The following is a 56709-nucleotide window of genomic DNA, read 5'->3' as shown; positions in this document are numbered from 1 at the left end:
CGCACTCCCGGCCCGCGACCCGACCGACGCCGGTGATCACCCCCGCACCCGGGGCCTGCCCGTCGTACATGCCGTGCGCGGCCATCGGCGACAGCTCCAGGAACGGTGAACCCGGATCGACCAGCGAGTCCACCCGGTCACGCGGCAGCAGCTTGCCCCGTTCGACGTGCCGCACCCGGGAACGCTCGGGGCCGCCGAGCCGAGCGGTCGTCAACGACGCGTTGAGGTCGGCGACCAGGTCGCGATGCGCCGCCGAGTTCGCGGCGAACTGTTCGCCGGCCGGGTCGACCGCGCTCTCCAGCCTCGGTGCCAGTTCCGGGACGACCATGCTCACCTCACGCTCGGAGTTAACGAACACTAACATGTTAGCGGTCATTAACGTCGTTCGTCCAGGCTCGGCCGCTCAGGCCGGTCACAGTGTCGGTCACTACGGTGGAACCGTGCGCCTGCTACTGGTCGAGGACGAGAAGCCGCTCGCCGAGCTGGTCCGGCGGGGCCTGGCCGCCGAGGGGCACGAGGTCGAGCTCGCGCACGACGGGGACACCGGATTGCGGTACGCGCTGTCCGGCCGGCACGACGTGATCGTCCTGGACATCATGCTCCCCGGCCTGTCCGGGTACCGGATCCTTCAGCACCTGCGCGAGCAGGGCGTATGGACGCCGGTGCTGATGCTCACCGCGAAGGACGGCGAGTACGACGAGGCCGACGCCTTCGATCTGGGTGCCGACGACTACCTGACCAAGCCGTTCTCGTTCGTCGTGCTGCTGGCCAGGCTCCGCGCGCTGCTGCGCCGTGCCGGGGAGGTCGCACCGAGCGTGCTGCGGGTCGGGGACCTGACGTTGGATCCGGGCACCCACCGGGTGTACCGGGGCGACGTCGAGATCTCGCTGACGCCGCGCGAGTTCGGGGTGCTGGAGCACCTCATGGCGCACACCGGGCAGGTGGTCACCAAGACCGACATCCTGCGGTCGGTGTGGGACGCGCACTACGACGGCGAGGTCAACGTGGTCGAGGTCTACGTCGGGTACCTGCGTCGCAAGATCGACACCCCGTTCGGGACACACAGCATCGAGACGCTGCGCGGGGTCGGCTACCGGATGTCCGAGCCCAGCACCGCACCACCGTCCTGACAGCCACCGGCCGGCATCAGCGGATGCGGTCCCTGGCGCGGCGGGGCGCGGGCGGACGGTGCGGCGTCGGGGTCCGTGCGTCGGGCGACGGCCGGGACCGTCCCGGCTCACCGGCAGCGCCTGCCCCGGCCGCCGGGCCGCCCCGGTACACCGGGATCGGCCGGGTGGCGTTCTCGTCGTAGGGGCTGCCGACGGTGTCCGGACGGATCGGCACCGGGCCGGCGCCGTACGCCGCAGGGGCCCCGTTCGACGCCGGACGCCGCCGGTCGGACGGCCCGCCCACCAGCGGCTGCGGACCCGGTACCGGTCGGGGGTCGGCGTAGCGGCCCGGCACCACCGGCAGCGGCCCGGTGCTCCACGGATCAGCCCTCCCGGGGCCGGTGCTCCCGGGAACCGCATCCCCGGCACCGGGGCTCCCGGCGCCGGCGCCCCCGGTGTCGGGGCTCCCGGCACCGGGGCCCCCGGCATCGGCGTCCCCGGCATCGCGACTCCCGGCATCGGGGCCCTCGGCATCGGCGCCCTCGGGATCGGCGGACCCGGCGTCGGCGACGGCCGGGACCGTCACCCGGAACCGGGCGCCGCCCAGCTCGGGCGCATCCAGCGCGGCCACGGTGCCGCCGTGCGCGGCGACCAGCTCCGACACGATCGACAGCCCGAGACCCGAACCACCGTCACCCCGTGAGCGGGCCTCGTCGAGCCGGACGAAGCGCTCGAACACCCGGCTGCGGTCGGCCTCGGGGACTCCGTTGCCGTCGTCGTCGACGTCGATCACCGCGACCCCGTCGACGGATCGCACCGACACCGCGACGGTCGTGGCCGCGTGCCGCTTGGCGTTGTCCACCAGGTTCCGCACGATCCGCACCAGCTGACCGCGGTCGCCGACCACCCGTACCGGCTCGGTGGTCACCCGCACCGCGACGGCCGTGTCGGCGGACGGCCGGATCCGTTCGGCCTCGGCGATCTCGTCGAGATCCACCTCCTCCCGGCGGGGAGCGATGCCGCGCTCGTCGGCGCGGGCCAGGAACAGCAGCCCCTCGACCAGCCCGGTCAACCGGGCCGTCTCGCCGCGCAGGGTCTCGACGGTGGCCCGGTCCGCGGAGTCCTTCGCCATCCCGGCCCCGAGCAGTTCCAGCCCGGTCGACACGGTGGCCAGCGGGCTGCGCAGCTCGTGGCTGGCGTCGGCGACGAACCGGCGCTGCGTGGTCTGCGACGACTCGATCCGGCCCAGCATCTGGTTCATCGTGCGGGCCAGGCGGCCGACCTCATCCCGGGCCACGGGCTCCGGGACGCGCTGGGAGAGATCCTTGTCCCCCATCCCGGCCACCCGGGTGCGCATCTCCTCGACCGGTCGCAGCGCCCGGCCGGCGAACAGGTAGGTGAAGTAGCCGGTGACCAGCACCAGGATCGGCACGCCGCCGAGCACCAGCCACCCGACGGTCTCCACCGCCTGGTGCACCGCGCCGAGCTCCTGGGCGGCGTAGACGGTGATCGGCCTGCCCTGGGCGCGGGCGCCGATCCCGACGACCATCATCTCCTGGACCTCGACCTGGTCCCCGCCGGCCGTGTCCGACCCGATCCGGACCTCGATCGGGACGTCGGTCTCGTAGCGCTTCTCGTCCGGCGCCAGCAGCCAGTCGACGATCTTCGGTTGGCCGTCCAGCGGATCCGACGACCCGATGACCTGGACGTCCTGCTGGGCGCCGTTGGACCCGACCATCCAGTCGGGGGCGTTGGTCTCGTCGCTGTACGCGGTGACGACCTGGACGACGTCGGTCCGCTTGCCGGTCGCGTCGATCGCGTTGCGCTTCGCGTCGCCGGTGGCGGAGAAGTTCGCCTCGATCCGGTTCGCGAGCTGGTCGGCGGTCGCCTCCAGCGCGCTGCGGGTGTTGTTCTTCAGCGTCTGGTCGAGCAGCAGGACCAGTGAGATCCCCGCGACGACGAGCACCACCGCGACCGCGGCGGCGGCGGCCAGTGCGGAGGCCGCACGCACCCCCGTGCGCTCGCGCAGCCGGCCCAGTGTGCCCATCACACCGACGAGGGTATCGGCGACGACCTGTGCACGAACTGAGACGAGGCGCGGGCCACCCACCCATGGAGTGAACGAACGTTAACCTCGGGCGGTAGGATCGGACGATGGCCGCCCCGGACAGTACCCCGACGCGGCGCGAGCAGATCCTCGCGGAGGCGGCGCGACTGTTCGCCCGGCACGGCTTCCACGGGGTGAGCATCGCCGACCTCGGCGCCGCCGTCGGCGTCAGCGGCCCCGCTCTCTACCGGCACTTCCCCGGCAAGGAGGCGCTGCTCGCCGAGATGCTGATCGGCATCAGCGAGCGGCTGCTGGAGGGCGGGCGGGCCCGGGTCCACCACGACGACCCGCGCGAGTCGCTGATCGACCTGGTCGAGTTCCACATCGGGTTCACCACTCGCGAGCCGGAGCTGATCGTGGTGCACGACCGCGACCTCGCGAACCTGCCCGAGGAGCCGCGGCGCACCGTGCGGCGGCTGCAGCGCACCTACGTCGAGCTGTGGGTGGACACCCTGCGCCGGGTGCACCCCGACGTCGCGCCCGCCGATGCCCGGACCGCCGCGCACGGGGTGTTCGGCCTGCTCAACTCGACCCCCTACGCCCCGGCGATTCCCCAGCCCGCGCGTGGTGCGGACGCCAGGGTCGCGGTGCTGCGCCGGATGGCGCTGGCCTGCCTCGACGCGGCCCCCACGCCGGTGGCCGATCGCCCGGCCGGGGGCGGCGCGGCGGCCACCGACCGGCCGGGACCGGCCACCGGCCGCTGAACCGGCACTACAGGTTCGGCTCCGCACGGAGGTCGATCTGCTTGTACAGCTCCCCCAGCGCGAGCAGGTGGTCGTGCATCAGCCGCTCGGCGTCCTCCCGCCGGTGCTCCCGGATGGCGTCGTAGATCGCACGATGCTCGGCCAGCACCACCTCCCAACGCTCCCGCGGCACGACCGAACGCTTCATCCGGGACTGCAGGACCGACGAGATCGGAGCGCTGATGATCTCCAGGAGCGGGTTCTCCACGGCCCTCAGCAGCGCGAGGTGGAACCCCCGGTGCGCCTGGACGTCACCCGACTCGGTGCCCACCGTCTCGGCCTCGATCGCCCGGCGCAGCGACTCCATGTCCTCCGGGGTGCCGGACGCGGCGACGGCGCCGGCGGTGGGCACCTCGATGTAGGCACGGACCTGCACGAGGGAGTCCACGTCGACGACCTCGGCCGCGGCCAGCAGGCCCAGGTTCGCCTCCAGCATGTCGCCGAGGTTCCCCAGCTCCGGCACCGACACGAAGGTGCCGCCCTGCACCCCGCGCCGGGTCGTCACCAGCTTCTGCGAAGCGACCACCCGGAGCGCCTCCCGCAGGGTCCCGCGGGACACCCCGAAGGCAGCCGCGAGCTCCGGCTCGGCGGGGAGACGCTGACCGGGCCGCACCTCGCCCCGCACGATCAGCCGGCGGAGCTGATCGGCGACCTGCGTGTAGGCCGAGCTGACCTTCTCGACCTGCGGGATCTGTGCAACCCCGTCCGGCTCCGCCATCGACCCTCCGTCAATACGTCAAACGTCCGACGTTAAGGTACACGGTCATCGGTGTCCGTCGACCGCACGGGCGGCGATGTACCAGGGGATGGTGAGGCGCTCGACGAGCGCCACGATCCCGAAGAACCCGAGGCCGATCACGGCCGTGTAGCCGATCGAGGCGAACATGAGCGGGGTGTTCAGTGACCCGTTCGCGGTGAGCATGAGGAAGCCCAGGCCGTGGTCACCTCCCATGAACTCGCCGACCACGGCGCCGATGACGGTGGCCGTCGCGCCCAGCTTGAGACCGGCGAACATCGACGGGAGGGCGTTCGGAAGCCGGAAACGGACGAACGTGGCGATCCCGCCGGCGCCCATCGTCCTCGCCAGGTGCACCTTCTCGCGCTCCAGCGAACGCAGCCCGATGGCCGTGTTCACCACGATCGGGAAGAACGAGATCAGCGCGACCAGCAGGATCTTCGGCAGCACGCCGGTCCCGAACCAGATCAGGAAGATCGGCGCGAGCGCGATGGACGGCACGACCTGCGAGATGATGAGCAGCGGATAGACCGTCCGCCCCATCAGGGTCGAGGCCGTGACCCACAGGGCGATGCCGACGCCGACCCCGACCGCGATCGCGAAACCGACGATCATCTCGGTGACCGTGTAGGCGGCCTCCGGGAGGATGAGCGCCCGCTCGGTCCACATCGTGGCGAACACGGTGCTCGGGGCGGGAAAGATGAACTCCTGCACGTCGAGGAGCCGGACGACGGCCTCGACCAGGACGAGCACGGTGACGAACGCCCCGAGCGGCACCGCCACCGACTGCACCCGGTCGAGGCTCGGGAGCAGTCGGCGGGCAGGGGCCGGCGCCGCGACCGTGGCCATCAGCGGCCCGGCCCGTCGATCGCGACCATCTTGCGCCGCCCGGTGAAGCCGGGCTCCCAGGCGCGCATGATCGTGCCCTCCGGGTCCTCGACGTACATCGTCTCGTGGACCGGCCAGTTGGAGGCGCCGATGATGTGCAGCTCGTCCTCCCCGACGTTGACGAAACCGTGCGTGCTGCGCGGGGGAAGGATGACCGTGGCCGGGCCGTCGACCCGCTCGGTCGCGCCGTTGACGGTGAACTCGGCGCTCCCGCGGAACACGGTGACGTGCTCCTCGTAGTAGTGCCAGTGCACCGGTACGCCGTAACCCGGCTGGAAGATCTGCTCCCCGATGTGCATGCCGTTGGCCCCCTGCTGGGCCGAGGACCACACCCGGGACCGGACTCCCTCGCGCCATCCGTGCCAGGGCGCGTCGTCGTGTCGGTGGATCAGCATCGTCTCGCTCCTCTAGTTCCAGGTCTCGCGCAGAACGCGCATCCAGTTGCCGCCCATCACGGCGTCCCGGTCCGCACCGGACCAGCCACGCCGATCCAGCTCGGCAGCGATGGCGCCGATGCCCGCCGCCGACTCGAGGCCGGAGGTGAAGTAGGTCCACAGCGGGAAGTCCCCGCCCATCCGCAGCTCGGGGAACTGCGTGAGGAAGGTCTTGCGCCGCTCGACGAAGACCTCCTCGGTCATGCCCTCGGAACTGTCCAGCCCGATCCCCACGTGCGCGATGCCGACGAGATCGGCCACGGTCTCGACCTGGTCGACGTACTCGGCGATGGTGGCCTGACGCTCCCGGCCCTCCGGCGTGATCAGCCGCGAGATCGAGTTGATCCCCATCAGCCCCCCGGTGGCCGCCACCGCGCGGACGGCCTCGTCGGTCTTGTTGCGGGGCACCGGATAGAACGAGTGGAGGTTGGCGTGGCTGATCACCACCGGCCGGCTGCTCGCCGCGGCGGCCTCGATCAGGGACCGTTCCGCGGTGTGCGACAGGTCGACCAGGACCCCCAGCCGGTTGCACTCACCGACGACCTCGACGCCCAGCGGGGTCAGTCCCTCGTCGACCTCCTCCCCGCACCCGCTGGCCAGGAGGTTGCGGCGCTGGTAGGTGAGCTGCATGATGCGCAGGCCCAGCCGGTGCAGCACGGCGAGCAGGACGAGATCGCCCTCGATCGGGTCGGAGTTCTGGAAGCCGATGACGATCCCGGCCCGCCCGGACCGGTGGCACGCCTCGATGTCCTCGACCCGGGTCACCAGGTCCGCCGCGACCGTGCCCGACTCGATCAGTCGCAGCAGGTCGATGATGCGCTCGGCCGCCTCGCGGAACCCGTGGTTCGACGCGACGGTCAGGTTCGACGCCGCGATGCCGCCCGCGTGAGCGGCCTCGAGGGTCGCCCGGAAGGAGACGCCCGGCTGGGCCAGGCCGTTGACGACGGGGCCGCTCCCGACCAGGTCGGGATGCGATCCCGGAGCCGGAGTCAGCGACGATGTGTTCATGGGTGTTGCGTCCCTTTGCTGGAGAGGTCGTCCCGGTCGAGGTCGTCCGGTTCCTCGGTGAGCACACCGAGACCGGCGAAGTCCGCCTCGAGTTCCTTGACGTACCGGACGAACTCGGGCGAGTTGCGGTCCGCGAGCCGGCGTGGGCGCGGGAGGTCGATGTCGACCACCCGCAGCACCCGTCCGGGGTGCGGCGCGAGCACCACGACCCGGTCGGAGAGGAACACCGCCTCGGAGATGCTGTGCGTGACGAAGACCGTCGTGCATCCGGAACGCCGCCACATCCGCTGGACGTCGACGTTGAGCTGGTCACGGGTGAACGCGTCGAGCGCACCGAACGGCTCGTCCATCAACAGCAGCCGGGGCTGGTGGACCAGCGCACGGCAGATCGCCGCCCGCTGGCGCATCCCGCCGGAGAGCTCGTACGGGTAGTGGTGGAGCCAGTTGCCCAGCCCCACGGACCCGAGCAGCGCCTCCGCCCGGTCCCGGACCTCCTGGGTCACACCGCCACGCATCTCGCTCTGCAGCAGCACGTTCCCGAGAACGGTGCGCCAGTCGAGCATCACCGAGCTCTGGAAGACGTAGCCCAGGTCCGAGTGCGGGCCGGTCACCGGCTCGCCGTCGATCGTGACCGTGCCGGTGGTCGGTCCGACCAGGCCGGCCACCATCTGCAGCAGCGTGCTCTTTCCACAACCCGAGGGCCCGACGATCCCGACGAACTCACCCGGCCGGACGGCCAGGTCGACGTCGGTGATGGCCGGAGCCGGGTCTTCGGCCCGCCGGCGCAACCCGCCGCGCCGGGAGTAGGTCTTGCCGACACCCGTGATGTCGAGCGCGACGCCACCGTCGGTCCTCCTGGCCGGTGCCGCCGGGGACTCCACGGTCACGATCCCGCCCCGCACGGGGTCGGAAGCAGGTCGTTCGTGTAGACCTGGTCCGGGGTCACGGTGTCCGGCAGCCCGGCGTACTCCTGCAGGGTCTCCAGCTCGGACTCCCAGGCGCCCTCGGCGAAGCAACCCCATCCGAGGCCCTCGGTCGCCGGGGTCGATCCCGGGGTCAGGGTCAGGAAGGTCTCCAGGATCTGCTGCTCGGCCTCGTTCTCACTGAGGATCTGCTGCTGGGCGGGGGCCAGGCCGGCGCGCAGCGTGGTGATCGCCGCGGCCGGGTCCGCCTTGGCCGCTTCGGTACCGCGCGCGGTCGCCTCGAGGAAGCCGCGCACCAGCTCGGGGTTGTCGTTCACGGTCTCGGTGGTGGTCACCAGGGTGAAGCCGAGCAGGTCCAGACCGGCATCGGTGAACGGGATGCAGTTGGTCTCGGTGTCGAACCGGGCCTGCACCCGGATCGGCTCGCCGTAGACGAAGGCCTGCGAGGCGTCGACCTGCCCCGTCACGAACTGCGAGAGGTAGCTGTCGAAGCCGAGCGAGACGTTCTCGACGTCACCGGGCTGGAGCCCCGCGGCCGCGACCATCGCCGGGAACAGGGTCGCGACCAGGCCGCCCGGTGTGGTGGCGAAGGTGTGTCCGCGCAGGTCGGCGAGGGTGTTGATCCCGGAGTCCGGCTTCACCATCGCGCACAGGCCGGCGTCTGCGGTGATGCTGGCGATCGCGGTGAGCGGCGCGCCACCGGCGATCGCCGTGGCCACCGACTCGGCGCCGGCGATGGCGAACGTGTACTGCCCGGCTGCCAGCGCCTGCAGACCGACCGTGGAGCCACGGCCCGGTTCGATCGTCAGGTCGATGCCGTTCTCGGCGTAGAAGCCCTGGTCCTTCGCGACGAAGAACGGCGAGTGCGTCCCGTTGGGCGTGTAGTCGAGGACCAGGCTGGCGGCCTCGGTGGGGCCCTCGGCCGCGGGGCTCGGTGCCGGGTCGGTGGCGGCATCGCCACCCCCGCACGCAGCGATCAGGACAGTGAGGGCGGCGACGGACGCCGCCACCTGGAACAGCCGTCGATGACGGACGGCACGGCCTGTTGTGGACATCGGGAGATCCTTCGACGAGTGGGGGGTTGTCACGAGGCAGAGCCTGCGGGGCGAATCGCTTAAAACTCCGATGTTTTGGAAGCTAGGAAGCCACTCGGCCGGCGTCAACGCTCGACGATCGATGAGACATAGCGTTAACGCAGGCGACTCACAACCCGTGGTCCAGCTCATAGGGCCCGCTGAACCCTCGACAGCTCGCGCCGCGTCTCTCTAACGTCAACGCAGTCCTAAACGTATGAGTTTTGGAGGTCTACGTGTTGACGGTCTGGAACGACGAGTCGTTGGGCCAATCCCCCGGGTTCTCCAGGGCGGTCGAACCCGGCCCCGGACGGCTGCTGATGCTCTCCGGGCAGGTCTCCACCGACGGTCAGGCCAACCCGATCCACGTCGGTGACATGGCCGGGCAGGCCCGCCGGTGCCTGGAGAAGATCTCGCTCCTGCTCGCCGCCGCGGGCGGCGGGATGGAGCACGTCGCGCTGATGCGCTTCTACGTCACCGACATGCGCCGGATGTCCGAGGTCACCGCCGTTCGCGCGGAGTTCTTCCCCGGCCCGGTCTACCCGGCGATGACGGGGGTGGGTGTCGTCTCGCTGGCCCACCCGGACTTCCTCCTGGAGGTCGAGGCGGTCGCGGTGGTGCCGGCATGAGCGGGCCGGCCGCCGCACGTCCGCGGCCCTCGAACGCCGGGTGGATGTCCGAGCTCGCCGCGGCCGACGTCACTCCCCCGCGGCGGGAGAAGATCTCCGACCTGGCCGCGTCCCGGCCGTTCTTCGAACGGATGGCCGACCTCTCCGACCTGCCCACCGACGTCACCGTGGAGGAGGTGACGCTGCGCGAACGCGACGGCACCCCGCTGACCGCCGAGGTCTACCGACCGGCCGCTCCCGGCCCCCACCCGCTGCTGCTGCACATCCACGGTGGCGGGTACTGCGTCGGCTCGGTGCGCGGCGACCGCAAGGTCGCCATGGAGCAGGCGGCCCGCGGCTACGTCGTCGTCAGCCCGGAGTACGGGCTCGCCCCGGAGCACCCGTTCCCGTGGGCCGTCGAGGACTGCGTGTTCACCGCGCGCTGGGCGGTCTCGCAGGCGGAGTCGCTCGGGGCCGACGACCGGGGCGTGATCCTCGAAGGTGGTTCGGCCGGCGCCGGGCTCGCCGCCGCCACGATGAACGCCCTGCTCGGCGAGGGCGGACCGCTCCCCGGCGCGGAGCTGCCCGGCGCCCCCGAGATCACCGTCCGCGGCGTGGTCCTGCTCTACGGCATGCTCAGCTTCCCGCTGCTCTACTCCCACTCCGGCTCGAACGTGGGCTCGGTCGAGCTCTGGCACCGGGCCTACCTCGGCCCGCACTACACGACGAAGGTGCACGACCCGCTGGCCAGCCCGCTGTACACGACGCAGGCCGCCCGCTGGCCCGCCACCTACCTCTCGTGCGGCGCGGAGGACTCGTTCCTGCGGCACACGCTGGAGATGACCACGGTGCTGGCCGAGGCCGGGGTGTCCACCACCTGCTCGGTCGTCGCCGACCTCGACCACGGTTACGCCAAGTTCAACCGGCCGCCCGCCCGCGCCGAGATGGCCCGCATCCAGAGCTGGCTCGACTCCCTCACGGAGGTCACGGAATGAAGGTCGCACTGATGCACGAGGGCCACTGCCGCCCCGGGCAGCCCGTCGCCGAGCGGTACCGCGAGATGGTGCGCGAGGCCGTGTTCGCCGAGGAGATGGGTTTCGACATCTACGGCGGTGGCGAGCAGCACTTCGGACAGGGACTCGCCACGGTCTCCTCGCCGGAGATCCTGCACACCCACGTCGCCGCCCGGACCTCGCGGATCCGGCTGCGGTCGATGTCGACCAACCTGCTCTCGTTCAACCACCCGGTGCGGATCGCCGAGCAGTTCGCGATGCTGGACATCCTCTCCGACGGCCGCGCCGAGCTGGGCGGAGCGCGCTCGAACAACCCGGGCACGCTGGGCGCCTTCGGGATCAGCCCGGACGACACCCGGCTGCACCGCAACGAGTCGCTCCAGGTGCTGGCCCGTGCCCTCACCTCGGAGACCTTCGAGTTCCACGGTGAGCTCTACGACCTCCCCGAGCGCAGGCTGATGCCGCCGCCGCAGACCCGGCCGGCACCGCTGGTCTACATGTCGGCCACCGGTGTCGAGTCGCACGCCTTCGCGGGTGCGAACGGTATGCCGGTGATGACCGGCAACACCATTCTCGGCTGGGAGAAGACCCAGGCGTCCATCGACGCCTACAAGCGGGCCCTGGAGAACGCCGTCCCGCTGTTCGGCCGGGTGACCGATTCCCTGGGCATGTTCTCCACGGCGGTGTGCTGCGCGGTCACCAAGGACGCGGCGAAGGAGGCCGCCGGGCCGATCGCGGCAGCGTGGATGCAGACCGTCTCCAAGATCTACGCGCACCTGTCCGAGGCCTCCGAGGACTACGCCTACCTCGGCCAGTTCAAGCAGATCATGAACCGGGTCGACGATCTCGACTACCTCATCGACTGTTCGCCCTACATCACGATGGGCACCCCGGACGACCTCATCGAACGGGCGGCCAAGCTCGCCGCGATGGGGGTCTCGGAGGTCCTGTGGCGGATCGACGGCATGGGGCACGAGGAGCACATGCGCACGATCGAGATGATCGGGCGACATGTGCTCCCCGCCGTTCACGAGATGACGCCGGTCTCGCGCTGAGCGGTCGACCGGGCCAGCGCGGGCATGACCTCCCCGGTGAACCGTTCGGTGAAGGCGACCCGGTCGCCCTGGTCGCCCGCCACGTAGAACTGCCAGTTCACCCGCCCCCGGCCGGCGTGCTCGACGAGCTTCGCGGCGATCACCTCCGGCGGGCCCCACAGGCCGGGGGCGCAGCTGCGCAGCCAGTCCAGCAGGCCCATCTCGTCGGCCCGGGCGACCAGCGCCCGTCCCCGGTCGACACCGCGGTAGGTCGTGCCGACCTGCTCCATGTCGCCGTTGAACCGCTCGACCTTCTCCCGAAGGTGCTCCGGGACGAGCGGCCCGGCCTTGCCGTCGGCGGTGAGCCAGCTGGTGTTGATCCCCAGGCTGCGGGCCATCGCGTCCTCCACCGTGTCCCCGAAGGTGATCGTGGTCTGCCACCACAGCTCGACCTCCCGCGGATCGCGGCCGACCGCCGCGGTCTCGCGGGCCACCGTGGTGGCGACCATCTCCAGTGCGGCTTCGGAGAACCCGGTCCCGAGCAACAGGCCGTCGGCGCTGCGCGCCCCGGCCGCCAGCGCCCGTGGACCGGTCCCGGTGACGAGGACCGGGACACGGGCGGGGGTCATCGGCCAGTGCGGGGTGATCGTCCGGCCGTCGATCTCGGCCGTGCCACCGGTGAGCAGGGTCCGCAACGCGACGACGTACCGCTCGAGGGCCGCCGGGCTCGCCCGGCGCAGGCCGGTCGTCCACAGGGCACTGTCCCCGGTGCCGATCGCACAGGCGATCCGGCCCGGGGCGACGGCGTCGAGCGAGGCCAGTGCCGAGGCCATCACCGACACGTCCCTGGTCACCGAGTTGGTCACCGACGTCATCACGCCGGATCGGCCGAGCCGGGCCGCGGCGCGGGTGGCGGTCACGATCAGCTCGGGCACCAGCATCGGCGAGTCGGCCACCCCCACGTAGTCGATCCCGGCCTCGTCACACAGGGCCCAGCACCGGTCCAGCTCCGGTGCCGGCCGGTCGGTCAGCAGGTTCAGCGAGAACTTCATCGTCCAACCCCTCGGTCGTCAAAACTCATACTTTTATCCTGTCACGCGGCTGATCGCTCCCGCATGAACATCAAGTAAGGAGAGAGGCCACTTGAACTGGGGCACTGTTCCGGTGACAGACGACACGATCTCTACCGGAAAACATCGGACATAATCATCCCGACGACCGTCGTGAGGAGCAGTCCCATGCGCGAACACCCCTACAGCCTCGTGATGCGGGTACGGGACACCGTGCACGTCTCGGGGGCGGCGGGCATCGACTACGCCACGCACGTCGCCTACGGCGACCCCCGCGAGGCCGTGCACGGCTGTTACGCCGAGGTCCTCCGCAGGCTCGCGACCGTGGGCGCCGGGCCGCAGAACATCGTGAAACTCACCTACCACCTCGCTGATCTGGCACATCGGCAGGTGGTGAACGAGCAGTACGAGGAGACCTTCACCGCGCCGGCCCCGGCCCGCACGGTGGTGGGCGCCTCGGAGCTGCCCTACGGGGCGCTCGTCGTCATCGACTGCGTCGCCGAGCTCGGCTGGGACCGGGCCGTCGACGCGATCACCGAAGTCGGACCCGCCCAGGAGGCCACCGTGACCACCCAGCTGCGCACCTACACCACCCTGCCCGGGAAGCTGGACGACTGGACCCGGCTGTTCCAGGAGAAGATCCGCCCGCTGCGCACCTCCCGGGGCTTCCGCATCGACGGCGCCTGGACCGTTCCCGAGCGCGACCAGTTCCTGTGGATCGTGTCCGTGGACGGCACCGTCGCCGACTTCGAACGCATGGAGAGCGAGTACTATGCCGACGACGCCCACGTCCCGCTGGACGCCGAGGCGAAGAACTACCTCGCCAAGGGTGAGACGGTCTTCCTGACCGAGCTCTAACCCTGTTCGGCCCCGGTCGCCGACGCCGTCGGCCGAAGCTCCCGGACCGGCGCGGGCCGGGTCCTGGCCCGCGCGGCCCGGCGCTCCTCGCGGCGGGTGCCGATCAGCAGCCGCAGCCCGTTGAGGCAGACCAGCACGGTGGACAGCTCGTGCCCGGCGACGCCCACCACCAGCGGCAGGGCGCCGACCAGGTCCCACACCACCAGCACGACGATCACCGCGGCGGCGAAGGCCAGGTTCGCGCGGGAGATCCGCCGGGCCCGCCGGGCCAGCTCGACCAGCGGGGCGAGCGAGCCGAGCGGGTCCCGGGTGAGGACGCCGTCGGCGGCCTCCAGCGACAGCGCACCGGCACCGAGCGTCTCACCCCCGGAGCCGGCCGCCGCGGGGCCGCCGACGACGAGCCCGACGTCGGCGCCGGCCAGCAGCGGGGCGTCGTTGATGCCGTCACCGACGGCCAGCACCCGGTGACCGGACGCCTGTCGTTCCCGGAGCACGGCGACCTTGTCGGCCGGGAGCAACCCGGCCCGCAGCCGGTTCAGGCCGAGCCGCCCGGCGAGTGTCCGCGCCGGGGTGGGTGCGTCCCCGGTCAGCACCTCGGGTTCGCCGACGACCCGGCGGAGCGCGGCCAGGGCGGCCTCGGCGCCGGGCCGTGGCTCGTCGGACAGCCCGAGCACACCGACCGGTTCGTCGTCGGCGAGCACGATCACCGCGGTCCGGCCGTCGCGCTGCAGCTCACGGACGAGATCGTCGAGCACCGCATGGGGCCGGCCCAGGAGTTCGGGCCGGCCGACGGCGACCTCGGTGCCGTCGACCTCGGCGCGCACCCCCTCACCGGGGACCGCCACGAAATCCGACGCCGCGGGGAGGTCGAGGCCGCGGTCCAGGGCGTGCCGGCGCACGGCGCGGCCGAGCACGTGCTCGCTGCCCGCCTCGGCGGCCGCGGCGAGCGCCAGCACCTCGTCGGCGGAGCGCCCGTCCAGCGGCGTCACCTGCACCACCCGCGGGCGGCCGGAGGTGAGAGTGCCGGTCTTGTCCAGCACGACGGCGTCGACCTCGGCGAGCGCCTCGAGCACCGTGACGTCCTTGACCAGCGTCCCCCGGCGCCCGGCGACGGCGATCGCGGCGAGCAGCGGCGGCATCGTCGCGAGCACGATCGCGCACGGTGAGGCGACGATCATGAACACGATCGCCCGCAACAGCGTCTCCTCGAACCCGGCCCCGAACAGCAGCGGCACCGTGAACAGCAGCACGGTCGCCGCGACGACGAGCACCGAGTAGCGCTGCTCCACCCGCTCGATGAACAGCTGCCGGTCGGCCTTCGTCTCCGCCGCGCGCTCGACCTGCGCCGCCACCCCGGCCACGACGGTGTCCGCGGCGTCGCGCAGCACCCGGACCCGCAGCACGCCGGTCCCGTTGACGGTTCCGGCCAGCACCTCGTCACCCGGGGCCGTGCGGACCGGTACCGGTTCGCCGGTCAGGCCCGCGGCGTCCACCTCGGACACCCCGTCGAGCACCCGGCCGTCACCCGGGATCCGCTCGCCCGGCCGCACGAGCACCGTCCGACCGGCCACCAGCTCGGAGGCGGGGATCTGCCGTTCGGTGCCGTCCTCCTCGACGAGCGTCGCCGTTTCCGGGGTGAGGTCGAGCAGTGCCGCGATGTCCGCCCTGGTGCGGGCGGTCATCACCGCCTCCAGGGCGCCCGATGTCGCGAAGATGACGATCAGCAGGCCACCGTCGAACCAGTGCCCGATCGAGGCGGCGGCCGCCGCCGCGACGATCATCAACAGGTCCACGTCGAGCCGCCGCTGCGCCAGCGCCCGGATCCCCTCGACCGCGGGGCCCCAGCCGCCGAGCGCGTAACAGGCCAGGTAGGCGGCGGTCACCACCGGGCCGGGTGCGCCCGCGAGATCGAGCCCACCGGCGAGCAGGAAGGCGAGCAGGGCGGCCCCGGCCCAGCGGACCTCGGGGAGCGTGAGGGCGGTTCGCATGCATCGGACAATACCTGCGCATCAACGAAGATACGCAAGCAGCGGACAACGCAGCCGAGTTGCCGGACCATCCGCGCAGCTCCGCAGGTATCCTCGAACCCGTGCACGAGTCGATCCCCGGCTTCGCGATGCCGGCCGACGGCGAGGTCCGCCGCGCGGCCGACTCGCTGCGGATGCTGGCCGACCCGACCCGGATCAAGATCCTCTGGGCGCTGCTGCAGGGCGAGTCGTCGGTGGCCTGCCTGGCCGACCTGGTCGGCGCCGCCCCGACCGCGGTGAGCCAGCACCTGGCCAAGCTGCGGCTGGCCGGGCTGGTGGAGAACCGGCGCGAGGGGACCTTCGTCTACTACACGGTGGAGGACCCGACCGTGCGGGCGGTGCTCGAGCGCGTCCTGCACCACGAGCCGGCCGGGAGCTGAGCCGCGGGACGGGCCGGCCCGAGGACGTCGGCCGGAGTGTTTCCCGGCGGTTAAGACCCGGGCGCCGGGATGGCAGGCAGGTCCGGCACGGGTGGACGATGCCGGTGATCCCCACCCGCCACCCGCGGCACCCCGCGGAGAACGGAGCACCCCGTGACGCGGACCGTGCCCGGCACCGACGACTCCCCGGTGAGCACCGGGCCCGCTCCCGACTCGCTGGCCGCCCATACCGGCGTGGTCAGCGAGTCGGAGCACCGCGCGCTGCGGGCCGACATCCGCCGGCTGTCCACGATGCTCGGCCGGACCCTGGCCGACGAGGCCGGGCCCGAGGTCCTGGAGCTCGTCGAGAAGGTACGACACGGTGCCCGCGGCGCGACCGGCCCGGACACGGTGGCGGCCCTGCTGGACGGTATCGACACCGGCACCGCGGTGCTGCTCGCCCGGGCGTTCTCCCAGTACTTCCAGCTGGCCAACGTGGCCGAGCAGCTGCACCGCTCCCGCGAGCTGCGCGCGCTGCGGCCACCGGACCAGCGGCCGCTGCGCACCGTGCTGCGCCGGTTGGCCGCCGAGGCCGACCCGGACGAGGTCGCCGACGTGCTGGCCCGCGCCCAGCTGCGCCCGGTGTTCACCGCACACCCCACCGAGTCCACCCGGCAGTCGGTGCTGGGGATCCTGCGGCGGGTGGTGGACGCACTGGACCGCGGCGCCGGTGATCACGAGCTGGCCGCGCTGGTCGACCTGCTGTGGCAGACCGACGACATCCGGCCCGGCCCGCCGATGGTGATCGACGAGGCGCGCAACATCGCCTGGTTCGCCACCCGGCTCGGCGAGCGGACGGTGCCCGACCTGCTCGACGAGTTCTCCCGCGAGGCCGCCGACGCCGGTCTGCAGATCCCGGCCGACGCCCGCCCGCTGGTGCTCGGTTCCTGGGTCGGCGGCGACCGCGACGGCAACCCGAACGTCACCCCCGCCGTCACCCGGGAGGTACTGGAGCTCAACGCCGACCGCGCCCTGCGGATCCACGCCGAGCAGGTCGAGCAGCTCATCCAGGAGCTGTCGGTGTCCACCCGGGTGATGGGGGTCGCCGAGGAGCTGCGCGGATCGCTGGCCCGCGACCGGCGCGCGCTGCCCCGGGTGCACGACCGGTTCATCCGGCTCAACGCGCACGAGCCGTACCGGCTCAAGCTCTCCTACGTGGCGGCCCGGCTGGAGAACACCCGCCACCGGCTCGCGACCGGCTCGGCGCACCGGCCAGGGATCGACTACCTCGGTGCGGCGGGTTACCTGGAGGACCTGCTGGTCGTCGACCGGTCGCTGCGCGGCCACCACGGTGCCCGGATCGCCGACGGCACCCTGGCCAGGGCGATCCGCTCGGCCCGGGCGCTGGGTCTGCACCTGGTGGAGCTCGACGTCCGCGAGCACGCGCAGCGTCACCACGACGCGCTCGGCGCGATCTTCGACGAACTCGGCGAGCTGGACAGACCCTACGCGGAGCTGAGCCGCGAGGAGCGCCGCGAGCTGCTCTCGCGCGAGCTGCGCAACAAGCGCCCGCTGTTCCGGCGGCACTACGGCGTTCCCGAGGCCGCCGCCGGGGTGCTCGAGTTGTTCGACACGGTGCACGCCCTGCAGCACGAGTTCGGCGACGACGTGGTGCGCACCTACATCGTGTCCATGGCCCAGGGCGTCGACGACCTGCTCGCCGTCGCCGTGCTCGCCCGCGAGTCCTACATGGTCGAGGTGGGGAGCGACCCGCGCTCGTCACTGGACCTGGTGCCGTTGTTCGAGACCGTCGAGGAGCTGTCGAAGGCGGGTGAGCTGCTGCAGGGGCTGCTCGCCGATCCCGGCTACCGCAGACAGGTCGCCAACCGCGGGGACCTGCAGGAGATCATGCTGGGCTACTCCGACTCCAACAAGGGGGCCGGTATCACCACGTCGCAGTGGCAGATCCACCGCGCCCAGCGCCAGCTGCGTGACGTGGCCGCGGAGCACGGTGTGCGGCTGCGGCTGTTCCACGGCCGGGGCGGATCGGTCGGCCGGGGCGGCGGCCCGGCCGGTGAGGCGATCGCGTCGGCACCGTTCGGATCGGTGGACGCCACGATGAAGCTCACCGAGCAGGGCGAGGTCATCTCCGACAAGTACTCGCTGCCCAGCCTCGCGCACGACAACCTGGAGATCCTGCTGGCGTCGATGCTGGACGCGTCGCTGCTGCACCAGGCGTCCCGGTGGCCGGCCGCCACCCTCGCCCGCTGGGACGAGGTGATGGACTGCGTCTCCGCCGCCGCCACCGCCACCTACCGCAGGCTGATCGACGACGAGGGGCTGCCCGAGTTCTTCACCTCGGCCACCCCGGTCGAGGAGCTGGGCAGGCTCAACGTCGGCTCCCGCCCCGCGAAGCGGCCCGGCCGGGGCACCCCCACGCTGGACGACCTGCGGGCCATCCCGTGGGTGTTCGGCTGGACCCAGACCCGGATGGTGGTCCCCGGTTGGTACGGCCTGGGCAGCGGGCTGCGCGCCGCCCGGGAGGCCGGTTACGCCGCCGACCTCGCCGGGATGCGCGAGTGGGCGTTCTTCACGAACCTGATCGGCAACGTCGAGATGACGCTGGCCAAGACCGACCTGCGGATCGCCTCGAACTACGTCGCCACCCTGGTCGACCCGTCCCGGCAGGGCCTGTTCGCCCAGATCCGCGAGGAGCACGAGCTGACCTGCCGGGAGCTGCTCGCCGTGACCGGGGAGTCGCAGCTGCTGGCCCGGCACCCGGTGCTGCGGAACACCCTCTCGGTGCGCGGTGCCTACCTCGAACCCCTGCACCACTTGCAGGTCGAGCTGCTGGCGCAGCGCCGCGCGGCGGGCGACGAAGCCGATCCGGACCTGGAGCGCGCGCTGCTGCTCACCGTGAACGGGATCGCAGCAGGCATGAAGAACACCGGATGACGGGTACGTACCGGACGTGCGGGACGACAACGAACTCACCGACGACTCCACCGGCGACACCGGATCCGGCGTCCAGAACACCCCCGGGCCGGCCCGGCCGGGCACCCGGCAGGTCATCGCCTGGACGCTGATCCTGGCGTTGCTGCTCGCGGCGCCGCTCAGCTACCTGGCCGGCTCCGCCGGAACCGGTGGGCGGATGCTGGCCGTACTGCTGGTGGTGGCGACCCTGGTCGGCGGGCTGGTGGTGATCCTGCGGCGGCGGTGACCGGGGCACACTGGACCCGTGCAGTACAGGCATGCCGGGCCCGCCGATCGCACCGCGCTCGACGCGGTGCTGGTCTCCGCACCCGGGCGTCCCACGCTGCCGGTGCGGCTGACCGTCGAGCTGCTCGGCCGGGCCCGTTCGCACCTGGACCGGCCCGGGCTCACCGTGTGGGACCCGTGCTGCGGGGCGGGCGTCACCCTCGCCGTGCTCGGCCTGCTCGCCCCGGGGATCACCGCGCTGGTGGGCACCGACGTCGATCCCGGGCCGCTGGACCTGGCCCGGCGCAACCTGGGGCTGCTCTCCCCCGGTGGCCTGGCGGCCAGGGCCGACGAGCTGGACGCGCTGTCGGCCCGGCACGGCAAACCGGCCTATGCCGAGGCCGCCCGGCACGCGCGGACCCTGGTCCCCGCCGGGTGTCCCCCCTGGACGGTCGAGGTGGCGGACGCGCTGGACCGGGACCGGACCCGGGCGGCGGTGGGCGAGCGGCGACCGGACGTGGTGCTGGCGGATCTGCCGCACGGCCGGCAGACGTCCTGGGCGCCGACGACCGCCGGGGCCGGCCCCGAAGCGTTCCTGTCCGCCGTGGGATCGGTGCTGGACCCCGGAGCGGTCGTGGTCGCCGTCGACCGGGGCCGCACCCTGCCGGTGCCCGCCGGTGTCCGGCCGTTGGAACGGTTGCGGGTCGGGCACCGGGCGGCGGTGCTGCTACGGGCGGGGGACCTGCACCGGTCGCCGTCCGGCGCCGGGGCTCACAGCCGGGCGTAGGCCGCCAGCAGCTGGTCCCGCGCCGTGACGAGATAGCGGACCAGCTCGTCGGCCGCCTGCTCGGTCCGGCCGGCGGCGATCATCTCGGCGATCTCACCGTTGCGGGCCAGGTAGGGCTCGTGGAACTCGCGCACCTCCGGCATCCGCTGGAAGACCAACCGCATCTCGGCCAGCAGGCGCCCCATCTCCCGTCCCAGCCGGGGGCTGCCGCCCAGCGCGACGACGTCACGGTGGAAGTGCTGGTTCGCATCGGCCACACCGACCCAGTCGCCGGCCGCCGCGGCCGCGCGACCGCGGTCGTAGGCGGCCCGGACCGCGGACACCGCCACCGGATCGCCCGCCAGCAGGCCGTACCTGACCGCGCCCGGTTCGATCACCAGCCGGGCGGAGTAGACGTCGCGGATGTCATCGATCTCCGGTTGCGCGACGAAGACGCCCCGGTTCGGGATCCGGACCAGCACCCGCTCGGCGACGAGCTGGGACAGCGCCTCGCGGATCGTGTTGCGGGACACCTGGAGCGCCTCTGCGAGCGCCTGCTCCGGCAGGCGCGCGCCGACCCGCAGGCGAGCCTCGGCGACCTCGGTCCGGATCCGGTCGGCCACCCGCTCGGAGGCAGGCACCACGATCGCCCGGGACGCGGACAGGGAGGCCAGCGCGTCCTGCACGGAGGCGTTCACGTCGCTCACGAAACCTGATCCTAACGATCCCTGAGGAGAAATGCCCCATTCTGGGATTGCCGGATCGTAGGACAATCAGCCACACTCTCTCGACCTGCAGCGCTCGACGACCGCTACCCGGGAGGCAGCGATGAGCGACGACACGGCCAGGCCGACGAGAACCGCGACCAGGACGGCCCTCTACGGGGCGATGTTCCTGATGGCCACCAGCGCGATCGGCCCCGGGTTCATCACCCAGACCACGACCTTCACCGCCCAGCTCGGTGCTGCCTTCGCCTTCGCGATCCTGGTGTCGATCCTCGTCGACATCGCGATCCAGATGAACGTCTGGCGGGTGGTCGGCGTCTCCGGGATGCGTGCCCACGAGCTGGCCAACCGGGTCGCGCCGGGCGCCGGTTGGCTGCTCACCGCGCTCGTCGTGGTGGGCGGGCTGGTGTTCAACATCGGCAACGTCGCAGGCGCCGGGCTCGGGCTGAACGCGATGCTCGGCCTCGATCCGGCGATCGGTGGTGCGCTGTCCGCACTGCTGGCGATCGGGATCTTCACCATCCGCTGGGCGGGCATGGCGCTGGACCGGGTCGTCGTGCTGCTCGGGCTGCTGATGATCGGTCTCACCGCCTACGTCGCCGTCGTGTCCGGCCCACCGGTCGGCGACGCGCTGCGCCAGACCGTGCTGCCGGACGAGATCAGCTGGCTGGCGATCACCACACTGATCGGCGGCACCGTGGGCGGGTACATCACCTACGCCGGCGCCCACCGGATGCTCGACTCCGGCCTGTCCGGGCCGGAGAACGCCGGCCGGGTCGCGGTCAGCTCGGTGCAGGGGATCCTGATCACCGGCGTCATGCGGGTACTGCTGTTCCTGGCGGTGCTCGGTGTGGTCACCGCCGGGGTGGACCTGAGCACCAGTGACAACCCGGCGGCCGCGGCGTTCGCCGCAGCGGCCGGCGAGGTCGGCCTTCGCCTGTTCGGAGTGATCCTCTGGGCCGCCGCGATCACCTCGGTGATCGGCGCCGCCTACACCTCGGTGTCCTTCCTGACCTCGCGGGACACCCCCGAGCGGACCACCAGGCTGCTGACCGTCGGGTTCATCGTCATCAGCGCGGCGGTCTTCCTGATCGCCGGAGCCGCCCCGGTCACCCTGCTGGTCTTCGCCGGTGCCTTCAACGGCTTGATCCTGCCGATCGGGTTCACCATCCTGCTGTGGGTGGCCTGGCGGCGGCGCGACCTGCTCGGCGGCTACCGCTACCCGCGCTGGCTGTTGGGTGCGGGGCTGCTCGGCTGGCTCGTCACGCTGTTCGTCGGTTACCAGTTCGTCGCCGAGAACATCGGGAAGCTCTTCTCATGACACCGCGCATCGACCTCAACGCCGATCTCGGCGAGTCCTTCGGCCAGTGGGTGCTCGGCGACGACCAGGCCATGCTCGGCCTGGTCAGCTCGGCCAACGTCGCCTGCGGCTTCCACGCGGGCGACCCCTCTACCCTGCGCGCGACGACCGCAGCCGCCGTCGCCGCAGGCGTCACCGTCGGCGCCCAGGTCTCCTACCCGGACCTGCGCGGTTTCGGTCGCCGGTTCCTCGACATCGAGCCCGCCGCCCTGACCGACGACGTGATCTACCAGATCGGTGCCCTGGACGGCCTGTGCCGCGTCTCGGGGACCCGGATCCGGTACGTCAAGCCGCACGGTGCGCTCTACAACGCGACCCGCACGCACACCGCACAGGCACGTGCGGTGATCGAGGCGGTCCGTGCCTACGACGCCTCCCTCCCGGTGCTCGGGTTGCCCGGTTCGGAGCTGCTGGCGCAGGCGGAGCGGGCCGGTCTGCGGCCGGTGGCCGAGTTCTTCGTCGACCGTGGTTACACCCCCGAGGGCGCGCTGGTGCCGCGCCGCGAACCCGGTGCCCTGCTCGACGACGCCGGTGCCGCCGCCGAGCGGCTCGTCCGGATGCTCACCGACGGCGTGGTCCGGGCGGTCGAGGGCACCGACGTCGCGGTCCGTGCCGAGTCCGCCTGCGTGCACGGTGACTCGCCCGGCGCGGTCGCGATGGCCCGCCGGGTCCGCGAGGCCCTCTCGCGTGCCGGGATCACCGTCGAGGCGTTCGCGGCATGAGCACGACCTCCGGCCTCACCCCCGCACAGGCCCGCGCACGCTTCCGGGGCGGCCTGGTCACCACCACCTCGGGCTGGTGCGCGGGTTGGACCCAGGTGAACCTGATCGCCGTCCCCCGCGAGTACGCCTGGGACGTGCTGCTGTTCGCCCAGCGCAACCCGAAGCCCTGCCCCGTGCTCGACGTGCTGGAGCCCCGGGAGTTCGCCGGTGCCCTGTTCGACGGTGACGTCCGCACCGACCTGCCCCGCTACCGGGTGTACGTCGACGGCGAGCTCGTCGAACGGCCCACCGACGTGCGCGAGCACTGGCGTGGCGACCTGGTCACCTTCCTGATCGGTTGCAGCTTCACCTTCGAGAACGCGCTGCTCACCGAGCGGGTCCCGGTCCGGCACCTGGAACAGGGCGGCACGGTGCCGATGTACCGGACCACCCGGCGCTGCCGCTCCGCCGGCCGGATGTCCGGCCCGCTGGTGGTGTCCATGCGGCCGGTGCCCGCCGCGCTGGTGGACACCGCCGTGTCGGTGACCGCCCGCTACCCGGACGTGCACGGCTCCCCGGTGCACGTCGGCGACCCGGCCTCGCTCGGCATCACCGATCTCGACCGGCCCGACCACGGCGACCCGGTACGCATGACGGGTGACGACGTCCCGGTGTTCTGGGCGTGCGGGGTGACCCCGCAGGCCGCCGTCCTGGAGTCCCGGCTGCCGCTGGCGATCACCCACGAACCCGGCCACATGCTGGTGACCGACACCCGCGACACCGACTACCTGATCTGAGTCATGATCGACGCATGACGAACGACCCGCACGCCTGGCTCGAGGACGTCACCGGCGCCGAGGCGCTCGCGTGGGTGAGGGACCACAACGCCCGGACCGAGGAGCGGCTCACCGCGACACCGCTGTTCTCCGAACTGGAGTCCGGCATCCGGGAGGTCCTCGACGCACCGGCCCGCATCCCGTTCGTCGGGCAGCGCGGCGGTTACCTCTACAACTTCTGGACCGACGAGCGCAACCCGCGCGGGGTCTGGCGGCGCACCGCCCTCGAGCAGTACCGCACGGACTCCCCGGAATGGGAGATCCTGCTCGACGTCGACGCGCTCAACGAGGCCGAGGGAGAGAACTGGGTCTGGCACGGTGCCCGGTTCCTGCGCCCGGACCTGGACCGGGTGCTCATCGACCTGTCCCGTGGCGGCGCTGACGCCGACGTGACCCGCGAGTTCGACCTGACGACCCTGGACTGGGTGCCCGACGGTTTCGTCCGGCCCGAGGCCAAGGGCGGCGCGGCCTGGCTCGACCGGGACACCCTGCTGGTCGCGACCGATTTCGGTGAGGGCACGACCACCGATTCCGGCTACCCGCGCACCGTGCGACGCTGGGCCCGCGGCACCCCGCTCGCCGACGCCGAGCTCGTCTTCGCCGGTGAACCCGGCGACCTGAGCGTCTCGGCGTACCGCGACCACACCCCCGGTTTCGAGCGGACCTTCGTGCGGCGGGCGCTGGAGTTCTACGCCGACGAGCTGTACCTGCTCGACGACGACGGCGCCCTGCGCAAGATCGACGTCCCGGACTCGGCGGTCGCCGACGTGGAGCGCGAGTGGCTGCTGCTGGAGCTTCGCGAGGACTGGGACGGCTTCCGTGCCGGGTCCCTGCTCGCCGCCCGGTTCGACGACGTCCTGGCCGGCACACCCGACTGGGAGATCCTGTTCGAGCCGACCGACGAGTCGTCGCTGGCCGGGTACACCTGGACCCGGCACCACCTGGTGCTCAACGTGCTGGAGAACGTGGTCAACCGGCTGTCCGTGCTCACTCCCGGCGAGACCGGGTGGACCCGCTCCGCATTCCCCGGTGCGCCCGAGTTCGGCAGCGTCGGTGTGTCCGCGGTGGACAGCGACGAGAACGACGACGTGTGGCTGACCGTCACCGACTACCTCACCCCGGCGTCGCTGGCGATCGCCACCGTGGGCAGCCCGCCGGAGACCCTCAAGAGCGCACCGGGGTTCTTCGACTCCTCCGGGCACGTCATCGAGCAGCACTTCGTCACCAGCGACGACGGCACCCGGGTGCCCTACTTCCTGGTCCGGCCGGTGGACCTGCCGTTCGACGGCACCGCACCGACCCTGCTCTACGGCTACGGCGGCTTCGAGATCGCGCTGACCCCCGGTTACTCGGGCGGGATCGGCCGCTCCTGGCTGGCCCGCGGCGGGGTCCACGTGGTCGCGAACATCCGCGGTGGCGGCGAGTACGGCCCCCGCTGGCACCGGGCGGCGCTGCGGGAGAACCGGCACCGCGCCTACGAGGACATGGCCGCCGTCGCCCGCGACCTGATCGCACGGGGGATCACCGCGCCGGAGAAGCTGGCCGTGCAGGGCGGCAGCAACGGCGGGCTGATGGCCGGGAACATGCTGGTCCGCCACCCCGAACTGTTCGGCGCGGTCGTCATCCAGGTACCGCTGCTGGACATGAAGCGCTACAGCCACCTGCTCGCCGGGGCGTCCTGGACGGCCGAGTACGGCGACCCGGACACCGAGGACTGGGAGTTCATCCGGACGTTCTCGCCGTACCACCTGATCGACGCCGACGCCGACTACCCGCCGGTCATCCTGCTGACCTCCACCCGGGACGACCGGGTGCACCCCGGGCACGCCCGCAAGTTCGCCGCGGCGCTGGAGGCGGCGGGGCACGACGTCACCTACTACGAGAACATCGAGGGCGGGCACGGCGGCGCCGCGGACAACGCCCAGGCCGCACGGATGGCGGCGCTGGCCTACGCGTTCCTGTGGGAGCGGCTCGGCGGGTGACCGGGGGCGGGCGTCCCGGCCGAGCTGGTCGCCCGGCTCCGGGCGCCGTAGGTGTGCCCGGTCGGGGTGGTGGTGCGGGTGCCGTGCGTGGTGGGTTCGACCCACCATCCGGGTTGTTCGCGCAGATGGTTGTGCAGCTCGCACCACTCCGGCGACCGTGGCTCGGACAGCAGTCGGCCCCTCCCGGCACGGTCCGTGCCCTGACGGGAGCCATCGGCGAACTACTCTCGCGTCCATGACAGAGGAGCGGACGGGCGAGGTCGTGATCCGGGTACGCGGTGAGCACGAACGCGAGGTCCCCGCCGAGCGGGGCACCGCCCACGTCGTCGTCCGCGCCCAGGGGCCCGAGCCCGGGCCGGTGCGGGCTCAGGTGGAGGCCGACACCGCGGCCGTGCTGGCCGACGTCCGCGCCTGGCACGACCCGGACGCGGGCCCCGTCCGCCGCTACGTCGTCGACCAGGTCCGCACCTCGGTGCAGCAGCCGACGCACAAGGGACGGCCACGCCCGGCGGTGCACCACGCCTCGGTGTCGGTCTCGGTGGAGTTCGACGACGTCGCCCGGCTCGGCGGCTGGCTGTCCTCGCTCGGCTCGGTCGCCGGCGCCCAGCTGCGCGGCATCGGCTGGGACCTGGCCCGTGAGCACCGGCGGGAACTGGAGCGTTCGGTCCGCCAGGAAGCCCTGCGCCAGGCCCGCGAACGCGCCCAGGACTACGCCGACGCGCTCGACCTCGGCCCGGTGCGGCCCCGGCAGGTCGCCGACGTCGGCCTGCTCGGCTCGGCGCCGGCTCCCGCGCCGCTGGCCAGGGCCACCTTCGCCGCCGCGGCCGTTCCCGAGTCGGCCGACGACGGGCTCGGCGAGCTGCTGCGGCCCGACGACGTCACGGTGCAGGCCGCGGTGGAGGCCGAGTTCGTCGTCGGGTAGCTCTCGCCGGTCAGCCCTCGCCCGCCGCGATGTCGGCGTGCTCGTCACGCAGCTGCCGCTTGAGGATCTTGCCGCTCGGGTTCTTCGGGAGCGCGTCGGCGAACACGACGTACTTGGGCCGCTTGTAGCCGGCGAGCTTCTGCCGGGCGTGCGCGTGCACCTGCTCCTCGGTGAGCGCCACACCCTGTTTCGGCACGACGACCGCGGTGACCGCCTCGATCCAGCGCGGGTGGGCGACCCCGAACACGGCGACCTCGGCGACGCCGTCGAGCAGGTAGAGCGCCTCCTCCACCTCCCGGGAGGCGACGTTCTCACCACCGGTCTTGATCATGTCCTTCTTGCGGTCGACCACGCTCAGATACCCGTCGGGAGTCATCACGCCCAGGTCACCGGAGTGGAACCAGCCACCGGCGAACGCCGCGGCGGTCTTCTCCTCGTCCTCGTAGTAGCCGAGGGTGGCGTGCGGCGAGCGGTGCACGATCTCGCCGACCTCCCCGGGCGGCAGCTGCCGGCCCGCGTCGTCGACCACCCGGGTCTCGACGTTCAACGACGCCCGCCCCGCGGAACCGGCCCGCTCCAGCTGCTCCTCCGGACGCAGGATGGTGGCCAGCGGGGACATCTCGGTCTGACCGTAGAAGTTCCAGAGCCGCACGTCCGGGAGCCGCCGGGACAGCTCGTGCAGCACCTCGACCGGCATCGCGGCCGCGCCGTAGTAGCCCTTACGCAGGCTGGACAGGTCGGTCGAGTCGAAGTCCGGGTGGCGCAGCAGCCCGATCCACACCGTCGGCGGGCAGAACAGCTTGGTGACCTTCTCCCGTGCGATCGTGGCCAGCAGCGTCGCCGGGTCCGGGCCCGGGAGGATGATGCTGGTCGCGCCCAGGTAGACGTCGACCGAGAAGAAGCAGTCCAGCTGCGCGCAGTGGTACATCGGCAGCGAGTGCAGCTCGACGTCGTCGTCGGTCATCCCGCCGTCGACGATGCAGGACTGGTACTGGGCGATCAGCGAACGCGACGACAGCATCACGCCCTTGGGCCGGGACTCGGTGCCCGAGGTGTACATCAGCCGCAGCGGGTCGTCGTCACCGACGTGCACGTCCGGCTCGCCGGGATTCTCACCGGAGCCGTCGATCCAGTCGGCGACGTCGACCCAGTCACCCGTCGCGGGTCGGCCGGACAGCCCGATCCAGCCGCGCACCCGCACCGGGGCGTAGGAGTGCGCGAGCGCCTTCTCGGCGGTCTCGGCGAGCGCGTCCTCGACGACGAACGCGCTCGCCCGCGAGTGGTCGAGGATGTAGGCGATCTCCTCGGGGCCGAGCATGAAGTTGACCGGCACGAGCAGGACGCCCAACCGGGCGGTCGCGAACGCGAGCACCCCGAACTGCCGGCAGTTGTGCGAGAGCAGGGCCAACCGGTCGCCCTTGGTCAGACCGTGCTCGGCGAGGGCAGCGGCGCAGCGGTTCACCGCGGCGTCGAACTCGGCGTAGGTCCACCGGGTGTCGCCGTCGACCACGGCGAGCCGGTCCGGGTGCCGCACCGCGGTGCGGTGCAGGAGGTCCCCGACCGAGTGCCGGCGGGCCCGCGTGATCGCGGCGGTGGTCTGCTCGCTGAACTCTGCGGCGGCGCTGCTCATGCCCTGATCCTGCACCAGCCTGCCGCGCACCGTCATGTGGTGCGCCGTCACATCGGGCGGGCGCCCGCGATGGGGCCACGACCCGTGGCGGTCTCGCAATCCGCCCCGTATGTTCCGTTCGTCAATCTCGTTGATCGACAGGAGAGGTGCACGGCATGGCCCGATCCGGCGCGAGCACCCCGACCGGGACCCCGCTCTCCCGCGCGATGCGCCCGGTGAACGCCCTCGTCGAACGGTACATACCGTCGGCGCTCGTGTTCGCCATCGTCCTGACCTTCGTGGTCGGCCTGATGGCCGTCGCGCTGACCGACTCCGGGCCGGTGGAGGTCGTTGCGAGCTGGGGCGACGGACTGTCCGGTCTGCTCGACTTCATCACTCAGATGGCCCTGATCCTGCTGCTCGGACACATGCTGGCTCACACCCGCCCGGTGCAGCGCCTGCTGAGGGCACTCGGCTCGCTGCCCCGGACCACGATGCAGGCCTACCTGTTCGTCTTCCTGGTCGCCGCGGTCGCCTCGCTGATCACCTGGGGCCTGGGTCTCGTGGTCGCGGCGCTGATCGCCCGCGAGGTCGCCGCGCAGGGCCGCGAGCGAGGCCTGGCACTGCACTTCCCGATGCTGGTGGCCGCCGGGTTCTCCGGCTTCGTCGTCTGGCACATGGGTTACTCCGGTTCGGGGCCGCTGCTCGCTGCCACCGAGGGCTCGTTCATCGCCGAGCAGCTCGGGGCGCCGATCCCGGTGAGCGAGACGACGTACTCGACCTGGAACCTCCTTGCGATCGTGGCGACCCTGGTCGCCGTCGCCGGCGCGCTCTACCTGGTCGCTCCGCGGCCCGGAGAGAACGTCCGCGAGTTCGCCGCCGACGAGCCGGCCGTCGTCACCGGGCCTGCCGACGACGTGCGCACCCCCGCCGACCGGGCGGACGGCAGTCGTGTCCTCACCACGTTGCTCGGGTTGCTCCTGGTCGCCTACCTCGTGCACCACTACCTGACCGGCGGCGGCCTGACCCTCGACATCGTCAACTGGACGTTCCTCTGCCTGATCCTGCTGCTGGCGGCGAACCCGTTCGAGATCATCACGCTGACCCGGGGCGCCGCGTCGAACGTCGGGGAGATCCTGCTCCAGTTCCCGCTCTACGCCGGCATCCTCGGCGTGATGACGGCCACCGGTCTGGTCGAGGTCATCTCGGCCTGGTTCGTCGGCATCTCCACCCCGGTCACCTTCGGACTCCTGACCTTCCTGTCGGCGGGCCTGGTCAACATCGCCATCCCCTCCGGCGGTGGGCAGGTCGCCGTGCAGGGGCCGGTGATGATCGACGCGGCGAACCAGATCGGGGTGGACCCCGCCGTCGCGCTGATGGCGATCGCCTACGGTGACCAGTGGACGAACATGATCCAGCCGTTCTTCGCGCTGCCGTTGCTCGCCATCGCGGGGTTGAAGATCCGCGACATCCTCGGTTACACGACGGTCACCCTGATCGCGTCCGGCATCGTGTTCGGAGCGACGATGTTGATCATCTCACTGTGACCACGCGTCGCGCCGCTCACGCCGCCGGGTCGAGGGCCAGTTCGCGGAAGCTCCCGGAGTGGTACACCAGCGGCTCCGCCGGGACGACCCGCGCCCCGTGCACCCGCAGCAGGACGATCTGGTGGTCACCGGCCGGGACCAGCTGCTCGACCGAGCAGTCCAGCTGCCCCGACGAGCCCGCCACGAACAGCGCGCCGTCCGGGGTGGCGGCGAGCTCCAGACCGGCGAACCGGTCACCCTGCTTCGCCGACAGCTGCCGGCACGCCACGGAGTGCTCCGAGCTCAGCACACTGACGCCCAGCCGGGGCAGCCCGGCGAGCTTCGGCCAGGTCGACGACGTGTTCTGGATGCAGAACGACACCAACGGTGGATCCATCGAGACCGAGGTGAAGCTGCTGGCCGCGAGGCCCACGGGGCCGTGCGGTCCCTGGGCGCAGACGGCGACCACCCCACTGGGGAAGCAGCCGTAGAGCGCGCGCAGCGCGGCGGAGTCGAGGACGGGATCGGCGGACCACATCACGAGCAGAACCCTTCGGTACGCAGGTCGGACACGGAGATCAGCGGAACGGAGTGTCGGTCGGCGAGGGCGCGCAGCCCGGCCGGGCCCATCGGTTCACCCGCGTCGTCGACGACCTCGGCGAGCGCGGCGACCGGGGCCAGCCCGGCCCGGTCGCACAACCGGACGGCGGCCTGTGCCACGGCGCCCGCGGTGCTCGGGCACGGCTCGGTGCCCACCAGCTCGACGAGCACGTGCCCGGGAACGACGAGATCCTCCGGCGCGGTGCCGGGATCGGCGAGCATCCGCAGCGTGGTGGCCCGCGCGGCGGCGCTGATCCCGGTCCCGGTGCCGGCGCCGTCCACCGCGACGGTCTGCAGGTTCCCGCGTCGTTCCCGGTCGGTGCCCCCCATCAGGGGCAGTCGCAGTGCGTCCGCCCGGACCGGTTCGACGGCGGCGCGCAGCAGACCGCAGGTGTGGCGGACCGCCCAGACCACCGCGGTGGTGCTCGCGGTGGCCGCCGCGAGCACCACCGTCCCGGCGTCCGGCCCGGTGATCAGGACCGGCCGCCCCTGGGCGAGTGCCTCCACCGCCGACAGGACCGGTCTGTGGTCGGTATGCAGCGTCACCGTCACGCCGCACCCGCCGCGGTCCGCACCCCGGCGACGGCGGTGAGCGGCGCTCCCCACAGGGCGGCCCATTCGGTGAGCTGCGCATCGAGCTCGCCGGAGTCGATCGCGGACTCCAGCACGTAGAGCCCTCGGGTCGGGCAGGAGGCGCCGATCTCGATCAGCACCGGGCGCAGCTGCTCCTCCACCGCCAGGCTGTGCAACGGGGCGGCACCGACCATCAGCGGCACGGTGGCCAACCCGCGCAGCTCGTCCCGGCCGAACTGGTCCAGGAAGGACTTCAGCAGGCCGGTGTAGGAGGCCTTGTAGACGGGTGTGGCGACGACCAGCAGGTCGGACTCGAGGACGGTGGCCTTCGCCGCCGCGACCGCGGGATCGCCCCAGCTGAACAGCCCCCCGGTCAGCTCGGAGACCTCCACCGTGGTCACCTCCGCGGAGGGGGCGACGACCGCCGCGGCGGCGCGGGCCGCCGTCGCGGTACGCGAACCCGCCTTCGGATTCCCGACGACGACCGTCACCCGGTTGAGAGAACCAACGAACTCGTTCATGCCCTCCATCGTCCGGCCGTCCGCGTCGTCGCCGGTGACTGCGGTGTCACGAGTTCTTTGCGCCGCACCGGACGGCACGGCGGGGGGCCGTTCCCGCAGGTCGGGCACCGTGCCACGGGGTGATGCGCCGCTCACGTCGCGGCTCGGGCGCAGCACCGGTGACGGCCCCGCGCTCCCACCGGCGCTGCTCACCGGGCACCGCCCCGAGCGGGAGCGCGCCGCGTACCGGGGTGCGTACGGCGGTACTCGGCGACCACCTCCAGCAGACGGGCGGTGTGCTCGACGGCCACGTCCGGCGGGAGCTGCTTGGCGCCGCTCAGCGAGAGCCCGTCGACGACGCCCTCGTAGCGTTCCAGGGTGGCGAGGACGTCGGCGGGTGTCCCGGTGACGGCGAGCTCGTCGACCATCCGGTCGCTCACCGCGCGCACCTGGGCCGGGAAGTCGTCCGCGCGCAGGGCCCGCTCCCCCGCGTCGAGCTCCGCGGCGAACCCCAGCGGTTCGAGGAAGGTGCGGAAGTAGGGGATCCGGAAGTAGTACGCGATGGCGTGCCGGGCCAGGTCCCTGGCGCGCTCCGCGTCGTCGTCGACACCGCAGAACCGGCCGACGGTCACCGCGAACTCGGTCCGGTCCCGGCCCGACCGGGCCAGCCCGACGTCGACGAGGCCCGGGGCGACATCGCGCAGCCAGCCCAGCGGGAGGATGCCGTTGAACATCACGCCGTCGGCGACCTCGGCGGCGAGCTCGGTCATCCGGCGCTGGGTGGCCCCGAGCAGCAACCGGACCGGGAACCGGGTGAAGCCGGGGCCGACGTAGCCCCGGGTCGGGAAGTACGGGTCGTCGACGGCGGTCGGAGCGTCCGGGGTGGCGTCCAGACAGGCCCGCAGCGCCCGCAGGTACGAGCGCATCCGCGGAACGACCGGATCGAACTCCAGTCCGTGCCAGTCCTGCACCCTGGCCCGTGGCAACGGGCCGATGCCCAGGTCGAACCGACGCCCGCCGAGTGCGGCGATCGTGTGCGCCGCGTGCGCGGTGGTGGCCGGGGTCCGGCTCCACCCGGCGATCGTGGAGACCTGGCGGACCCGCTCGGTCTGCGCGGCCACCGCCGCGAGCAGTGTGAACGACTCGGCACCGAACTGTGAGTCGCCGACGCCGACCTGGTCGAACCCGGCCGCGTCCGCCCCGCGGGCGAGGTCGAGCGCGGAGCGCACACCGACCTCCCCGACCCCGAGACCCAGCTCCATCATGTGCGTGTCCTTTCTCGTCGAGGGTCTCGGAGCCGCGGGGATCAGAACTCCAGCAGGTTCTCCTTGAAGGTGTCGTAGGAGTAGCCGGAGCGGATCATGCCGCGCTTGCGCAGCACCGGTGCGAGGCCGTCGCAGACCTCGGTGAGGGCCTTGCGGGTCGGTGGGATGCGGACCAGATAGCCGTCCCCGTCGATCTCGTCGGCGAGCTCGCCCATCTGGGAGGCCACCGAGTCGGGGGTCCCGACGAGTTCGATCGAGCCGACGGTCTGGCTGCGCGCCTGCAACGCCTCGCGCAGCGTCTTGCCCTCGGCCCGCTTGACGAAGTCGTCCACCAGGCTCTGGTGCCCGTTGTGCAGCCCGCTCAGGTCGGGCAGCGGGGCGTCCAGCTCGAACTGTGAGAAGTCCAGGCCCGAGTAGTACGACATTCCGGCGAGCAGGCCTTCGATGTTGGCCGCCGTCGCCTCCTGCATCGCCTTCTGCTTGGCCCTGGCCTCCTCCATCGAGTCACCCAGGATGGGGTGGATCAGGAACAACACCTTGGCGTCGTCGGGCTTGCGGCCGTGGGCCACCAGCCGGGCCTTCATGTCCTGGTGGTACTCCTTGAGGTTCTCCACCCCGGGGTTCTCGGCGAGCGAGGCGATGATCGTGTCGGCGTGCGCTGCCCCGAAGTTCCGGCCGGCCGGCGAGCCGCCCGCCTGGCAGATCACCGGGTGCCCCTGCGGGCCGGGCATCGAGTTGAGCGGCCCGCGGGAGGAGTAGTACTCCCCCTGGAAGTCGGCGGTGTGGACCTTGGTGTGGTCGGCGAACACCCCGGTGACCTCGTCCATGACGACCGCGCCCGGTTCCCAGGTGTCCCACAGCGCCTTCACGCAGCGGATCCACTCGTCGGCCATCACGTAGCGCTTGTCGTGCTCGACGTGCTTCTCGAAACCGTAGTTCTGTGCCGCGGCGTGCGGGCTCGCGGTGACCAGGTTGACCCCGACCCGGCCCTCGGTCAGGTGGTCGAGGGTGACCATGAGGCGAGCCGCGAGGTACGGCGGGTAGAAGGTGGTCGCAGCCGTCGCGACGATCCCGAGATGGCGGGTGTGGGCGGCGAGCAACGGCACGAGCGGCATCGGGTCGAGCCGCATGGTGCCGTTCTTGAGCGCGTGTTCACGGCTGCCCTGGTAGACGTCGGGGATGACCGAGGAGTCCTCGAGCATCATGTAGTCGAAACCCGCTCGCTCGAGCGAGGTGGCGATGTCGATGAACAGCTTCGGGTTCGCGACGTCGCGCGCCGAGTTGCCGGACCATCGCTGGTTCCAGCCGTAGACTCCGAATCCCATTCCGACGAACCATCCCATGTGGAACATGGATGTACTCCTTGCTGTGAGCAGTGGGCTGTGGGTAGTGGCGGGTCAGAACGCGAGCAGGTTGTCGCGCAGGTGTTCGTGGCTGTAGCCGTCGCGGATCAGGCCGCGCCGGCGCAGTGCGCCGCCCAGCCCCTCGGCGATCTCGGCGACGAAGCGCGGTGTGACGGTGCCGCTGATCAGGAAGCCGTCGCCGCCGGCCTCCTGCATGTACTCACCCATCTGGGCGGCCGCGGCATCCGGCGTGCCGATCACCCGGATCGCCTGCGGCGGGGCCTCGACCAGCTCACGCAGGGTCGCCGCGGTGGCGCCGGTGTCACCACCGAGGAGGCGCTGCATGGTGCTTCGGGCTGCGTTGGTGTGGATCTCCGGGACCGGGGCGTCCAGGTCGAAGGTGGTGAAGTCCACCCCGGAGGCGAACGACAACGCGGCCAGCGCCCGTTCGCGTCGCTGCTCGACGGTGCCCAACTGGATCTCGGCGAGCTCGTCGGCCATCTCCTGCGAGTCGGCCAGGATCGGGCTCACCACGAACAGGACCTTGCAGTCCGTGGGCTTGCGACCGGCGGCGACCAACCGCTCGTCCATGTCCTCGCGGTAGGACTTCATCGCCTCGACGCTGCCGACCGAGGCCACCACGGTGTCGGCGTGTTCGGCGGCGAACGCGCGGCCGGCGGGTGAACCCCCCGCCTGGCAGATCACCGGACGGCCCTGCGGGCCGGGCATCGTGTTGAGCGGCCCGCGCGAGGAGTAGTACTCCCCCTGGAAGTTCGCCTCGTGCACCTTGGTGTGATCGGCGAACACCCCGGTGACCTCGTCCATCACGATCGCGCCCGGTTCCCAGGTGTCCCACAGCGCCTTCACGCAGCGGATCCACTCGTCGGCGCGGCGGTAGCGCTCGTCGTGCTCGATCTGGCCGTCCATACCGAAGTTCTGGGCGGTGCGCAGGTTGTGCGAGGTGACCATGTTGAGACCGACCCGGCCCTCGGTCAGATGGTCGAGGGTGGCCATCAACCGCGCACCGAGGTACGGCGGGTAGAAGGTGGAGGTCATCGTCGCGATGATCCCCAACCTGCTGGTCGCGGCACCGATCAGCGGGACCAGCGCCATCGGGTCGTGCTTCGGCGCGGTGCCGGAGGCGAGTGCCTGCTGCATGGACCCGCCGTGCACGTCCGGGATGAACGAGGCGTCCTCGAGCATCATGTAGTCCCAGCCGGCGCGCTCGAGCGATACGCCCATGTTGACCCACTGCTGGGGCTTCATCCATTCCGTCGGTCGGACGCCCCACCGCGAGCCGAACGCTGCGGCGTTGTAACTGAGGAACCACCCCATGTGGAACATCGCATCTCCTGGGATTCGGTGACGACGGACAGACTCGGTCGGGCGGGTTACCGATGGCCGCACCCGCAGTTTCCCGACGGTTGCGCCGGGGGGTGCGGTGATCGGGTCAGGTCAGGAGGTGGTCGCGCAACGTTGCGCCGGAGTACTCGGTACGCAGCAGGCCGCGCCGCTGCAGGACGGGGACGACCTCGTCGACGAACCGCCGGAGCGTGCCCGGGACCTGGGTCAACCGGGAGAGGATGAAACCGCCGTTGCGGCCGGTGGCCTCGTGCAGTTCCTCCATCCGGTCCGCGATCTGCTCGGGCGTGCCCACTGCCTCCGCCGCGCCGCGCAGCAACCGCTGCTCGGCGTACTCCAGCAGCGGTGTGTCGGCGCCCGCGGACCGGACGGCGTCGGCGAGGTACCCCCAGTGGGTGTGCGCGGACCGGACGTCCTCGACGATCTCCCCGAGCAGCGTGTCCGGCGGGTACCGGGAGAGGTCCACACCGAACAGGGCCGACATGTTCTTGATCGGTGCCCCGGGCGGCTGCATGTCCAGGTACTCGCGGTCGCGTCGGGCCAGGTCGTCCGGCGAGTCGAGGACCTCCACCCGGATCGACCACAGCATCCCGACGTCGCGGTCCTTCCGGCCGGCGGCGACCAGTGCCTCGTCCATCGCCGCTCGGTGCTCCCGCATCGTGGCGAGGGTGCCGTTGGCGGCGAACTGGTAGTCGGCGAACTCCGCGCCCAGCGCCAGGCCGGCCGGGGACTGACCGGCCTGGATGATCGGCGGGCTGTGCTGGGGACCGGGCAGCACCGGCAACGGACCCTGGATCCGGAAGTGCTCACCGGAGAAGTCGACGTGCCGCACCTTCGTGGGGTCGGCGAACACGCCGGTGCGGGGATCCATCACCACGGCGTCCGGGTCGACGCTGTCCCACAGCGCCTTCGTGGCGCGGATGTGCTCGTGGGCGCGGGCGTAGCGTGCCTCGTGGGCCATGATGTCGTCGTGCCCCCAGCACCTGGCCTCGTTGCGGTAGGCGCTGGTCACCGCGTTCCAGGCGATCCGCCCCTCGGTGATGTGATCGAGCGAGGCGAACAGGCGGGCCACGTGGAACGGGTGGTGGTACGTGGTGGACATGGTGATCCCGAAGCCGAGATGACGGGTCACCCGCGACATCGCGACGACGGTCGGCATCATGTCCAGCTTCGGCCAGTTCACCCCGTACCGGACGGCTTCGGAGAAGTCCCCGTCGGAATCGTGTGGAGTTTCCGCGGCGTCACCGAAGAAGACCATGTCGAAACACCCGCGCTCGACGATCCTCGCGATGTCCTCATACATTTCCGCGCGGCCGTAGTACGGGTACCCGGTCCAGGATCCCTTTCCCCGCCAGCTTCCGTTCGCATGTGCGAAGGACAGATCCGCAGCCAGATGCATCATCGTTCCGTCGGCCATGTCGCAGACGGTGCGGCGCCGTCGTTACGCCAGTTCTCCGCACGTGTTTCGGCAGCGTTGCGCCGCTCCGGACGCGGCACGACCCCGGGTCCGCGCACTATGGTCCACGTCATACTTGACGACGTCGGAGGGCTGAATCAATCTTGGACGACCGACTCCGACGACGCCATCGGTGCTCCTCGGCGGAATTTCCGCGGGCCACCCAGGAAGAGGTCGCATGATGTCGCCCCGCAGGCTCACACTGGAGGACCGAAAGCGCGCCGAATTCCGCCGCAACCGGGCGCTCGAACACCCCGAACCGGTGCAGACCTCGCCGCGGCGCGCACACGATCTCATCCGGGCTGCCATCCGGCTGGGCCTGACCGGCGGGCGGCCCTTCCAGACCGAGCACGAACTGGTGCGGAGCATGGCGATCAGCCGCAACGCCCTGCGCGGGGCGATGAAGCTGCTCGCGGAGGAAGGGCTCATCACCCGCCGGGCCGGCCAGGGCACCCGGGCCGCGGCCTCGATCGTGCCCATCCCGCTCGACGAGTCCGTGCCCGCCGGTGACGTCGAGGTCCACCAGCTGGAGACCCGCTCCGTCCCCGCCACCCCGGTGATGCGCCACCGGTTGGCCATCGAGGACGAGTGGGTCCTGATGAACGAGCAGCTGGTCACCTCCGGCGGGGAACCGCTGATGCTGCGGGTCGCCTACAGCCCGCTGAGCCGCAGCACCGACGACCTCGTGAACCACATCGAGACCCACCCGACCTACTCCGGCGCCCGGCTGGCCGAGATCTTCCCCCGGCTGTTCGGGGTACAGCTCGGACGGGTGGAGAACACCATCGAGGCGGTGCCGTGCGAGGAGCGCTCGGCGGCCGTCCTCGGCGTCCCGGTCGGGTCCCCGATCCTGCTGCGTGAGCTGCTGCTGCGCGGGGCGGACGGGATCGCCTACAGCCTGACCTACTGTCACCACCGGGGCGACCGCATCGCGCTGAGCGACGCGGTCGGCCCCGGTCACGCCGGTCGCGGCGACAGTGCCGCGCCCAGCAGCTCCTTGCTGTAGGGGTGGGACGCCCCGGTGAGCAGCTGTTCGGTCGGGGCGCACTCGACGATCCGGCCGTGCAGCATCACCGCGACCCGGTCGCACACGTAGCCGACGGCGTCGATGTCGTGGCTGACGAACACGTAGGTCAAGCCGAGCTCGGCGTGCAGCCGCCGGAGCAGGGTGAGCACCTGTGCCTGGATCGACAGGTCCAGCGCGGAGGTCGGTTCGTCGAGCACCAGCAACGTCGGCTGGGTGACCAGCGCCCGTGCGATGCTCACCCGCTGCTGCTGGCCACCGGACAGCGCGCCGGGATGGCGCTCGGCGAGCGCCGCCGGCAGCGAGACCAGATCGAGTGCCTCCAGGACCCGCCGCCGCCGGTCGGCGGGCCCCAGACCGGGCTCGTGGACCCGTAGCGGCTCGGACACCGCCGCGGCGATCGTCATCCGCGGGTTGAGCGACTCCCGCGGCTCCTGGAAGACCATCGACACGCGTCGGCGCAACTCGCGGACGACCGCCCGGTCACCGGTGCGCACGTCCAGCCCACCGACCCGGATCCGGCCGGAGTCCAGCGGATGCAGTCCGAGCACCGCTCTGGCCAGGGTGGACTTGCCAGAACCCGACTCGCCGATCACACCCAGCGCCTCACCCGGGGGGAGGACGAGATCGACACCGTCGAGCGCGCGGTGCCCGCCGAACGTCTTGACGGCATCCTCGATCGCCAGTGCCGCGGTCACGACGCCTCCCTCTCCAGGGCGTCCCCGTGGGCGCAGAGCCCGGCCACCGCGTGGTCGTCCGCAACCATCCGCAACGTGGTGGGTTCGTTCGCGCAACCCTCGCCGAGTCCGGGATCGGCCGCCCCGACCGGGCAGCGGTGCCGGAAGGGGCATCCCGGCGCCCCGTCCCGGGAGACCCGTGCCACTCCCGGCAGCAGCGCCAGCGGCTCCCCGCGACGCGGCAGCGCTCCGAGCAGCGCCCGGGTGTACGGGTGGCGCGGGTCCCCGAGCACCGAGCTCACCGGCCCGCTCTCCACGACCGCCCCGCCGTACATCACCGCCACCCGGTTGCAGTACTGCGCCACCGCGCCGATGTTGTGGGTGACCATCACCACGGCCATGCCCTCGCTGCGGCAACGCTGCCGGAGCATCTCCATCACCTTGCGCAGCACCGTCAGGTCCAGCCCCGAGGTCGGTTCGTCGGCCACCAGCACCGACGGCCGCCGCGCGAGTGCGACGCACAGTGCGATCCGCTGCGCCATCCCGCCGCTGAGCTCGTGCGGGTAGGCCCGCAGAACCCGGGGCACGTCCCGCAGGCCCGCGGCCTCCAGCAGCTCCGACGACACCCGGTGCACCTCGTCGGCCGACACCCGACCGTTCGCCGCCCGCAGCACGTCGGCGAACTGGCGGCCGACCCGGCGCAGCGGGTCCAGCGCCGCGGCGCTGTGCTGGGGCATGTAGGCCAGCTCGGTGCGCCGCAGCTCGCGCCACCGGGCCGGGCTCGCCGCACTCAGGTCGTGCGCCCCGACCCGCACCCTGCCCCCGGTGACGGCGGCGTTGCCGGGCAGGAGCCCGACCACCGCCCTGGCCAGCGAGGACTTCCCGCATCCGCTCTCACCCACCACACCGAGCACCTCGCCGCGCGCGACGGTGAGGTCCACGCCGACGACGGCGTGCACCGGACCGTCGGCCGCGTCGTAGCGCACTCTCAGGTCGCGGATCTCCAGCCAGGGCGACCCGATCTCCGCCGTACTCATCGCTGCCTCCCCAGGGATCGCTGCACACCGTCGGCCGCCAGGTTCACGCAGAACATCACCAGCACCACCGCGAGTCCCGGGAACACCGCGACCCACCACACCCCGTTCCCGATCACGTTCGCCCCTGCCCGCACCATCGCCCCCCAGCTCGGCGTCGGTGCGGTTACCCCGACCCCGATGAAGGCGAGCGTCGCGATGATCATCAGGGACCGGCCGAGCATGATCCCGAACTGGGCCGTGATCACTCCGGCCACGTTCGGCAGCACGTGCCGGAACGTCGTCCGGGCGGAGGAGACGCCGATCGACTCGGCCACCTCGACGTAGCGCAGCTCGCGTACCACCAGCGCCTCGCTGCGCACCAGCCTGGTGATGCTGGGGAACCCGATCACCACGATCGCGGCGACCACGGCGCCGAGGTTGTTGCCCGCGAGGGACACCAGGATCACGCTGAACAGCAGCAACGGAAAGCTCTGCACCAGGTCGAGCACGTTCATCACCGCTCCCGCGACCCGGTTCCGTTTGCTGGCCAGCAGTCCCGCGACCACGCCCGCCGTCGTCGCGACGAGGGTCGCGACGATCGCCAGGGTGAGGTCGGTACGTCCGGCCGCCACCACTCGGCTGAACACGTCCGACCCGTTCTGGTCGGTGCCCATCAGATGCGTCGCGGACGGCGGTTGCAGCACCGCCGTGGCGTCCACCCCCTCCGGGTCGTAGGGCAGCGGCAGCGCGAAGGAGCCGACCAGTACCAGTAGCACGACGGCGGTGCAGACCGTGACCAGCGGGTTCTCGGCGAACCACCGGAGCCGGTTCCGGGCGGCCGCCGGCGGCGGGGCCACCGGGGGATCGAGCGTCGGGGCGCTCATACCGTTGGTCCCTTCGCCACGGCACGGGCCCGGCGCAACCGGGGGCCCGCCCCGAACGACAACCGGGGATCGAGTGTGGTCACCAGAACCTCCAACGACAGGTAGACCAGCAGGGACAGGCCGCCGTAGACGAGGACGACGGCCTGGATCGCCGGGATGTCGAGCTGGGTGGTCGCCCCCAGGGCCCAGCTGCCCACGCCGTTCCAGTTGAAGAGCAGCTCGACGACCGCGGACCCGCCCGCCAGCACCGCGACGATGATCCCGATGTAGGTGATCACCGGGGTCCTGGCCTGGGCCACCACCGAGCGCACGATGCTGGCCGTGGGCATCCCGTTGGCCCGGTGGAACTCCACGCTCGGGTGCTGCAGTGCCTCGGTGACACTCGCCCGGGTCGTCTTCGCCAGCTCCGGTGCCAGCGCGACGACCAGGGTCGCCACCGGCAGGACGAGATGCGACAGCGCCACCCCGACGGTCGACCACTGCCCGGCCAGCAGGCCGTCGATCAACGCCGAACCGGTCACCACCGGCGGCGGGACGCTGGTGAAGTCCAGCTGACCGGTCGCCGGGGGCGCCCAGCCCAGCAGCGCGAAGAACACGTAGATCAGCAGGACACCGATCAGGAACTCCGGCACCGACTGTCCGAGCGAGATCGCCCCGTTGACGATCCGGTCGGTGCGCCCGCCGCTGTGGAAGGCGGCGAGGGTGCCCGCACCCACACCGACCAGCACACCCAGCACGATCGCCGGGACCACCAGCGTGAGCGAGCTGGCGGCCCGGGACATCAGCTCTTCGGCGACCGGCACGTCGGTGAAGTAGGAGTCCCCGAGGTCACGGGTCACCTCGCAGCAACCCGGCCAGGTAGTCCCCGTAGCGCTCGTGCAGCGGCTTGTCGAGCCCGAGCTCGGCCCGGACGGAGGCGACCACCGACGGATCGGCCTGCTCACCCGCGATGGCCACGGCCGGGTCGCCCGGGACCAGTGTGACCAGCAGGAAGGTCAGGGTGACCAGCAGGAACAGGGCGAGCGGGAAGACCAGGAGCCGGGACAGGACGTACCGCAGGACGGGCGGCACCGCTCAGCTCCCCAGCAGGGGGGCCAGCGCCCCGACCACCGCGTCGGGATCGTCGGTGAGGATGCGCGCACCACCGGCCATCGGAACCAACCGGGCACCGAGGAGTTCGGCGACCCGCGGAGCGAACCGGGACAACCCGTCGCCCTCGGGCGCCAGCACCACGGCCGGCCGCCCCGCCGCCCGGCGGGCCACCTCGACCAGGTCGGAGGTCCACAGCGCCACGTACGTGCCGTACCAGACCACGCCGGCCAGCAGCTTGTCCGAGACGGCCTCCAGCACCACGTCCTCGGCGACACCGTCGGCGTAGGACGACGCGGTCCTCCGCCAGAGATCGGCGACGGCGTCCTCGTCGTAGTGGGCGGCGGTGCAGTTGGAGAGCCGCTCGTAGCGGACCCGCCAACCGTCGTAGAGCGGGTAACCGATGATCCCGAGCCCGGTGGTGGCCGCCGGTTGGGCGCCCGCGACGGCGGTGGCGACGACCGCTCCGGTGTGGTGGCCGATCGCCACCCACTCCCCGGTGAGCTCCGACACCGCCTGCAGCACGGCCGTGGCATGGTCGGACAGCGACATCGCGTGCGGGGCGGGATCGGAGAACCCGAGCCCCATCAGGTCCGGCACGATGCAGCGGCGCGGCCCCAGCCGGACCGCTGCACGCATCCACTCCCGGCTCGACGACGGCGTCTGGTGCACCAGCAGCAGCGGCGGCGCGGGATGGTCGGGGTCGCCGGTCATCCGGACGTGCATCTGCCCGAAGTCGGTGTCGAGCAGCGCACGACGGGACGTGATCGGGGTGGCCCAGCCCGGGGTGGGCTCGAGGACGGGGAGGTCGGGGTGCTGGGTGGCGGTCACGGGGTGGTCGCTCCGATCTCGTGGTACTGGATGGCGCCGTAGCGGAAGGTGAGCCGGCCCAGGTCCTCGCCGGCCACCACGAGGGAGGCGACGTCCGCGAGCGGGATGATGGGCATCGCCGGCGCGATCGCCGAGGCCGCCTCGGCCTCCAGTGCGAACCGCTCGTCACCGGCCGGGGCCGCGAGCGCCCGGCCGATGAGGTCGTCGACGGCCGGGTCGCTGAAACCGCCGTAGTTGCCGATCGAGTCGGTCGTGTAGTTGAGGTTCAGCCAGTAGGCACCGTCCGGCGCGATGGCCATCTGGGTGAAGAGCCACGACTCGAACTCGACGACGTCACCGGACCGGAAGCCACCGTCGAACTGGCTGCTGGTGGCCACGCTGTTGATCGTCACGTCCACCCCGACCGCGCTGAGCTGGTCGCGGAGGAACACGGCGGTCGACTGGGCGTCCGCCGAGATCGACGATGCCGTGGGCGACAGGTACATCGGCAGGGTCAGGGAGGTGACCCCGGCCTCTGCGAACAGCTCCCGCGCCCGGTCCGGTTGGTAGCTCAGTGCCTCCACCGGACTCTGCTCGGCGACCGGGTAGACCTGGGGGAACAGTGATGTCGGCACGCTGCCCGCGACCCCGCCGTAGGCACCGGCGATCAGCGCCTCCCGGTCGATGGCCATGCTCAGTGCGGTCCGGACCCGTGGGTCCTGCAACGCGGGATCGCTCAGATCGAGGTAGAGCGCGTCCTGGCGGAAGGTCCGCACCTGCGCGCCGGGCAGGCCTGCCTCGGTCGCGGTCGTGTAGTCGGTGTAGGTCATGTTCATGGCGAGCTGCACCTGTCCGGAACGGACGAGCTGCAGCCGCTGCCCGGAGTCGGTGATGCCGCGGACGACCACCGCGGAGTACGGCGGAGCTTCCGCCCAGTTCGGGTTCGCGGCGAGGGTGACCGACTCACCCGGCTGGAACGCCTGCACCGAGTAGGGGCCGAACGGGGCGCCGTTGGTGGCCAGCCAGGTGGCTCCCCAGGGGTCGTCCGGGCCGACGTTCTCCTTCACCAGGGTCGAGTCGAAGATCGCCATCGCGGTGTTCTGGAAGATCGCCGCCGCGTACTGCGGGTTGCCGGTCCCGGTCAGCCGCACCAGCACGTTCGTGGCGTCGATCGCCTCGGCGGGGTTCTCCAGGTCGATACCGGCGAACCGCATCAGGAACGTCGCGACCGGGGCCTCGGTGGCGACAGCACGCTGCAGGGTCCACACCACGTCCTCGGCGGACAGCGTGTTCCCGGCGGCGCTGCGGACCGGGTCCAGGGTGAAGATCACCCCGTCCTCGACCTGCTCCCAGGACGTGGCCAGCGCCGGTTCGAGGTCCGCGGTGGTCGGGATGATGCGGGGATCGGCCTCGGTCGCCGGGTAGCGGGTCAGCGTCTGGTACAGCACCGGGTGCACGTTCGCCCAGGTCCCGGCCCGGGTCGAGGGGTCTATCGACTCCGGCGCCAGGCTGTCCGCGATCGCCAGGGTGCGACCGCCGTCCGATCCGCCTCCCCCACCGCAGCCGGCGAGGACGAGCACCGTGACGACCACGGCGGCGAGCACCGCCGTGATCCGATTGCGTGGCATCGAGTTACTCCCGTGTCCTCAGAAGGCGAGCAGGTTGTCGCGGAACGTGGCGCCCTCGTACGCGGTGCGCACGAGCCCCCGTTTCCGCAGTGCGGGGACGAGTCCGTCGCAGATCTCGCTGACCGAGCGACGGTCGATCGGGTTGGCGATCAGGTAACCGTCGGCCCCGGTCTCGGTGATGACCTCGCCCATCGCGGACGCCACCGCGTCCGGCGTCCCGACGAACGGGGAGGACTCGGCGTCGCGACCGCCGAGGGCGATCTCGCGCAGCGTCTTGCCCTGTCCGAGGCGCAGGTAGTCGGCCAGCACGCTCTGCGCGGCGTCGGTGGTCAGTCCCTGGTCGAGCGGGGCGTCCAGGTCGAACGTCGCCATGTCCAGACCCGTGGTGTACGACATCGCGGCCAGGAACTGGTCCAGTCGCTCACCGGCGGCCGCCTGCTGGCGACGTTTGCGTTCCTGGGCCTCCTCCACGGTCTCGCCCAGCGTCGGGACCACGGTCATCAGGACCTTGCAGTCGTCGGGTTTCCGGCCGTGGGCGGTCATCCGTTCGCTCATGTCGGCCCGGTAGGACCGCATCGCGTCGACGCTCTTGTGCCCGCCGATCACGGTGTCCGCGACCTGTGCGGCGAACTCCCGGCCCGCCGGTGACCCACCGGCCTGGCAGAACACCGGCCTGCCCTGCGGACCCGGGACGGTGTTGAGCGGACCGCGGCAGGAGAAGTAGCTGCCCTCGAAGTCGATCGGGTGGACCTTCGTGTGGTCCACCAGCATCGGTTCCTGCGGGTCGACGACCATCGCGTCCGGTTCCCAGGAGGCGAAGAGCCGGGTGACGACCTCGACCCATTCCCGGGCCATCGCGTAGCGCTCGTCGTGAGCGAGCAGTGCCGGACGGCCGTAGTTCTGCGCCGCACGGGCGTTGTGCGCGGTGACCAGGTTCGCGCCCACCCGGCCCTCGGTGAGGTGGTCGAGCGAGGCCAGCATGCGGGCGGCCAGGAACGGCGGGTACAGCGATGTGGTGACGGTGGCGACGATCCCGAGGTGCCGGGTGGCCGAACCCAGCAGCGGCACCAGCGTGACCGGGTCGTTCTTCGGCGCACTCATCCCGTACTGCAGATAGGTGCGCGTCGATCCCTGGTAGACGTCCGGGATCAGCGACGAGTCCTCCAGCATGACGTAGTCGAAACCCGCCCGCTCCATCGAGCGGACGAGATCGAGGTAGACGTCGGAACGCATCCAGGTGTGCCCGTGGTCGCCCGCCCAGAAATCGCGCCAGCCGCTGGCGCTGATCCCGTGTCCGACGAACCAGCCGAGGTGGAACACCGACCCTCCTTCACGACGACGCATGCCCGGCCCGGCCGGGATCGCCAGGAAGCGTCGGGCAGCCGGGTTTCGACGACGGGACACTCCGGTTCCCGGGTGTTTGCGCCGCGCCGCCACCGGGACCGGCCGTCCGTGATCAGTGCTTTCCCGTCACCACCGGGCAGGTTGCGCAGGGAGCGCTCCGAACGGGCCGCCGGCCCGGCAACACGCGCGTCACGCCGGACTCACCCGCGCAACGCGGAGGCAAACCTCCGGTAGCGGAGGGCGCGCTCCGGCGGCGTGGACTGGCTCCCCGGGCCACGGGGCCCGGAGAGCGAGGACGTGTGATGACGCAGGGGACGAGACGACCGGAGGTCCCGGCGACCGGGCGGGCGGACCGGGCGGCACTGGTGGGCCTGCTGCTCGCCACCGCCACGGTCGGGATCTCCAGCACCAGTGTCGTCGCGGCGCTGCCGGTCGTGCTGGCCGATCTGCACGGGACGCAGGCCCAGTACGGCTGGATGATCGGGGTGACACTGCTCGCGGCCGCGGCGAGCGGCCCGGTCTGGGGCAAGATCGCCGAGTTCTGGCCGTTGCGGCGGTTGATCCTCGTCGCACTCGGCATCTTCGTGCTGGGTTCGGCGCTCGCCGGGACCGCACCGACCCCCGAGGCGCTGATCGGGCTCCGGGTAATCCAGGGGGTCGGGGTCGGCGGGGTGTTCGGGCTCGGCCCGGTCGTGCTCGGCCTGGCCCTGCCCGGGGAGCAACGCAGCCGGTGGCTGAACTACTTCACCGGTGCCCAGACCTCGGCCACCCTGGCCGGACCGATCATCGGCGGCGGCGTGCTGGCCGTGGGGTTGAGCTGGCGCTGGACCTTCTACGTGGGCGTGCCGGTGGCGCTGCTGGCCACCGTGTTGTTGCGCAGCCTCGACGTACGGGCCCGGCCACGGGCCCACCGCCGCACCGACATCGCGGGTTTCCTGCTCGTCCCGGCCACGCTCGCGGTGTTGCTGGTGGCGGTGACGCTGCTGGCCGGCGACGCGCACCGGGGGCTCGGTCTGGCTCTGGGCGGGACGGCTCTCGTGCTGGCCGCCGTCACCGTCGTCGTCGAGGTACGCGCACCGGACCCGGTGCTCGCGGGCCGGTTGTTCCGGCGGCTGGAGACGGCCGCGGCGCTGCTCGCGAGCGCGGTGGTGGGCCTGGTCATGGGCGTCGGCTTCTATCTGACCCAGTACCTGCAGGTGGCCAGGGGGCTGTCCGCTCTGGAGTCCAGCCTGTGGTCGCTCCCGCTGGTCGGTGCCACCCTGTTGACCGGATTGCTGGCGGGTCGGCGGATCAGCGTCACCCGTCGCTACCGGGGCTGGCTGATCGCCGGTGCGGCCGCGATCGCCCTCGGCACGACGGTGCTCTCCCAGACGGTGGGCCACGGCACGCTGCCGGCGGTGGCCGTGCTCATCGGAGTGATCGGTTTCGGCTTCGGCTGCCTGCAGCAGAACCTGGTCGTCGCCGCCCAGAACAGCGCACCCACCGACGATCTGGTGGCCGCCACGTCGACCGCGACGTTCCTGCGGACCACCGGTGGCGCGGTCGCGAGCCCGCTGATGGCGATCGTGATGGCGGCCGCGCTCGAACCGCGGCTGGCCGCCGCCACCTCCTTGCCAGGTGGCACCGACCTCGACACCGGGCATCTCCCCGACCTGGCGGCCCTGGTGCCGGCCGTGGCCACCGCGGTCCAGGAGGCCTACGCCGAGTCGTTCGGAGTGCTCCTGGTGGCCCACATCCCGATGGCCGTCCTGCTGGTGGTGTGCGTCCTGTTGACCCGCAACCGGCCCTTCGTCACCGCCCCGGGGGGTCCGGTGGCCGGTGCCCCCACGGATCGGACACCCCGCGGCGGCCACCCGCCTGCGCAACAGGCCCGCCACACGGCCGCCGATCCGGGGTAACGAGACGGTGATGATCTGTGCTCGCCCAGTCACCCCGCTCGGTGGGGTCGTCACCCACCGCAGCAGCCGCCAGCACCGCACCGCGGGAGGTTTCTTGACCACGTCACTCACCCTGACCGCTCCGGCACGGGTCACGTCGCTGCGTTCGGTGATCGGGTCGATCACCAGGTACGGGGCGGTCGCCACGGTGTCGTGGGGTGTCCTCGCGCTGATCGTGCTGGCCGCGCTCGTCGCCCCGCTGCTGCCCTTCTACGACCCGTACACCCAGAACCTGGGTGGTGCCTACCTGCCGATGTTCGCCCGGGCCGACGACGGCACCCTGCACCTGCTCGGCACCGACAGCCTCGGTGTCGACACACTGAGCCAGCTGCTGCTGGGAGCCCGGCTCTCGCTGGTCATCGCCGTCGGTTCGGTGCTGGTCAGCGCGGTCATCGGGGTCACCCTCGGCGTCGCGGCCGGGTACCTGGGCGGGCTGATCGACCGGTTCGTCGTCGTGATGATCGACGTGTCGCTCGCGGTGCCGCGGGTGTTGTTCATGATCCCGGTGGTCGCGGTGCTCGGGTCGAGCCTGTGGCTGCTGATCCTGCTCATCGGCGTCACCGGGTGGGTGGTCTTCGCCCGGGTCGTGCGGACGCAGGTGCTGTCGCTGCGGCGCCGGGACTACGTCGACGCCGCGATCATGATGGGCTCCGGCCACCTGGCCGTGGTCCGACGGCACATCCTGCCGAACCTGCGGAGCTCGGTCGTCGTGCTCGCCAGCCTGGACCTCGGCTCGGTGGTGGTGATGGAGGCCGGGCTGAGCTACCTCGGGCTCGGCGTCCAGCCGCCGCAGACGAGCTGGGGCCTGATGATCGAGCAGGCCCAGGACTACATCGTCACCGATCCCCGGCTGCTGATCGTGCCCAGCATCGCCCTGGTGGTGCTGGTCCTCGCGATCAACCTCGGTACCCGTCCCTTCACCGCCGAGTTCCGCCCCGGCCGTCGCCGCGGAGCGGAGTCCACCGTCCTGCCAGGAGCCTGAGATGACCGCTGCGCCCCCTGCCACCACCACCGAGCCCGGGACCGGGATCTCGTCGTCCTCGTCGGCGTCCAAGAACCTGCTGTCGGTCTCCGATCTCACCGTGCTCTTCGACACCCCGGTCGGTCCGCGCGCCGCCGTCGACGGGGTGTCCTTCGACGTCCGGGACCGGGAGATCCTCGGTCTGGTCGGCGAGTCCGGCTCGGGCAAGAGCGTCACCCTCTCCAGCATCATGGGCCTGACCCGATCCGACAGCGCCCGGATCGAGGGCAGCGCCCGGCTCGGCGACACCGAACTGATCTCCGCCGACGAGTCCACCCTGCGCCGGATCCGGGGCAAGGACGTCGGAATGGTGTTCCAGAACCCGATGACCGCGCTGAACCCGGTCCGCACGGTCGGTGCCCAGCTCGCCGACGCCATCCGGCTGCACGACCGGACGGTGTCGCGGGCCGAGATCCGCGAACGCTCCCGTGACGCGCTCGCCGACGTCGGTGTACCGGCCCCGCAGATGCGGCTGGGCCAGTACGCGCACGAGCTCTCCGGCGGGTTGCAGCAACGGGTCGCGATCGCGATGGCGCTCATCAACGCCCCCGGCCTGGTCATCGCCGACGAACCCACGACCGCACTGGACGTGACCGTGCAGGCCCAGGTACTGGACCTGCTGCTCGCGGCCCGCGAACGCGGCGCGAGCGTGGTGGTCGTGACCCACGATCTCGGGGTCCTCGCCGAGGTCGCCGACCGGGTGGCGGTCATGTACGCCGGGCGGATCGTCGAGATCGGGCCGGTCGCCGACGTCATCGACCACGTCGCGCACCCGTACACGGCGGGACTGCGCGCCTCGCTCCCCCGGCTGGGCACCCGGATGGAACGGCTGACCGGGATCGGCGGCGCGCCACCGCTGCTCGTCGACCGGCCCACCGGATGTGCCTTCCACCCCCGCTGCGCGCACACCGAGACCGTCTGCACCACCGATCGGCCCGAGCTGCGACCGGTCGGCGACGCGCACGCCTCGGCCTGCCACCGGTGGGAGGTGCTGCATGGCTGAGTCGGAGATCCTCGAGGTGCAGGACCTCACCAAGGACTTCCGGCGCGGCCGCGGGCCGGTGACCCGGGCCGTGCGCGGGGTGTCGTTCACGGTCCGCCAGGGTGAGACCCTCGCCGTCGTCGGCGAGTCCGGTTGCGGCAAGTCGACCACGGCCCGGCTGGTCGCCCGGCTCATGCAGCCGACCTCCGGCCGGGTGATCTACGACGGCGTGGACGTGACGCGGTACTCGACCCGGCGGATGCGACCGCTGCGCCCCCTGGTCCAGATGGTCTTCCAGGACAGCTGGAGCGCGCTCGACCCGCGGATGACCTGCCGGGACATCGTCGCCGAGCCGCTGCGGGTGCAGGGCAGGTACGGGCGTGCCGAACGCGGCCGGGTCGACGAGCTGCTCGCCCGGGTCGGCCTGGACGGTCGCTACGGCGACCGGACCCCGGCCACCCTGTCGGGCGGGCAGCGCCAACGGCTCAGCATCGCCCGCGCGCTGGCGCTGGAACCCCGGTTGCTGGTGCTGGACGAACCGGTGTCGGCCCTGGACGCCTCCATCCAGGCACAGATCCTCACCCTGTTCCAGGACCTGCAGCGCGATCTCGGGATCGCCTATCTGTTCATCTCGCACGACCTCGCGGTGGTCCGCCACCTCGCCGACCGGTTGCTGGTGATGTACCTCGGCCAGGTCGTCGAGGAGGGCACCGGGGACGCCGTGTTCGGTGCGCCCCGCCATCCCTACACCCACGGCCTGCTCTCGGCCGTGCCGGTGGACCATCCGTCCGCCCGCGGTCAGGGCCCGGGCCGGTTGGCGATCGGTGAACCCGCGGACCCGACGAACCCGCCGTCCGGCTGCGTCTACCGCACCCGTTGTTACCGGGCCGCCGACAGCTGCGCGGAGACCGCGCCGGTGCTGCTCGGGCCGGCCGAGCACCGGGAGGCCTGCGCGTTCCCACAGGCCCGCTCGCTGGTCGAGCTCCGCGGCCCGGCCGGCTGAGGTGCGCAACCTCCGCGTCATCGACCGAACGTCCCCCCGTCACACCACGCTCGTTCGCTTCCCTCCCCTCCCCCACACCACAGAGGACACCCGATGACAGTTCCGACCTCTCGACACCGGCGGCGACGGCTCCGCTGGGCCGCGGTGCTCACCGCGGCCGGCATCGCCCTGGCGGGTTGCGGCTCCGGTGCTGCCGACACCGCCGCAGCCGACGGCCCCCCGACGGCGACGGTGCCGCTCTCGGCGCCACTGGCCGTCATCAACCCGATCCTGGACACGGCGGCGGGCGGCCCCGTCTACTCGTCGATGTTCCAGTCGCTGGTGTTCAACCAGGACCCCGAGGGCCCGGTGCCGGCGCTCGCGGAGTCCTGGGAGACCTCCGAGGACGGGCTCACCTGGACGTTCCACCTCGACCCCGACGCGAAGTGGCACGACGGCACCCAGGTCACCGCCGAGGACGTCGTGTTCACCCTGACCCAGGAGCAGCAACCGTCCAACCCGCACGCCGGCACCCTGGGCATCCTGGACCGGGCCGAGGCCGCCGACCCGGCGACCGTGCTGCTGCACCTCAACCGGCCCAACTCGGCGCTGGTCGCCATCATCGGTGCGAAGTACATCCTGCCCAAGGCCTACTACGAGCAGGTCGGCCCGTCCGGCTTCTCGGCGGCCCCGATCGGTTCGGGCCCGTTCAAGTTCGTCGAGGCGGTCGCCGGTGGCGGGGTCGAGCTGACCCGGGTCGAGAACTGGCACGGCCCGGAGCAGCCGCTGGCCGGGATCACCTTCACCCCGGTCCCGTCGGCCCAGGCCCAGGTGGCCGGGCTGCAGTCCGGTGACCTGAACGTCGTCCCCGAACTGCCCACCTCCCAGGCGGAGCGGGTCGCCGGGCTGCCCGGTGTGCGGGTCGAGGAGATCGGCGGGGCGCCGGTCAGCTTCATCGCCTTCGACCTGCGATCGGGACCGGGAACCGATCAGAACTTCCGGGAGGCCGTCAATTTGGCCGTCGACAAGGAGGCTCTGGCCGCGACCGTCATGCAGGGCCACGCCGTCCCCGCCGCCGGGCTGATCACCCCGCCGGTGGTGGGCTACGACAGCACCCGCACCCCCACCGGTTACGACCCCGAGCGGGCCAGGGCCCTGCTCGCCGAGTCCGGCTACGACGGATCCCCGATCCCGTTCACCTACCCGACCTCGGTGCTGGTCAACGCCGACGAGATGGCCAACGCGGTGGCGAGCTACCTGTCCGAGATCGGGATCACCGTGCAGCCCACCCCGATCGACTACTCGACCTTCCTGCAGCAGTGGGCGGGTCAGCAGCTGACCGGGATGTACATGATGCAGTACAAGAACGGCACCGACGCCGACACGATCGTCTCCAGCCTCTACGCCCGCGGCACCCGCGCCCTGTTCGACGACCCGCAGGTCTTCGACACCGTCGACCGGTCCCGCGAGACCACCGGCGACGAGCGCCTCGCGGTGCTCGCCGAGCTGGAGCGGCAGGTCATCGACGAGAACCGGTACTACGCGCCGCTGCTGGTGCCGAACGCGATGTACGGCGTCGCCGAAGGCATCCCGCTGGTGCCCAACCCGTTCAACCCCATCTTCGTGACCTGGAAGTAGTAGTCCGCAGCCGGGCCCGGAGCTGCTCCGGGCCCGGCCCTTCCCGGAGGTGCCCGTGCTCCGCTACCTCGCAGGCCGATGTGCCCAGGCCGTGCTGACGGTCTTCGTGGTCGTCGCACTGACGTTCGTGCTCGCCCGGATCGCGGGCGACCCCACCGCACTGCTGCTCCCCGCCACCGCCACCGCCGAGGACGCCGCCGAGTTCCGCCAGGCGCTCGGGCTGGACCGCCCGCTGCTCACCCAGTTCGTGCAGTACCTGGCCGACGTGTCCCGGCTCGACTTCGGCGAGTCGCTGCGCGGCGGCGGGCCCGCGTTCGACGTGGTGCTGGACCGCATGCCGGCCACACTGTCGCTGGCCGGCATCTCGCTGCTCGTCTCGCTGGTGCTGGCGCTGGGCCTCGGCCTGGTCGTGGAGCTGAGCCGGTCCGAGCGGCTGCGCAGCGCGATCCTCGCGCTGGCCCTGTTGCGCGAGGCCGTCCCGGTGTTCGTGTTCGGGCTGCTGCTGGTCCTCGTGTTCGGGGTCCACCTGCAGTGGCTGCCCTTCATCGGCCGGGACGGGCCGGCCACCTACGTCCTGCCCGTGCTCACCCTGAGCTCCATGACCCTCGCCCTCTACCTGCGGATCCTGCGCAGCTCGTTCGGTGGTGAGGAAGGTCAGGACTACCTGCGGACCGCCGCGGCGAAGGGGGCGTCACGGCGCTACACCATCCTGCGCGAGGCCCTGCCGAACGTCATGCCCCCGTTCGTGACGACCGTCGCCATCAACCTGGGCTACCTGGTGGTGGGCTCGGTGCTCGTGGAGTCGGTGTTCAGCTGGCCCGGGGTCGCCTACACCGTCGTCGAGGCGGTGACCCAGCGCGACTTCCCGGTGATCCAGGCCGGCGTGATCGCCATGGCCGTGGTCTTCGTGGTGATCAACCTGCTGGCCGACCTGATCAGCGCGAAGCTCGATCCCCGCATCCGCCTGTGACCCGCCGGCGGGCGGGGATCAACCGGGGGCGACCCCGACCGGGGTGTGGACGGGTGTGGGCGCGTCCCGGCCGCGCAGCGTGACCTCCGTGCCCGCCCGCCAGTGCCGGGCCTCGCGGCCGGCCGCGTCGACGGCCCTGGTCGCCGCCAGCACCCGGCCGGGCACGGTCTTCGCCAGCTCGGTGAGCCGGGCCGCTTCGTTCACCGGGTCACCGATCACGGTGTACTCGTAGCGGCGCGGGTCCCCGATGTTGCCCGCGACCGCGTCCCCGGCGGAGACCCCGATCCCGGCCTCGATCTCCGGCATCTCGGCGGCGAGCCGCCTGCCCAGGCAGCGGGCCGCCGACAGGGAGGCACCGGGGGCGTCGTCCAGCTCCAGCGGGGCACCGAAGACGGCCAGCGCGGCGTCGCCCTCGAACTTGTTGATCCAGCCACCGGCCTGCTCGACGCACTCGACCACGACACCGAAGAACCGGTTGAGCAGCGCGACCACCTCCTCCGGGGGCCGCCTGGCCGCCATCGCCGTCGAGCCGACGAGGTCGACGAACAGCACCGCCACCGGGCGCAGCTCACCACCGAGCCGGATCTCGTCACCCCGGGCCGCCGCGACCTCCGCGACGTCGCGCCCCACGTGCCGGCCGAACAGGTCCCGGATCCGCTCCCGCTCGCGCAACCCCTCGACCATGCCGTTCGTCCCGGCCTGGAGCTGCCCGAGCTCGGTGTTGTCGTAGACCGGGACGCGGACGTCGAGATCACCGTCCTGGATCCGGGCCAGCGCCCGCCGCACCGACAGCACCGGATCGGCGATGGCCCGCGCCGCACCGACCGCCGTGAGCAGGCCGGTGCCGATCGCGGTACCCCCCAGAACCAGCATCGTCACCGCCAGCTGGGTCGACGAGGAGTCCCGGTACACCAGCGCGAGCAACCCGGCCAGCATCATCCCGCAGAGCGGTACCGCGGTGCCCAGCACCCAGAAGCCGACCGAACGCAGCATCACCCCGGTCACCAGGCGCCGACGCTGCGGAGGGCGACCGGACAGCACCCGGGCCGCGGCCCGCCGCAGCATCCGCTCGACCAACAGGTAGCACAGTGCGCAGGTGGTGACCCCGCCGATCGCGACGGCCGCCGTCACCGAGAACGCCAGCCGCCCCGAGTACCGCAGGTTCAGCAGGCAGAACAGCACCGCGGCCAGCAGCCAGAGGAACGCGATCATCCAGGTGATCCGGGCCGGACCACGCAGCACCAACCTGCGCTCGGCCTGGGCGAGATCGGTGACCCGGCGCGGCAGGGTCAGCTTCCGGCTGCCGAACCAGATCCCGATCGGGACGCTGACGAACAGGTACGCGCCCAGGACGGCCAGGTTCACCAGCCGGATCTCGGCGGCGTCGAGCAGCTCCTCGCGGGGGAGCACGAACGCCGAGATCACCAGCACCACGCCGGCGCCGCCGACGTTCGCCGCGACGACCACCAGCGCGAGCAGCGCCCGCACCGGGAGACCGACGACCGGGCGTCCCGGTCGCGCGGTCCGCTGATCCGTCATGGCCGGAGTCTAGGCCGAAAGGGTGACCCGCTCAGGTCCGCAGGGTGGCGAGTCGTTCGGCGGCCTCGACCAGCACGTCGTCACGCTTGCAGAAGGCGAACCGGACCAGCGGCCTGGTCGCCGCCGCCCCCGCCTCGGACGCACAGAACACCGACACCGGCACCGCCGCCACCCCGCAGCGCTCGGGCAGCTCCCAGGCCAGCTCGACGCCGTCGTCGTGGCCGAGCGGGCGCGGGTCGGCGACCACGAAGTAGGTGCCGCGCGGGGTGAGCATGTCGAACCCGGCGGCCCGCAGGCCCGCCGAGAGCAGATCGCGCTTGCGCGTCAGATCAGCCGTGATCCCGGCGTAGAAGTCGTCACCGAGGGCGAGCGCCTCGGCGACCGCGGGCTGCAGCGGGGCCCCGCCGTGGAAGGTGAGGAACTGTTTCACCGCACGGGCCGCGCCGACCAGCTCGGGCGGGCCGTGCACCCAGCCGACCTTCCAACCGGTCACCGAGAACGTCTTGCCCGCCGAGGAGATCGTCAGCGTCCGGTCGGCGAGCCCGGGCAGGGTGGCCATCGGGACGTGCCGGGCGTCGTCGAAGGTCATGTGCTCGTAGACCTCGTCGGTGACGATCACCGCGTCGTGCGCGACGGCGAGCTCGCCGATCCGGGTCAGCTGCGCCGAGGTGAACACCGCCCCCGTCGGGTTGTGCGGGGTGTTGACCAGCACGACCCGCGTGCGCCCGGAGAACGCGGCGGCCAGCTCGTCGTCGTCGAAGCCGAAGTCGGGGGCGCGCAGCGGGACCGGGCGCAGGGTCGCGCCGGCGAGCGCGACGGTCGCGGCGTAGGAGTCGTAGTTCGGCTCGAAGGCGATCACCTCGTCCCCCGGTCCGCAGAGCCCGAGCAGGCTCGCCGCGATCGCCTCGGTCGCACCGGTGGTCACCAGCACGTCGTCCGGGTCCACGTCGAGGCCGTAGAATCGACGCTGGTGCTCGGCGACCGCCTCGCGCAGGGCCGGGACACCGGGGCCCGGCGGGTACTGGTTGAGCCCGCGCTCGGTGATGTTCGCGGCGGCCCCGGCGAGCAGCGACGCCGGGCCGTCGGTGTCCGGGAAGCCCTGGCCGAGGTTGATCGCACCGGTCCGCGCGGCGAGCCGGGAGATCTCGGTGAAGATCGTGGAGGTGAACGGGCGCATGCGCTCGACCAGCATGGCTCCCACAGTAGGACCGGCGCGGCCCGGGCCGGCCGGGCGGTCAGTCCAACCCGCGGACGATGTTCACCTCGTCCTCGACGTCCTCGACGTCGGTCCTCGTGACGGTGCCGGCGGCGTCGGTGACCGTGTTCATCATGTCCTCCTGGCGAGACTCGGATGACGAATGGTGGACGTGGTGATGGACGCACGTCACCGGGGTTCGGTTGCTGTACCGGCTCGTGGACCGATCCAGATCCACCCGGCCGGGTGGGCGCGACCTGCCCACCTGGCCGGGCGAGACCCTGCCTACCCGCCGATCCGGCCCGCCAGATGGATCTTTTCCGGCTTCTTGACGCCGCGGACCGCGAACCGCCACGCATCTCCGTCGCGGGCGGTCACCAGCTCCGCGGCCGACGGGAGCAGCAGCGGCCTGCGGAACCCGACGTCGTAGGTGAGTGCGTCCGGGAGCCTGCCCTCCAACGCCGCGGCCACCCGCGCCGCCGTCCACATGCCGTGCGCGATCGCCCGCGGGAAGCCCATCGCCCTCGCGGTGAGCGGGTACAGGTGGATCGGGTTCACGTCACCGGAGACGGCCGCGTAGCGGCGCCCGGTGTCGCCCGGCACCCGCCACCGCGCGGCGGCCGGGCCGGTCGGCACCTCCGGCTCGGGGAGCTCCGGGCCCGGCTCCCCGGACGGCGCCCGCGCCCCGCGGGACAGGTAGGTCGAGCGCCCCTCCCACACCGGCTCCCCGGCCGCGGACACCACCGCGACCAGGTCGACCCGCGCGCCCTTCGGGTGCGCGGCGAGATGCTCGGCGTGCACCCGCACGTCCAGTGCCTCCGACACCGCAACCGGCCGGTGCACCGTGATCCGGTTGGCCAGGTGCACCAGGCCGGGCAGCGGCAACGGGAACGACCGCGCGGCCATCAGCGCGACCTGCAACGGGAAGGCCAGCACGTGCGGGTAGGTCACCGGCAGCGCGTCGCCGACCCGGAACCCGCAGACCCGCGCGTAGTCGACCAGGTGCGCCGGATCGACGACGACCCCGCGGCGCACCAGCGCCCGGTCCGCCACGGTGCGGGCCCGCCCGGGCAGTGCCGCCCGCACCGCGGCGGCGGCGTAGAGCGGGCCCAGCGCGGGCGGCCCGGACAGCTCGGTCACGACCGTGTCGCCCGCCATCTCAGGCCCCCAGCATGGACTGGCCGCAGACCCGCACGACCTGCCCGTTCAGCCCGCCGGACTCGGCTCGGCCGAGCCAGCCGATCGTCTCGGCGACGTCG

The 56709-nt window shown here is 72.0% G+C and carries 53 protein-coding genes and 1 pseudogene (2 of these 54 running past the window's edge); 23 read left to right on the top strand and 31 right to left on the bottom strand.

Translation table 11 applies throughout. From position 1 onward, the window contains the following. Nucleotides 1-328: the start of a carboxyl transferase domain-containing protein gene (locus tag AB0J24_RS18730; RefSeq protein ID WP_358682996.1), read on the bottom strand. It extends 1253 nt beyond the left edge of the window; only the first 328 of its 1581 coding nucleotides appear in the window; it begins with the start codon at nt 326-328; its stop codon lies off the left edge, out of view. A 112-nt stretch (nt 329-440) separates the two neighbouring features. Here AB0J24_RS18730 and AB0J24_RS18725 point away from each other — a divergent pair, with 112 nt between their 5' ends. Beyond that, nucleotides 441-1130, top strand: a complete 690-nt coding sequence (locus AB0J24_RS18725) for a response regulator transcription factor (protein ID WP_358682933.1) — start codon at nt 441-443, stop codon at nt 1128-1130. Nucleotides 1131-1146: 16 nt separating this feature from the next. Here AB0J24_RS18725 and AB0J24_RS18720 read toward each other — a convergent pair whose 3' ends face one another. Then, entirely contained in the window at nt 1147-3156 is a 2010-nt protein-coding gene (locus tag AB0J24_RS18720; RefSeq protein ID WP_358682994.1) for an ATP-binding protein, read from the bottom strand. 107 nt (nt 3157-3263) lie between these two features. Between AB0J24_RS18720 and AB0J24_RS18715 the strand changes: the two genes are divergently transcribed. Then, nucleotides 3264-3920: a TetR/AcrR family transcriptional regulator gene (locus AB0J24_RS18715; protein ID WP_358682931.1), complete on the top strand. Its 657-nt coding sequence runs from the start codon at nt 3264-3266 to the stop codon at nt 3918-3920. 7 nt (nt 3921-3927) lie between these two features. Here the strand turns inward: AB0J24_RS18715 and AB0J24_RS18710 are convergent, their stop codons facing one another. The 6 genes from AB0J24_RS18710 to AB0J24_RS18685 are packed head-to-tail and all read right to left on the bottom strand — an operon-like array spanning nt 3928 to nt 9003. Further along, the gene (locus AB0J24_RS18710; protein ID WP_358682929.1) at nt 3928-4677 is read right to left on the bottom strand and encodes a FadR/GntR family transcriptional regulator; all 750 of its coding nucleotides are present in this window, start codon (nt 4675-4677) and stop codon (nt 3928-3930) included. 45 nt (nt 4678-4722) lie between these two features. Then, nucleotides 4723-5544, bottom strand: coding sequence for an ABC transporter permease (locus tag AB0J24_RS18705; protein WP_358682927.1), 822 nt, complete (start codon nt 5542-5544; stop codon nt 4723-4725). After that, on the bottom strand, nt 5544-5978 hold the full coding sequence (locus tag AB0J24_RS18700; RefSeq protein ID WP_358682925.1) for a cupin domain-containing protein: 435 nt from the start codon (nt 5976-5978) through the stop codon (nt 5544-5546). The genes AB0J24_RS18705 and AB0J24_RS18700 overlap by 1 nt, the downstream gene beginning before the upstream one ends. A 12-nt stretch (nt 5979-5990) precedes the next feature. Continuing rightward, nucleotides 5991-7025, bottom strand: coding sequence for a membrane dipeptidase (locus AB0J24_RS18695; protein WP_358682923.1), 1035 nt, complete (start codon nt 7023-7025; stop codon nt 5991-5993). Beyond that, the gene (locus AB0J24_RS18690) at nt 7022-7912 is read right to left on the bottom strand and encodes an ABC transporter ATP-binding protein (protein WP_358682921.1); all 891 of its coding nucleotides are present in this window, start codon (nt 7910-7912) and stop codon (nt 7022-7024) included. Before AB0J24_RS18690 ends, AB0J24_RS18695 begins: the two co-directional genes overlap by 4 nt. After that, nucleotides 7909-9003 (bottom strand): ABC transporter substrate-binding protein, encoded by a 1095-nt coding sequence (locus AB0J24_RS18685; protein WP_358682919.1) that lies wholly within the window; start codon nt 9001-9003, stop codon nt 7909-7911. The genes AB0J24_RS18690 and AB0J24_RS18685 overlap by 4 nt, the downstream gene beginning before the upstream one ends. A gap of 254 nt (nt 9004-9257) precedes the next feature. Between AB0J24_RS18685 and AB0J24_RS18680 the strand changes: the two genes are divergently transcribed. Genes AB0J24_RS18680 through AB0J24_RS18670 form a run of 3 tightly spaced genes read left to right on the top strand, consistent with a single transcriptional unit; the run spans nt 9258 to nt 11697 of the window. Continuing rightward, nucleotides 9258-9650, top strand: coding sequence for a RidA family protein (locus AB0J24_RS18680; protein WP_358682917.1), 393 nt, complete (start codon nt 9258-9260; stop codon nt 9648-9650). Continuing rightward, on the top strand, nt 9647-10624 hold the full coding sequence (locus AB0J24_RS18675; RefSeq protein ID WP_358682915.1) for an alpha/beta hydrolase: 978 nt from the start codon (nt 9647-9649) through the stop codon (nt 10622-10624). The genes AB0J24_RS18680 and AB0J24_RS18675 overlap by 4 nt, the downstream gene beginning before the upstream one ends. Next, nucleotides 10621-11697, top strand: coding sequence for an LLM class flavin-dependent oxidoreductase (locus AB0J24_RS18670; RefSeq protein WP_358682913.1), 1077 nt, complete (start codon nt 10621-10623; stop codon nt 11695-11697). Before AB0J24_RS18675 ends, AB0J24_RS18670 begins: the two co-directional genes overlap by 4 nt. Here the strand turns inward: AB0J24_RS18670 and AB0J24_RS18665 are convergent. Beyond that, nucleotides 11670-12728 (bottom strand): LLM class flavin-dependent oxidoreductase, encoded by a 1059-nt coding sequence (locus AB0J24_RS18665; protein WP_358682911.1) that lies wholly within the window; start codon nt 12726-12728, stop codon nt 11670-11672. The genes AB0J24_RS18670 and AB0J24_RS18665 overlap by 28 nt on opposite strands. Nucleotides 12729-12914: 186 nt before the next feature. On the opposite strand from AB0J24_RS18665, the gene AB0J24_RS18660 reads away from it, so the two are divergent. Further along, nucleotides 12915-13604 carry a RidA family protein gene (locus AB0J24_RS18660; protein WP_358682909.1) on the top strand — a complete coding sequence of 230 codons (690 nt, stop codon included), beginning with the start codon at nt 12915-12917 and terminating at the stop codon, nt 13602-13604. Here AB0J24_RS18660 and AB0J24_RS18655 read toward each other — a convergent pair. After that, the gene (locus tag AB0J24_RS18655) at nt 13601-15592 is read right to left on the bottom strand and encodes a heavy metal translocating P-type ATPase (RefSeq protein ID WP_358682907.1); all 1992 of its coding nucleotides are present in this window, start codon (nt 15590-15592) and stop codon (nt 13601-13603) included. The genes AB0J24_RS18660 and AB0J24_RS18655 overlap by 4 nt on opposite strands. 101 nt (nt 15593-15693) lie before the next feature. On the opposite strand from AB0J24_RS18655, the gene AB0J24_RS18650 reads away from it, so the two are divergent. The 4 genes from AB0J24_RS18650 to AB0J24_RS18635 all read left to right on the top strand — a co-directional run bounded on the left by AB0J24_RS18650 (nt 15694) and on the right by AB0J24_RS18635 (nt 19975). After that, complete coding sequence (locus AB0J24_RS18650; RefSeq protein WP_358682905.1) at nt 15694-16011, top strand: metalloregulator ArsR/SmtB family transcription factor; 318 nt, start codon at nt 15694-15696, stop codon at nt 16009-16011. Between the two features lie 153 nt (nt 16012-16164). After that, entirely contained in the window at nt 16165-18945 is a 2781-nt protein-coding gene (ppc, locus tag AB0J24_RS18645) for a phosphoenolpyruvate carboxylase (protein WP_358682903.1), read from the top strand. A 16-nt stretch (nt 18946-18961) separates the two neighbouring features. Next, complete coding sequence (locus tag AB0J24_RS18640) at nt 18962-19210, top strand: hypothetical protein (protein ID WP_358682901.1); 249 nt, start codon at nt 18962-18964, stop codon at nt 19208-19210. A gap of 18 nt (nt 19211-19228) precedes the next feature. Continuing rightward, entirely contained in the window at nt 19229-19975 is a 747-nt protein-coding gene (locus tag AB0J24_RS18635) for an rRNA methyltransferase (protein WP_358682899.1), read from the top strand. Here the strand turns inward: AB0J24_RS18635 and AB0J24_RS18630 are convergent. Continuing rightward, a complete protein-coding gene (locus AB0J24_RS18630) occupies nt 19960-20661 on the bottom strand; it encodes a GntR family transcriptional regulator (protein ID WP_358682897.1) in 702 nt (233 codons plus the stop codon). The genes AB0J24_RS18635 and AB0J24_RS18630 overlap by 16 nt on opposite strands. 121 nt (nt 20662-20782) lie before the next feature. On the opposite strand from AB0J24_RS18630, the gene AB0J24_RS18625 reads away from it, so the two are divergent. The 5 genes and pseudogenes from AB0J24_RS18625 (at nt 20783) to AB0J24_RS18605 (ending at nt 26480) form a co-directional block, all read left to right on the top strand. Next, complete coding sequence (locus AB0J24_RS18625) at nt 20783-22000, top strand: NRAMP family divalent metal transporter (RefSeq protein WP_358682895.1); 1218 nt, start codon at nt 20783-20785, stop codon at nt 21998-22000. Further along, nucleotides 21997-22761, top strand: coding sequence for a 5-oxoprolinase subunit PxpA (locus AB0J24_RS18620; protein WP_358682893.1), 765 nt, complete (start codon nt 21997-21999; stop codon nt 22759-22761). The genes AB0J24_RS18625 and AB0J24_RS18620 overlap by 4 nt, the downstream gene beginning before the upstream one ends. After that, nucleotides 22758-23537 (top strand): putative hydro-lyase, encoded by a 780-nt coding sequence (locus AB0J24_RS18615; protein WP_358682891.1) that lies wholly within the window; start codon nt 22758-22760, stop codon nt 23535-23537. Before AB0J24_RS18620 ends, AB0J24_RS18615 begins: the two co-directional genes overlap by 4 nt. A 14-nt stretch (nt 23538-23551) precedes the next feature. Then, nucleotides 23552-25555, top strand: a pseudogene (locus AB0J24_RS18610) (prolyl oligopeptidase family serine peptidase); the annotation flags it as partial. A 238-nt stretch (nt 25556-25793) separates the two neighbouring features. Continuing rightward, a complete protein-coding gene (locus AB0J24_RS18605; protein ID WP_358682889.1) occupies nt 25794-26480 on the top strand; it encodes an SIMPL domain-containing protein in 687 nt (228 codons plus the stop codon). Between the two features lie 10 nt (nt 26481-26490). Here the strand turns inward: AB0J24_RS18605 and AB0J24_RS18600 are convergent, their stop codons facing one another. Further along, complete coding sequence (locus AB0J24_RS18600) at nt 26491-28110, bottom strand: acyl-CoA synthetase (RefSeq protein ID WP_358682887.1); 1620 nt, start codon at nt 28108-28110, stop codon at nt 26491-26493. Between the two features lie 155 nt (nt 28111-28265). Between AB0J24_RS18600 and AB0J24_RS18595 the strand changes: the two genes are divergently transcribed. Continuing rightward, nucleotides 28266-29636 (top strand): TIGR00366 family protein, encoded by a 1371-nt coding sequence (locus AB0J24_RS18595; protein WP_358682885.1) that lies wholly within the window; start codon nt 28266-28268, stop codon nt 29634-29636. 16 nt (nt 29637-29652) lie between these two features. On the opposite strand, the gene AB0J24_RS18590 is transcribed toward AB0J24_RS18595, so the two are convergent. The 7 genes from AB0J24_RS18590 to AB0J24_RS18560 all read right to left on the bottom strand — a co-directional run bounded on the left by AB0J24_RS18590 (nt 29653) and on the right by AB0J24_RS18560 (nt 36675). After that, the gene (locus AB0J24_RS18590) at nt 29653-30153 is read right to left on the bottom strand and encodes a flavin reductase family protein (protein WP_358682883.1); all 501 of its coding nucleotides are present in this window, start codon (nt 30151-30153) and stop codon (nt 29653-29655) included. Beyond that, nucleotides 30153-30761 (bottom strand): 3,4-dihydroxy-2-butanone-4-phosphate synthase, encoded by a 609-nt coding sequence (locus tag AB0J24_RS18585; RefSeq protein ID WP_358682881.1) that lies wholly within the window; start codon nt 30759-30761, stop codon nt 30153-30155. The genes AB0J24_RS18590 and AB0J24_RS18585 overlap by 1 nt, the downstream gene beginning before the upstream one ends. A 2-nt stretch (nt 30762-30763) precedes the next feature. Next, the gene (locus AB0J24_RS18580) at nt 30764-31309 is read right to left on the bottom strand and encodes an NAD(P)H-dependent oxidoreductase (RefSeq protein WP_358682879.1); all 546 of its coding nucleotides are present in this window, start codon (nt 31307-31309) and stop codon (nt 30764-30766) included. A gap of 188 nt (nt 31310-31497) precedes the next feature. Beyond that, a complete protein-coding gene (locus tag AB0J24_RS18575; protein ID WP_358682877.1) occupies nt 31498-32553 on the bottom strand; it encodes an LLM class flavin-dependent oxidoreductase in 1056 nt (351 codons plus the stop codon). Nucleotides 32554-32594: 41 nt separating this feature from the next. After that, the gene (locus AB0J24_RS18570; RefSeq protein ID WP_358682875.1) at nt 32595-33905 is read right to left on the bottom strand and encodes an NtaA/DmoA family FMN-dependent monooxygenase; all 1311 of its coding nucleotides are present in this window, start codon (nt 33903-33905) and stop codon (nt 32595-32597) included. Between the two features lie 45 nt (nt 33906-33950). Next, complete coding sequence (locus tag AB0J24_RS18565; RefSeq protein ID WP_358682992.1) at nt 33951-35231, bottom strand: NtaA/DmoA family FMN-dependent monooxygenase; 1281 nt, start codon at nt 35229-35231, stop codon at nt 33951-33953. Between the two features lie 115 nt (nt 35232-35346). Next, complete coding sequence (locus AB0J24_RS18560) at nt 35347-36675, bottom strand: NtaA/DmoA family FMN-dependent monooxygenase (protein WP_358682873.1); 1329 nt, start codon at nt 36673-36675, stop codon at nt 35347-35349. A gap of 217 nt (nt 36676-36892) precedes the next feature. On the opposite strand from AB0J24_RS18560, the gene AB0J24_RS18555 reads away from it, so the two are divergent. Then, on the top strand, nt 36893-37720 hold the full coding sequence (locus AB0J24_RS18555; protein WP_358682871.1) for a GntR family transcriptional regulator: 828 nt from the start codon (nt 36893-36895) through the stop codon (nt 37718-37720). Here AB0J24_RS18555 and AB0J24_RS18550 read toward each other — a convergent pair. From AB0J24_RS18550 to AB0J24_RS18515, 8 genes are read right to left on the bottom strand one after another with little or no spacing between them, the layout of a single operon-like run. Further along, nucleotides 37672-38436, bottom strand: a complete 765-nt coding sequence (locus tag AB0J24_RS18550; RefSeq protein WP_358682869.1) for an ABC transporter ATP-binding protein — start codon at nt 38434-38436, stop codon at nt 37672-37674. The two genes, AB0J24_RS18555 and AB0J24_RS18550, sit on opposite strands and share 49 nt — an antisense overlap. Then, nucleotides 38433-39452 carry an ABC transporter ATP-binding protein gene (locus AB0J24_RS18545; protein WP_358682867.1) on the bottom strand — a complete coding sequence of 340 codons (1020 nt, stop codon included), beginning with the start codon at nt 39450-39452 and terminating at the stop codon, nt 38433-38435. The genes AB0J24_RS18550 and AB0J24_RS18545 overlap by 4 nt, the downstream gene beginning before the upstream one ends. Continuing rightward, on the bottom strand, nt 39449-40315 hold the full coding sequence (locus AB0J24_RS18540; RefSeq protein ID WP_358682865.1) for an ABC transporter permease: 867 nt from the start codon (nt 40313-40315) through the stop codon (nt 39449-39451). Before AB0J24_RS18540 ends, AB0J24_RS18545 begins: the two co-directional genes overlap by 4 nt. Further along, nucleotides 40312-41154, bottom strand: coding sequence for an ABC transporter permease (locus tag AB0J24_RS18535; protein WP_358682863.1), 843 nt, complete (start codon nt 41152-41154; stop codon nt 40312-40314). The genes AB0J24_RS18540 and AB0J24_RS18535 overlap by 4 nt, the downstream gene beginning before the upstream one ends. Further along, nucleotides 41144-41386 carry a hypothetical protein gene (locus tag AB0J24_RS18530; protein WP_358682861.1) on the bottom strand — a complete coding sequence of 81 codons (243 nt, stop codon included), beginning with the start codon at nt 41384-41386 and terminating at the stop codon, nt 41144-41146. The genes AB0J24_RS18535 and AB0J24_RS18530 overlap by 11 nt, the downstream gene beginning before the upstream one ends. A 3-nt stretch (nt 41387-41389) precedes the next feature. Continuing rightward, the gene (locus AB0J24_RS18525; RefSeq protein ID WP_358682859.1) at nt 41390-42235 is read right to left on the bottom strand and encodes an alpha/beta fold hydrolase; all 846 of its coding nucleotides are present in this window, start codon (nt 42233-42235) and stop codon (nt 41390-41392) included. Beyond that, nucleotides 42232-43842, bottom strand: coding sequence for an ABC transporter substrate-binding protein (locus tag AB0J24_RS18520; protein ID WP_358682857.1), 1611 nt, complete (start codon nt 43840-43842; stop codon nt 42232-42234). The genes AB0J24_RS18525 and AB0J24_RS18520 overlap by 4 nt, the downstream gene beginning before the upstream one ends. Before the next feature lie 18 nt (nt 43843-43860). Further along, nucleotides 43861-45162 (bottom strand): NtaA/DmoA family FMN-dependent monooxygenase, encoded by a 1302-nt coding sequence (locus AB0J24_RS18515; protein WP_358682855.1) that lies wholly within the window; start codon nt 45160-45162, stop codon nt 43861-43863. 326 nt (nt 45163-45488) lie between these two features. On the opposite strand from AB0J24_RS18515, the gene AB0J24_RS18510 reads away from it, so the two are divergent. From AB0J24_RS18510 to AB0J24_RS18485, 6 genes are all read left to right on the top strand, one after another. Then, entirely contained in the window at nt 45489-47084 is a 1596-nt protein-coding gene (locus tag AB0J24_RS18510; RefSeq protein ID WP_358682853.1) for an MFS transporter, read from the top strand. 94 nt (nt 47085-47178) lie between these two features. After that, nucleotides 47179-48105 carry an ABC transporter permease gene (locus AB0J24_RS18505; RefSeq protein WP_358682851.1) on the top strand — a complete coding sequence of 309 codons (927 nt, stop codon included), beginning with the start codon at nt 47179-47181 and terminating at the stop codon, nt 48103-48105. Nucleotide 48106: 1 nt separating this feature from the next. Continuing rightward, the gene (locus AB0J24_RS18500; protein WP_358682849.1) at nt 48107-49147 is read left to right on the top strand and encodes an ABC transporter ATP-binding protein; all 1041 of its coding nucleotides are present in this window, start codon (nt 48107-48109) and stop codon (nt 49145-49147) included. Beyond that, nucleotides 49140-50129 carry an oligopeptide/dipeptide ABC transporter ATP-binding protein gene (locus AB0J24_RS18495; RefSeq protein ID WP_358682847.1) on the top strand — a complete coding sequence of 330 codons (990 nt, stop codon included), beginning with the start codon at nt 49140-49142 and terminating at the stop codon, nt 50127-50129. Before AB0J24_RS18500 ends, AB0J24_RS18495 begins: the two co-directional genes overlap by 8 nt. 93 nt (nt 50130-50222) lie before the next feature. Beyond that, nucleotides 50223-51746 carry an ABC transporter substrate-binding protein gene (locus AB0J24_RS18490; RefSeq protein WP_358682845.1) on the top strand — a complete coding sequence of 508 codons (1524 nt, stop codon included), beginning with the start codon at nt 50223-50225 and terminating at the stop codon, nt 51744-51746. A gap of 55 nt (nt 51747-51801) precedes the next feature. Further along, nucleotides 51802-52716, top strand: coding sequence for an ABC transporter permease (locus AB0J24_RS18485; protein WP_358682843.1), 915 nt, complete (start codon nt 51802-51804; stop codon nt 52714-52716). A gap of 18 nt (nt 52717-52734) precedes the next feature. Here AB0J24_RS18485 and AB0J24_RS18480 read toward each other — a convergent pair whose 3' ends face one another. The 4 genes from AB0J24_RS18480 to AB0J24_RS18465 form a co-directional block, all read right to left on the bottom strand. Continuing rightward, nucleotides 52735-54255, bottom strand: coding sequence for an adenylate/guanylate cyclase domain-containing protein (locus tag AB0J24_RS18480; protein WP_358682841.1), 1521 nt, complete (start codon nt 54253-54255; stop codon nt 52735-52737). 31 nt (nt 54256-54286) lie between these two features. Continuing rightward, nucleotides 54287-55447 (bottom strand): pyridoxal phosphate-dependent aminotransferase, encoded by a 1161-nt coding sequence (locus tag AB0J24_RS18475; RefSeq protein WP_358682839.1) that lies wholly within the window; start codon nt 55445-55447, stop codon nt 54287-54289. A 288-nt stretch (nt 55448-55735) separates the two neighbouring features. Continuing rightward, entirely contained in the window at nt 55736-56608 is an 873-nt protein-coding gene (locus AB0J24_RS18470) for a MaoC/PaaZ C-terminal domain-containing protein (protein WP_358682837.1), read from the bottom strand. A gap of 1 nt (nt 56609) precedes the next feature. After that, nucleotides 56610-56709 carry the final stretch of a 3-oxoacyl-ACP reductase gene (locus AB0J24_RS18465; protein ID WP_358682835.1) on the bottom strand. Its footprint extends 1268 nt past the window's final position, so the window shows 100 of its 1368 coding nt (coding positions 1269-1368); its start codon lies off the right edge, out of view; the stop codon is at nt 56610-56612.

The sequence above is a fragment of the Pseudonocardia sp. NPDC049635 genome (genome assembly GCF_040659795.1).
Lineage (GTDB): Bacteria > Actinomycetota > Actinomycetes > Mycobacteriales > Pseudonocardiaceae > Pseudonocardia.
Note: the sequence above shows the minus strand (reverse complement) of the source record. Positions and strands in the feature narration are given on the sequence as shown.

Coding starts and splice junctions, on each gene's coding strand:
- AB0J24_RS18720 (WP_358682994.1), bottom strand. CDS start 3,156: ATGGGCACACTGGGCCGGCTGCGCGAGCGCACGGGGGTGCGTGCGGCC.
- AB0J24_RS18715 (WP_358682931.1), top strand. CDS start 3,264: ATGGCCGCCCCGGACAGTACCCCGACGCGGCGCGAGCAGATCCTCGCG.
- AB0J24_RS18710 (WP_358682929.1), bottom strand. CDS start 4,677: ATGGCGGAGCCGGACGGGGTTGCACAGATCCCGCAGGTCGAGAAGGTC.
- AB0J24_RS18705 (WP_358682927.1), bottom strand. CDS start 5,544: ATGGCCACGGTCGCGGCGCCGGCCCCTGCCCGCCGACTGCTCCCGAGC.
- AB0J24_RS18700 (WP_358682925.1), bottom strand. CDS start 5,978: ATGCTGATCCACCGACACGACGACGCGCCCTGGCACGGATGGCGCGAG.
- AB0J24_RS18695 (WP_358682923.1), bottom strand. CDS start 7,025: ATGAACACATCGTCGCTGACTCCGGCTCCGGGATCGCATCCCGACCTG.
- AB0J24_RS18685 (WP_358682919.1), bottom strand. CDS start 9,003: ATGTCCACAACAGGCCGTGCCGTCCGTCATCGACGGCTGTTCCAGGTG.
- AB0J24_RS18675 (WP_358682915.1), top strand. CDS start 9,647: ATGAGCGGGCCGGCCGCCGCACGTCCGCGGCCCTCGAACGCCGGGTGG.
- AB0J24_RS18670 (WP_358682913.1), top strand. CDS start 10,621: ATGAAGGTCGCACTGATGCACGAGGGCCACTGCCGCCCCGGGCAGCCC.
- AB0J24_RS18665 (WP_358682911.1), bottom strand. CDS start 12,728: ATGAAGTTCTCGCTGAACCTGCTGACCGACCGGCCGGCACCGGAGCTG.
- AB0J24_RS18660 (WP_358682909.1), top strand. CDS start 12,915: ATGCGCGAACACCCCTACAGCCTCGTGATGCGGGTACGGGACACCGTG.
- AB0J24_RS18655 (WP_358682907.1), bottom strand. CDS start 15,592: ATGCGAACCGCCCTCACGCTCCCCGAGGTCCGCTGGGCCGGGGCCGCC.
- AB0J24_RS18625 (WP_358682895.1), top strand. CDS start 20,783: ATGAGCGACGACACGGCCAGGCCGACGAGAACCGCGACCAGGACGGCC.
- AB0J24_RS18620 (WP_358682893.1), top strand. CDS start 21,997: ATGACACCGCGCATCGACCTCAACGCCGATCTCGGCGAGTCCTTCGGC.
- AB0J24_RS18615 (WP_358682891.1), top strand. CDS start 22,758: ATGAGCACGACCTCCGGCCTCACCCCCGCACAGGCCCGCGCACGCTTC.
- AB0J24_RS18605 (WP_358682889.1), top strand. CDS start 25,794: ATGACAGAGGAGCGGACGGGCGAGGTCGTGATCCGGGTACGCGGTGAG.
- AB0J24_RS18600 (WP_358682887.1), bottom strand. CDS start 28,110: ATGAGCAGCGCCGCCGCAGAGTTCAGCGAGCAGACCACCGCCGCGATC.
- AB0J24_RS18595 (WP_358682885.1), top strand. CDS start 28,266: ATGGCCCGATCCGGCGCGAGCACCCCGACCGGGACCCCGCTCTCCCGC.
- AB0J24_RS18590 (WP_358682883.1), bottom strand. CDS start 30,153: ATGTGGTCCGCCGATCCCGTCCTCGACTCCGCCGCGCTGCGCGCGCTC.
- AB0J24_RS18580 (WP_358682879.1), bottom strand. CDS start 31,309: ATGAACGAGTTCGTTGGTTCTCTCAACCGGGTGACGGTCGTCGTCGGG.
- AB0J24_RS18575 (WP_358682877.1), bottom strand. CDS start 32,553: ATGATGGAGCTGGGTCTCGGGGTCGGGGAGGTCGGTGTGCGCTCCGCG.
- AB0J24_RS18570 (WP_358682875.1), bottom strand. CDS start 33,905: ATGTTCCACATGGGATGGTTCGTCGGAATGGGATTCGGAGTCTACGGC.
- AB0J24_RS18565 (WP_358682992.1), bottom strand. CDS start 35,231: ATGGGGTGGTTCCTCAGTTACAACGCCGCAGCGTTCGGCTCGCGGTGG.
- AB0J24_RS18560 (WP_358682873.1), bottom strand. CDS start 36,675: ATGGCCGACGGAACGATGATGCATCTGGCTGCGGATCTGTCCTTCGCA.
- AB0J24_RS18555 (WP_358682871.1), top strand. CDS start 36,893: ATGATGTCGCCCCGCAGGCTCACACTGGAGGACCGAAAGCGCGCCGAA.
- AB0J24_RS18545 (WP_358682867.1), bottom strand. CDS start 39,452: ATGAGTACGGCGGAGATCGGGTCGCCCTGGCTGGAGATCCGCGACCTG.
- AB0J24_RS18540 (WP_358682865.1), bottom strand. CDS start 40,315: ATGAGCGCCCCGACGCTCGATCCCCCGGTGGCCCCGCCGCCGGCGGCC.
- AB0J24_RS18520 (WP_358682857.1), bottom strand. CDS start 43,842: ATGCCACGCAATCGGATCACGGCGGTGCTCGCCGCCGTGGTCGTCACG.
- AB0J24_RS18510 (WP_358682853.1), top strand. CDS start 45,489: ATGACGCAGGGGACGAGACGACCGGAGGTCCCGGCGACCGGGCGGGCG.
- AB0J24_RS18500 (WP_358682849.1), top strand. CDS start 48,107: ATGACCGCTGCGCCCCCTGCCACCACCACCGAGCCCGGGACCGGGATC.
- AB0J24_RS18495 (WP_358682847.1), top strand. CDS start 49,140: ATGGCTGAGTCGGAGATCCTCGAGGTGCAGGACCTCACCAAGGACTTC.
- AB0J24_RS18490 (WP_358682845.1), top strand. CDS start 50,223: ATGACAGTTCCGACCTCTCGACACCGGCGGCGACGGCTCCGCTGGGCC.
- AB0J24_RS18480 (WP_358682841.1), bottom strand. CDS start 54,255: ATGACGGATCAGCGGACCGCGCGACCGGGACGCCCGGTCGTCGGTCTC.
- AB0J24_RS18475 (WP_358682839.1), bottom strand. CDS start 55,447: ATGCTGGTCGAGCGCATGCGCCCGTTCACCTCCACGATCTTCACCGAG.
- AB0J24_RS18470 (WP_358682837.1), bottom strand. CDS start 56,608: ATGGCGGGCGACACGGTCGTGACCGAGCTGTCCGGGCCGCCCGCGCTG.